This is a genomic window from Sphingobacterium sp. CZ-2 (assembly GCF_004526235.1).
GTDB classification, from domain to species: domain Bacteria; phylum Bacteroidota; class Bacteroidia; order Sphingobacteriales; family Sphingobacteriaceae; genus Sphingobacterium; species Sphingobacterium tenebrionis.
Window position 1 is genome coordinate 3,460,292 of record NZ_CP038159.1, and the last position, 57,671, is coordinate 3,517,962.

The window sequence follows — 57,671 nt, forward strand, 5'->3', positions numbered from 1 at the left end:
TACATTTTGGGACGCTGCTATCAGGAATCTGGTAATTACCAGCAGGCCGCCTATTATACAGAGCAGGGCCTTGTTTTGGCCAAAGAGGTTAATTACCCCAATCTCCTCGCCCAACTCTATGTAAATTTATCCAATGTCCGGTATCATCAAAAAAAGTATCAAGAAAGCGAAACGCTTGCCCTAGCGGCAAAATCAAAAGACTCTACTAATCTGGAGATTAAACACAATGCACTGTTGAACCAAGTCCGAAACAACATGTATTTGGGCAATTTTGAACAGTCAGCAAAATACTTGGATGAATATACCGCCTCCATACAGCAATTAGCGACTGATGAATATCAAGGATCAATCTCCAACCTGGAAGCCAAATATGAAACAGAAAAAAAAGAATTACAGATAAACGCATTGGAAAAACAACGACAACTTTATATCTGGCTAGGTGTGGCCATAGCTGGCGGTCTTTTAGTGGCCTTGGCATTTGCCTATATTCGCTATCGATTGGCTGTAAGTAAACGTAAATTGGCCGAAGAAGAAAGTCACAGACTCGAACAGGAGAAGCAATTGGTGGCTGTACAAGCCACCCTAGATGGCGAAGCCGCAGAAAGATCTCGCCTGGCAAAGGATTTACATGATGGCCTAGGGGGAATGCTCTCCGCGGTAAAGATGAATCTTCCACAGATGAACGGCGATGCGATATTGGAGGCAATGGATGTTACTCGATTGCAGACCGCTTTAGGGATGTTGGACGACTCCATTCAAGAACTTCGTAGGGTAGCTCATCACATGATGCCCGAATCCTTATTACGTTATGGACTAAAAGTATCTCTATCTGATTTTTGTGCTGCCATACCGATCGCAGATTTCCATTATTTCGGCGATGAAGCTCGATTGCCCAGTAAAATGGAAATCATGGTTTATCGGTGTATCCATGAACTCGTCAACAATGCGCTAAAACATGCTGTAGCTTCGCATATCAATGTGCAATTGGTACAGGAGTCCAACCGGATATCCTTTACCGTTCATGACGATGGAAAAGGCTTTGATCAACAACAAGTAGCAGAAGGGATGGGTTTGCGGAATATTCGACAACGGGTGGAAGCCTTTCAAGGAAAATTGCATATTTATTCTTCTGTGGAAGGAACAGAGGTTCATGTTGAATTGGAACTGCAAAATAATGTAGATCATGATTAAAGTAGCTATAGTAGATGACCATAAGATCCTAACTGAGGGACTTAGTGCCATAATTGAAGAATCTGGACTGGCAAGTGTCGTCTTCATAGCGCACAATGCTGCTGCATGCAGGGATTCCATCGGTCATTGGAAACCGGATGTGCTCTTGCTTGATGTCGGACTTCCAGATTTGAATGGTGTTGATTTCTGTAAAGAACTTAAACAGCGATATCCTGACCTTCAAATCATGGCCCTTACCACCCATAATGAATATAGCGTGGTCAGACAAATGCTAGAAAACGGTGCCTCTGGATACCTGGTCAAAAATGCGATGACTGAAGAGGTATTAACCGGCATTCAAGAAGTGGCCAAAGGACAAGTTTTTCTATGCCATGAAGTGGATGTGTTGATGAAAAAACCAAAGGAAACCCAACTATGGTTGAGCCAACGCGAACGTGAAATGTTGAAACTGATTGCCGAAGGATTGACAAACAGCGAAATAGCTGACCGAATTTTCTTAAGTCCCGAAACTATTAAAAGCTACCGAAAAAATCTGCTGTTGAAGTTGGACGCGAAGAACACGGCGGTACTGGTGCGGGTCGCCTTAGAAAAGAAATTGATCTGAAAAGATGGGAAATCAGTAACCTAACTATCCCCATCCTTAGTATTTAGCACCCTTTCAAATTCGAATTTCCGTCGGAAGCAGAAGGGAATTTACTTAAACTAAATAAGATTACCATTCGCATATCGCTTGACATAGGTTCAATATGTTTAGCGATAAAACCCTTTGTATTTTCGCCAAACTGTCCTATTATTTATGCCTTGGCTATTTCAAACATGACTTTCCGTTGAAATGTTAGCTTCGGAGTAAAAGCATACTGAAAGTAACATAAAAGTATGTAAAATGTATGCTTTACATACTATTCCATTACTTTAGCCTTGCTTTAAACATGCTTAAACCAGGATTCTGACCCAACATCAAACATATTTTGAAGGCTTATCCTAAAAACCACTTGGAGAAAATGGATAATAAATGTTAATCAAAATAACCAACTCATATTTTGATTAAAACTTTCTATAAGGTTAACAACGTTTCAAAAGTTAAACGGTTTTAGCAAGCTTTATTCTAATGCAATGTTACAATAAACAAAAGTTTAATAAAATCTTAATAGAATTTGTAGTTGTTTGTTGATATATTTTCATGTTGCCCAACATTTATAATCCCATTATAAACATATATTGTTCTTAATAGATTTTTTTGAATAATGTCAGTTCACTTCAATAAAATCTTTTTATATATTGGACCTCATAAATTACTTGAGTACCATTAATCTTTTAGATTCTTTAACTCACAATTATTTAACGTCCTAAATTATTTTATCTATGGGGTATCTTTATTCTCCAATTTTTGAGAGGAACTCTCAATTATCTTGGTGGAGACAAAACAGGCTCAATCAAACATGGAAAAATTTAGTTGTTCTAGCTGTTGCGGGAACAATCTCGTTTTCTAGTTTGGCTGCTGACCCAATGTCATCAAAATTGAACGCAGGTGCTAAAATCTCGGCATCAACACTTCAAAACACTATTTCAGGTACAGTTGTGGATGCTGGCACCAATCAACCGATTGCTGGTGCTACCGTTACGGTAAAAGGGAAGTCTACGGCAGCTAGTACTAATGACCAAGGTAGGTTTACCATTCAAGCGGCTGGTAACGAGACTTTGATCGTCCGTTTCTTAGGTTACAATGAACAGGAAGTAGCGGTTAACAACCGTTCTACTTTTACCGTTCGTTTATCATCTTCAGAAAAACAGATCGAAGAGGTAACCGTAGTTGCAACGGGTTACCAAACACTTGACCGTAAATTCTTTACTGGAGCATCTACAAAAGTAAGTGCAAAAGATGCAGAACGTGCCGGTGTACCGGATATTTCACGTATGCTAGAGGGCCAAGTAGCAGGTGTATCCGTGCAGAACGTGTCCGGAACATTCGGTGCTGCACCGAAAATCCGTGTTCGTGGTGCAACCTCCCTATCAGGAGATAACAAACCTTTATGGGTTATCGATGGTATCATCTTGGAAGACGTAGTAAATATTTCCAATGAGGCATTGTCAACCGGAGACATGAGCACCTTGTTAGGTTCATCCGTTGCAGGTTTGAACCCGGATGACATCGAGAGTTTCAACGTGTTGAGAGATGCGGCTGCAACAGCGATGTATGGTGCAAGAGCGATGAACGGTGTAATCGTAGTAAATACGAAAAAAGGTAGAAAAGGAGATGGTAAGCCATTGGTAAGTTACACAGGTAACTTTACGACCTACCAAAAACCTTCTTATGCCGATTTTGACATCATGTCTTCTTATGATCAGATGGCGGTAATGATCGAGTTGAAAAACAAAGGTTATTTCCAAATCCCTTCTGCTTCTCGTGGTGCTAACGGTGGAGTGTTCTACAAGATGTACAATATGTTGTACGATTATGATCCTAACACCGGAACATTCGCCTTGAAAAATGACGCACAGAGCCAGATCGACTTCCTTTCCCGCTATGCAAATGCAAATACAGATTGGTTCGATCTATTGTTCCAAAGTAAGATCATGCAAGAGCACTCCTTAAGTGTTTCTTCCGGAACGGAAAAATCACAGAACTATAGTTCGGTTTCCTTCTTGAACGACCCAGGTATGACGATCGGTAATAATGTTAAACGTTTCACGGGTAACTTTAGATCCAATTATAAATTCAGCGACAAATTGACTGGGGAATTGATCGGTAATGGTTCTATCCGTGACCAATCAGCACCGGGTTCTCAGAACGTGCAATCCGATCCAGTTTATGGTTCATACTACAGAGGTTATGACATCAACCCGTATAACTATGCGTTGAGTACTAGCCGTTTGATCACCCCATTTGATGAAAATGGCCGTCGTGAGTATTTCGTGCGTGATTATGCTCCTTTCAACATTTTAACGGAAATGGAGAACAATTATGCTAAACTTTCTATGATCGACTTTAAGGTCCAAGGTGGTTTGAAATATGAATTTATCAAAGATTTAACGTATTCGATCAATGGTGCCTTCCGTTATACTAAATCAGAAAGCGAACTATTCTTAAAAGAAGGTTCAAATTACGTGCAATCTTTCAAGGCCATGGATGATGCAACCATCGTAGGATCTAACGGAAGGTTGTATAAAGATCCTGATTTTCCTAATAATCCAGCAGTATCTGTTTTGCCAGATGGAGGATTTTACAATATTACAGGCGATAATATGAAGTTCTACTACTTCCGTCAGGATTTGGAGTATGATAAAGAATTCAATGAGGACCATAGCTTGAACGTGTTTGCTTCCATGGAGATGAAAACTACGGACAGACAAGCTAAGTTCTTCGACGGGGTAGGTTATCAATACGAAAATGGTGGATTGGTATCTCCTTACTATAAATATTTCAAAGAAGCCAGAGAAGAGGGTAAACCTTACTTCGGTATGGGATATAATGCAGACCGTTGGGTTGGTTATTCCATGAGAGCAGCTTATTCCTACAAAGAAAAGTACCGTTTCAATGCGACAGGTCGTTATGATGGATCCAACAAAATGGGTAAATCAAGAACAGCACGTTGGTTGCCAACATGGAACATTTCCGGAGCATGGGATATCGATCAAGAGACTTTTTGGCCAACAAACGATTATTTAAGTGCTTTCTCGGTTAGAGCTACTTACGGTTTGGTAGCATCAATGGGTAATGCGACTAACTCCTCAGCTGTATTCTATAATCAGATTGCGAGAAGAAGAGAAATTGTAGACCAAGAAGTATTGACTTATATCTCCAGTTTGGAAAACTCTGAATTGACCTGGGAAAAAATGAAAGAATTCAACTTAGGTTTTGATTTGGGTTTACTTTCCAATAAGATTGACTTAAATGTGGATCTATATCAAAGAAAGAATTACGATTTATTAGGTTCTGTTCAAACATCAGGAATTGATGGTCAATTTACCAAGATCGCAAACTACGCGGATATGGAATCAAAAGGTATCGAATTGACTATTGCAGGTAATCCTATCAGCAACGAAAACTTCAGATGGAGAACACGTTTTAATTTCGGATACAACACGAACAAAATCACCAATTTAGATATCAATCCGAATATCTGGAGAGCCGTTTCCAATACAGGCGGTGCAGTGGAAGGATATTCTCAGCGTAGTTTATTCTCTATCCAATTTGATGGATTGAATCCTACTTACGGCTTCCCTACATTCATCGGTACTGATGGTCTAAAAACATCTTACATCAGTTTACAGAGCCAAACATTGGATTATTTGAAATATGAAGGTCCGGTTGAACCTACGTTCACAGGAGGTTTCTACAACCAACTTAGTTATAAAGGCTTTAACCTAACTGGATTGTTCACATTCTCTGCTGGAAATAAATTGAGATTGAGACCAACTATTTATGCTTCATATAACGATATGTCTGTCATGACAAAAGATATGTTGAATAGATGGATCATGCCGGGTGATGAAAACTTCACCAGTATTCCTGCGTTGTTAGACCCAATTTCTAACACCAATATCACGAACTCTACAGGAGGACAGGTTAGTGCACAATATCCATACAATGCGTACAACTACAGTACAGAGCGTGTCGTGGATGGCGGTTACCTGAAGCTAAAACAAGTTACTTTAGGATACTCCATTCCTCAAAGATGGTTGAGTTCAACTAAACTAGCGAATGCAAGTTTGAATTTGGTAGGAAACAATTTATGGACCATCATTGCTGATGAGCGCTTAAGAGGCCAAGATCCAGAGTTCTATGCTTCTGGTGGTGTGGCATTGCCAACATTAAGACAATTCACATTATCATTAAAGGTTGGATTTTAATAGGGATTTTTATGAAAGTATTAAATAAAATAAATGTTATACTATTAGCTGGACTAGCTTTAACGGCGAGTTCATGTAATAAATATTTGGATGTTGAACCGGATAACCGCACGACCATTAACAGTGTGGATAAAGTAGCACAATTGGTTGCAACGGCATATCCAGGTTATGACTATCTATCATTTGCAGAGGCAGCATCTGATAATGCAGAAGACAAAGGACCAGGAGTAGGATCGTCGGTGGATACACGCGATAGGCCTTACGTTTGGGAAGATCAGATCGGATCGGGCACAAACACGCCTACAAACTATTGGAATGGTTGTTATGAAGCAATTGCTGCGGCCAACCAAGCTTTAGAATCCATCGAGGAAAATCAATTTGGTGACGAAGTTTTACAATACAAAGGTGAAGCCTTGATTGCAAGAGCTTATGCACATCATATGTTAGCTATTTTCTTTGCGAAATCCTATGAAATTGGCGGAACAAATGATTCCCCAGGTATTCCTTACGTAAAAGCTCCAGGAACCAAAGTTTTTGGGGATTTTACCCGTGGCACCGTAAAATCCACCTATGAGAACATCGTTTCTGATCTGGAAGAAGGCTTAAAATATGTTTCAGACCAGAACTATCAAGTTCCAAAATATCACTTTACCAAAGCTGCGGCACATGCATTTGCATCTAGGTTATACTTATTCTTAGGAGAATGGCAAAAAGCGGCCGATCATGCAAGTTTATCAACACCTTCAGGTGAATTCTCGGGTAATTTAAGACCGATAAACACCACATTTAAAAACATGACTTCAGGTGAATTCAACGCAGCCTTTACCAGATCCGATGTAAAATCGACCTTGTTATTAACGAATGCTTATTCGACTTGGACATATGTTTCCTCTCCGAGATATGGTTATGGTGCCAAATTAGCACGTATGTTTACTGACCCACATGTAACGGGAGGTGTATTGGATAATAAAGTACTTTCATACGGTGCTCCAAACTACACCACCTACAAATGGTTATATTATTTCTTCTATACAGGTCCTGGCATTGGTTATCCATACATTATGCAACCCTTATTAACCTTGGATGAAGCGATTATGAACCGTGCTGAAGCAAATGCTGAATTAGGTAAATATGATCTAGCCGTAGCGGATCTGAACACGTTCTATAGTACAAAAATCAGGAACTATACACCGAGCTTACATACCTTGACATTAGAAAAAATCCAGACTTTCTATGTGGAGACCGATCCGAAAAAGGCATTGGTCAAGGCAGTACTTAATGCTAAAAAAGCAGAGTTCTTGGAGGAAGGTTTACGTTGGATCGATGTTACCAGAAGAAAATTACCGGTAGTTCACAATGTGATCAGTCCTACAAAAGAAGAAACAGAGATTGAGTTGGGACCTGAAGATCCTAGACGTGTTTTCCAGATTCCTGAAGAGGCTAAAATCGCAGGAATCGAATTAAATCCTAGATAATACCATTATGAAAATAGTAAATAAAATTTTAATCGCATTATCAGTAGTATGTGTGTTAGGATCTTGTGCTAAAGAGGAAGTGAAGAATGTTGATTTCTCCCAGTATAACGATGATGATCCACAGACCAAAACTGAATTAGATAATTGGTTGAAAACAACCTTTTTGGATGAGTACAACATTGATGTGGTTTACCGTTATAATCGTTATTACCATGATGTAGACCGCAACGTAACTCCTCCACGTTTGGACGCAGTTAAACCAACCATGGAATCCGTATTGAATGGTTATTTATTGCCATATAGAAAAGTGGGTGGCGTTGATTTCATCAAAAAAATGTCGCCTAAGGAATGGATTCTTTTCGGATCAAATTCCTATGCATCTGACGGCTCAGTATATGCTGGGACAGCTTCGGCTGGCCGCAGGGTGAACTTATATGGCATCAACAATTACAGTGCCTATGGTGCATTATTGGTTATCCACCACGAATTTGTCCACATTTTGAATCAATTGGTAAATATTCCAACAGATTTTGAATCGATATCTAAAGCAGACTATAAAGCGACTTGGTCAACAACTCCTGCTGATACGGCAAGAAAATATGGCTTCGTGACTTCGTATGCAAGTGGATCTTACACCGAGGATTATGCAGAAACTGCTGCACATTTATTGGTAAAAGGTCAAGCTTGGTACGATCGGTATGCGAATAGTTCTTCAGATGCAGGTAAAAGCAAATTGAAGCAAAAGGAAGCCAATGTTGCGAACTACTATACTTCCAATCTTAAGGTAAATTTTAGAGAGCTTCAAAAAGAAATTCAGAATTACTTGAAGAGCACTGTATATCCAAATGATCTTAAATTCCCTCAATACTTAGCAAGTACCTATAAAACGGTGACCATCAATCCTGGGAATGCTATTTATTCTAAATATGGTAAGCCCGCTGAGTTTCAAGCGGCTTATGATAAAATGAAAGCGGCGGTCCTAGCTTATAGTTCTACAGCAAAATATAATTTGGACTATGTTCAAGTTCGTTTTGAAGCAGATAATAAGGCTACAATCAGATGTGCTTTTACAGCAGCAGCAGGTGGAACACAATATTTGGCTGACTATTCATTTACATATGCCTATAATACTACTTCTGGTGACCTGACCTTTACGAAGGTTGAACAAGCAGGTACAACTGGGAATTATGCTAATGCCGCTTTATTTTCTGCCGGTTTTGCAAATAGCCTTCAGCCATATTTTACTGGAAAAACCTTTACAGCAGATTGGTTGAAAGCAGATGTAGAGGGTGCAGATTATAATTCCTTGGCAGGTTTTTATGAGAAGAACAATACTACAAATTATTGGTATGGCGTATTAGGACTATAATGATGATGAACTTAAAAAATATTTTATTTGGAGCGATGCTGTTGGTTGCGGCATCCTCCTGTCAAAAACAGGAAGAGGATTTAGTCTTTGGCGAATCACCAGATGTACGCATGAAAGCTAAAATCGATTCTATAAACAATGCCCTGACCACTGCGCCAAATGGCTGGAAAGCAACGGTTGGAACAGGTTTAAAGGGGGGATATGGGTTTTACATGGACTTTGACGATCAACAGGTGGTTAAAATGGTTGCCGACCTGACCGATGCCTCAGCAACAAAAATTGAAGGATCTAATTATCGTGTTAAACAGGATAATGGAGCTACATTGATTTTTGACACTTACAATTATATTTCCATGTTGAATGATCCTAATCCATCTGTTTACAATGGAACAATCCGAGAAGGACTTAGGAGTGACCTGGAATATAGGTTCTTACGTTCAAATGCAGATTCTATCATTTTTGTTGGAAAAAGATACAGCCAACAATTGGTATTAGCCAAAGCTACAGCTGCTGAAAAAGATGCTTATAATACTGGAGCCTATAAGACCAGCATTGATAAGACCAAAGCTATCTTCCAATCCTTCAAAAACCCATATATCGAGGTTAATATCGGAGGTGTTGCCACAAAGTTAGCTCTGTCCATATTTTCTGGCACAAAAACCCTTGATATCGGATCTGTTCTACCGGATAATAAAACCGTTTTGAATACGTTTAAGTTTGCTTTCAATCTAAAAGGTTTTGATATTTTAGCAGGCGGAAATCATAGGGATCTGGTTTTTACTAAAGGCGAAGTGGAAGGGAATAGCATATTTATCCATGATATTGCGGGAAATAAATACGAGATCAAAAATAGCGCTAACCCAATTCTTCCTATTGAGGTGATGTTTTCTTTTGATGGAGCATTCAATGCAATAACGGTTGCTGGAACTAAGCAGCCCGAAGGTGTTTCTTCAAGTTTTAACTCAATCTGGACAGCCCTAGTTAATTTCCATGCAGCAAATGGTATGGTGACCCACTCTGTGAACTTTAGGTTATCGACATCGAAAGTTGCTGTATTGGATGTCCGTTTCCAAAGCGGTAGTACCGTATACCTAGCAAGCGCGGAATATAATTACACCTTGACAGATGGTGTATTAAAACTAACTGCTCCAATTGCAACAAACGGTAACTGGAACAATGGCTGGGTATCAACAGCTGTTCGAAATTACTTCAGTGGTGGTGAATTCAAACTAACCTATATCTCAGGATCGGATCCTAACGCCGGTACTTTAGGAGGTTTGATTAAAGTCTCTGACCCAGCAGCCATATTCTATGGTAAACTATCGAAACTATAAAAATTTATATAGAATCTAATAGATTAAGGGGGGATTTATATCAAATCCCCCTTTTTATTTTTCTAACCGGTACAAATGAATAAGCATTAAAAAAGTCTAATTGAATTCATTAGACTTTTTTATGCTTGAAGAAAACTATCTTACCAACCAATGGGTGGTGGAGCATCCGTATCTTCACCTCCACCAACTTCTCCAGGAGCAGACATTTCTTCTGTTTCCTCTTCGCTATCGTCCTTAGGAAATTCCCTCAACAACACCGTTTTATTGGTGGTGACTATGGTTTCATTATTGTTATTGACAAATGTATTGATGAAACCTAATTGTAAACTACGAGAACCTAAACCGTAAAACTTATAATTATAAGTTGTTGTACTTCCGTCGGGAAGAGTAACGGTCATATTATCTCCAGTGATTACGAATGGATATGTTATGGTCGATACCGTATTCTTATTTGAATCCTTATCTCTATCATAGGTAGTGATCACAAAAGAATTGCCTGAAAAGGTTATGGTTTTATAATATTTATTATAAACATCGGACCTTTTATACATTTTATAATACCTTGATACCAATTCATCACGCTTAGTAGACTCCTCTAGTATTGCCCTGATGTACCATTCCCCATCCATCGTGACAATATCTTGTTCCTTCTGGCAGGAAGAAAAAGCAATTGATGCTGAAGCCAGTAAAGTAATAAAGACTTTTTTCATATATAAATAATTGATTCTAAAACAAATATAGGAATTTTTTCTCGTTTGATTTAGGTGTGATTCAAAACGTAAGGGAAGATTATTTACCCCAAACTAATTATAAGATGAATCCCTTAAGATAATCTCAGGTTTTAATATAATCTGTTCGGATGAAAATTCTGGGTTATATTTATGGATGACCCGTTTCATCAATTCTTCCACGGCAGTTCTTCCCATTTCAATGGCTGGTTGTACTATACAAGATAAAGGAGGGTTCAAGGACTCCGCAAATAACAGATTGGCAAAGCCAATCACACTCACATCCTGCGGCACTTTTATACCCAATTGATGTAAAACTCCTAAGCTATTTACAGTCAATGTATCTGTTATTCCTAACAATCCAATCGGTTGATCAAACTCCTTTAGTTTTCGATCCAACATCAACTTGAGGTTGTTCATCAATTCATCAGATTCCTGACCATGATTGATCTGTATGATATGTTCAGGATAGAAAGGGATCTTAAATTCTTGTAAGGCTTTTTTATAGCCCAAGATTCGCGTGCTGTTCACTCCTAGATTTTTACCTGCAAGGACCAGAATATCCTTTTTCCCTTTCTCTAATAAATGTCTTGTGGCTTGATATGCACCAAATTCACTATCCACACCAATCTTTGGGGCATCCAGTTCAAAGTCTATACGATCCACCAGAACCAGAGGCACTTGTTGATTCAGCTGTTATAAATAAGAGACACTGCTATTTGCGCTTGGTGCAATGATAATTCCGTCGATATTCTGTTGGATCAATGCTTGGAGGCATTCCTTCTCAATCTTTTTATTTTCGCGGCTCTGCATGAAAATCAGATTCACATTATGTTCAAGGGCGGTTTGTTGGGCGCCTTCTAGGATCTGTGATTGGAAAGCACTGGATATGTAGGGAATGATCAACCCAATGGAATTACTTTTTCCAGCTTTAAGCCCTTTTGCTGCCAAATTTGGTTTATAATCAAATTTTTTGACTGCTTGCCGAACACGCTCCTTGGTTTCATCACTGATTTCATAGCTATCATTTAAGGCCCGAGATACCGTAGAAACGGACAATTCCAAGTATTCTGCTTAAGCCTTAAGTGTCATTTTACTCATAGATCCTTCCTCCACCCTATTGTTTTCAGGAACAAGATAACCAATTTACGTTGTACAATTAGCAAATAAATTCCTGGAACAATTCCTTTCTCCACAGTATCTCCATTAGAGAGGAACATCTTAAGGGATTAAGCTAAAAAAAAGACTTTTTTGCCCCCCCAAAAGGGTTATTTAAGAATAAAATAATATCCAGAATTTCCCCAAAAAAAAACAATAAGGTTATATTTGGGGAATATTCTGTAATAAATCAGGTTCAAAAGCGTTGTAATAGATGGATTTCTGAGCATGTATTTGTTTATGGAATGCTAAAAAAACTTATATCTACAAACACTTAAAAAAGATCAATCAAAATTGACATTATGAGTAAGAAAAAAGACAATTCAAGATGGTTGCATGTTGCCATTTCTTGGGGAGCGAGTATTGTAATTATTGGTGTAATGTTCAAGATCCTTCATATCGGTGGATCATTGGCGAATTACATCATCGGTATCGGCCTAACGGTTGAGGCCTTATTATTCTTTTTAATGGGTTTCAACCCACCTCCAGCAGAACCAGATTGGGCTAAGGTTTATCCAGAATTGGATGACAACTTCCAAGGTGAATTGCCAAACAGATCCGTTCAGGTTGTTAACCAACAATCAGGACCGTCTGCTACTGCAGCATTGGACAAAATGTTCTCGGACGCACAGATCGAACCTGCAACAATCGAAAACCTGGGCAGGGGATTGCGTGATTTTGGCGAAAAAGTTTCCGCTATCAACCGTATTTCTGATGTGTCTTTGGCAACTGATGAATTTGCACAGAAATTACGCCTAGCTACTTCCAAATTTGATGGTCTAAGCGTTGCTTTTGAAAAAGCATCGGCTAATTTGGTGGCCTTGTCCAATACCAATTCTGATACCAGCAATTATCAAGAACAGGTAACTCAATTAACCAGTAACCTGCGTCAATTGAACAGTATGTATGAAAAAGAACTGCGCGAATCGTCTTCGCACTTGCAGTCCATGAATAGTTTCTATGAGAATTTAAGCTTTACGATGAAAAACTTCAACGAGTCTATTGATGATTCCAAAGCATTCAAAGATGAAGTGAACAAGTTGGCGAAAAACCTGAATGCATTAAATGCTATCTATGGCAATATGTTGACAGCCATGAACCAACCAAGAGTATAATTCATCCACGTAAAACTTAAAACCTACAAAATGGCATTAGGAAGAGAGACGCCAAGGCAGCGGATGATCAATATCTTGTATTTGGTCTTGCTAGCCTTGCTTGCATTAAATGTACCGGATTCCATATTGGATGCATTCAAGAACATCAACAACAGTTTAGAAACATCCAAATCGAATGTTAACAATTCGGTTCAGCAATTATTCACCGCTTTTGAAAGCACCAAATTAAAAGATGAGCCTGGACGTGCAAAGCCAATCTATGATAAGGCAAAAAGCGCATCGGCCATCATCAACGATCTTAATCAGTACATCAACAGTATTAAAGAAGAATTCGTCAATCAAGGCGGAGGATATGACGAGAATACAGGAGATCTGAAAATGCGCGAGAATGAAGATATCGCTGTAAATATGATGATCAACCAAAAGAAGGGTACAGAACTAAAGGATAAAATAAACCAAACAAGAGCAAAACTTTTGGCTCTATTGACACCAGAAGAACAGAAATCTGTTTCGTTTTCCTTGGAGGCGAATGACCCAGAAAAACCGGTGAACGGAAAACGCAAATGGGAGGAAATCAATTTTGGAAGCGGAACGCCTTTGACAGCTGCGATGACCATCTTGACAAAGATTCAAACAGATGCTCAAAATGCAGAATCAGATATGGTAAAACTGATCTTGGGCAAAATGGACCAAGCGGTAGTGAACTTGGATAAGTTTGCAGCGGTTGCTGTTGCTCCTACCTCCTATCTTGTACAAGGCCAACCCTACACAGCAGAAGTATTCTTGACGGCATCCGATTCCAAATCACAGCCGAGCATTAGTGTCAATGGCGCTAATCTGGACGTGCAAGATGGAAAAGGTATCTATCGAGTAAACACCAGCCAAGAAGGGATCTTTACCTGGTCAGGTATCATCAAAGTGAAGCAAACCGATGGCTCGATCAAGGAATACCGTACGCCAGCTCAGACTTACCAAGTATCGAGACCTTCGGCAGTAGTATCTCCGGATAAGATGAACGTATTGTATATCGGTGTAAATAACCCTATTTCGGTTTCGGCACCAGGAACACCAACCAATAAAATCAAGGTGAGCATGAGTGGTGGAAGCCTTTCAGGAAGCGGCGGAAAGTATAATGTCCGTGTAAGTTCTCCTGGAACAGCGAAGATCACGGTATCGGCAGAGGTAGCTCCGGGCAAGAATCAGATATTAAGTTCTACGGATTTCCGTGTGAAACGTATCCCTGATCCTATCGCGCAGTTTGCCGGTAAAACTGGAGGATCCATGCCAACCGTATCGATCAAGGCACAGAATGCTATTTTTGCTAAATTGGATAACTTTGATTTTGACGCATCCTTCAAGGTGACCAAATTCTCCTTGATCATTGCGAAACCAAGGGCTGATGCGATTGTATTGTCCACCTCTGGAAACCAATTGAGTTCTTCCATGCGCTCGGCCATCAATGGTATTGGACCAGGAACAAGGGTTATCTTCGATAATATTATCGCAGTAGGACCTGATGGAACTCCAAGACAATTGAATGCAGTTGCATTGACTGCTAATTAATAGCAAATAAAACACATAAAAAAACGCCAACCATAATTGAATGGTTGGCGTTTTTTTATGTGTATTTTTTTAATAGGTTCCTTCCTGTAATTGTTGTTGTTGCTCCTGAAGTTGTTGTTGCTGTTGTTGCAATTGCTGTTCTCTCTGTTCTCTTCTTAAACGCTGTTGCTGTTCTTCCTGCTGCAATTGTTCCTTCAGACGTTTCTCTTCCTCCTCCAGTTTAAGATCCTGCTCATGCCCTTCTAAATTCTCTGCCTTCACCCCTTTTGGATTCTTCCAAAGTTTCTTTTTATAGGCTTCCAATTTATCCTCGATGGCTTGTGAACCATCCATCATGGTACTATCTGCACTAGCCAATTCAGCCTGTTGCAACATACCTGGTGAAGATTCGCGGATGATCTTACTTGCAAATTTACGCTGAACAAACAAGTCATCCATCGTCATATCATACAGCCCCTTATCTGGATCGGAAACATCGACTTTTACCAAGGCGTAACGTAACTGTGGGAAATACAACCAGAATGCTGGAGTGGAACCTACAGAAGTCGCTAATTCAGCTGAGGTGGTGATATCCATCAGTGGCGCGACGCCAATAATACGGGTTTCCAATCTTCCTCTCTGTTTATCAAAGAAGATATCCTCTTTGATACGGAATTTGGTCACGCGCTCAGGATTGAATTCATTCAGGGTCATCCTGGAATCGATCTGATTACCTTCATCATCAAAAATCGGAACGAGAACACTATCGGCAAATCTTGCCATACCTTCTCTGGCAGAAAGCTTTCCTTTGAAAGAATCATCCTCAGGACTATATGGTGTTAATTTACCTTGCTCAATAGATTTCATGATCACTTCCATTAAGGAATTGCCTGGAACCGCATATATAAAATTACGATCATCTTTCAGATCTATATCACGCCATACGCGTTTGTAAAAACGGATATTCTTTACATTCACTTCCGGAAAAGCAAAAGGAACTGCATCTTCCAGGTTATTCACTTGGAAGAACCCATCCGTAGTCGGGATGGTATCCATTAGTGGTTCTCCCTGAACGACCGCTTGGGTCTGGATAGTCTGCAATGCCGTACTATCAGGTATGGTATCAATCGTCTGGGCGATCAATGGGCTAACTCCCATTGTAACTGCCACTAACATAAGCCATTTTTTCATCTTACAAATCATTTTAATCATCAACAGGCCTTATTAATATTTTCTGGTCTTACTTTGCGAGGTAGGCATTTCAAATGCCGACATCACACAACGGAAACCAATATAGGAATGTGGTTCGTAATCCACGGAATAGTTACGGGTTTCGCTGTTCAGCTGTTCACCGTTATCTTTCCATGATCCGCCACGAACTACTTTACGTTTAAGGGCATCTGCATCTTCCTCATCTGCATCATATAACAATACCGGGTTCAGGTCATTCACAAAAGCTACAGCCGACGGACTGAAAGCATCCAATGTCCATTCTGAAACATTACCTGCCATATTATAAATGCCAAAAGCATTCGGTTGGTAGGATTTTACCGGCAATGTAAAGGTTGCTCCATCTCGTGAATAAGTACCCTCGCCTTGCTTGTAGTTGACTGCCAATTTCTCTTTTCCATTATCACCATCAATGGTCATTCTTTTACCCACAATAGTATCTCTAGGATCGATCTTACCTTCAGCAGCATATTGCCATTGTGCTTCGGTAGGCAAACTGAATGTCAATTGATAACCGCTCAGATACGAATTCTTCATCACATTGGCCATCATTTCCTTTCCTCTCCAATCGGTAAAGGCACGGGCTTGGCGCCAAGTAACCCCGATTACCGGATAGTAATCAAATGATTGGTGCGTGAAGTAATTCGCATCTAAAGAAGTTAGTTGCGCATTCGGGAAATCTTTTGACCAGATATCCTCGGCAGGCATTACCGAGACTGTTTCTGTAACATATTCCTTTTTAAGATTTCCTTTGGTTTTCAGGTAAGAAAAACGGTATTGTACGATTTCTGGATTCAGAGCTCTATTAGAACCTTTCAATTCCAACATGGGTGCCAACTTCTCTGCAATAACGGGATCCTTACTTTTCCAAAGTGGAGAAATACGTTTCACCTTTTTCCAATCGATACGTTTGCTTGTACCATCCTCACTAGCGATATCCAAAAAGTATTGATCATCCTGTAAATAATCGGTAACAGCGATGGAATCGGCTACCCAATTCACGAACTCACGGTATTGTTTGTTGGTTACCTCCGTTTCATCAATAAAGAATGCACTAAGACTCACATTCTTACCAACATTTCCGCTATCTAATGACCCTTTGAACAGAATAGTACCAGATGGAACATACACCATACCCGGAGGCGCTGGTAGTTTCCCTCCCTTAAAGGCAGATACCTTCGGTGCATTGTATAGGTTTCCAGATGAAGAACATCCGACGACACCTAACAGTATAGCCAAACAAAATGTGCTATAAAGCTGACTTAGGAACAGTCTTTTCATATTATCTATTTATTGTTGTTGTTTTGTTATTTATATATCTGATCAGCAAATTATCTTATTATTTTCTGTGGAATAGCGCGTATTTCAGTCCTAGGGATATGTAAGAATATTGATCGTTCTTTTTATTAACAACAGCATCTAAGTTATCCTTCGTCGTGATGGTATGTTGGTAATTGATGTTTACCGCCCACTGTGGTCCATATAGGGTTCTTCCAATAGGAATATCGATTCCGACATTTACCGGAACAACAAAATGAAATCCGGTAAGATCATCGGAGATATGACCTCCTTGAGAAATAACTCCAGCTTCATATTCTGGAGTGATGCTGGCTTTAATATTATTTTTCATGAATCCTGCTCCGGCCCCTACGTATACATTGGCTAAAATTTTATTAAATGTACTGGCTTGAAGGTTATAATAGCTGTAATTGTCAGACAGATTCATGAATTGACCAGCTCTTACTTTAGCATTTGCATTAAATGCCCAATAATCATTTTTGAATTCACTTAAATATCCATGACCCTTTAGTGCTCCTCTTTCAGCATGTACACCAACCGATACAAAAGGGGTAATCAACCCATCAACATCTATATGACCTGCAAATTGTGCTTCTACGTTTGCTAAATCAGTTAGGTTGATGGTAGGACCTCCGCCAATTCCCACGCTGATTGGGCGAGTAAATTGTGCTTGAGCGGATTTAAAGCTACATGCAGCTAGGACAAGTAACGAAAAAATGGTTTTTTTCATATTTCGGAATTATTTATTAGTAAAAAACTTACTTTATTAAAAGAGACGCAATTTACACCCATTTATTGTAAGTTCTATAAATAAGGGATACAATTTTATACAGTTAAAAAAATTATCGCCAATTCTTGCAACAAGAATCTTACCAAAAAAGATTATTGTAATGGTTATTAAATAATAGTTAAAAAGTATTTAATCTTTTTGTAAAAAATTAACAATTAATAGTTGGCTACAACAGTATTGGTCTAGGTATTTGGGTTTAAAAAAGGATTAATACTTATTTTTTGAAGTTAAATTTATAATTCATTAAAAATACATATTTTTAGCCTAAACGAATATTATCCTATCATATGCCATTTAAAGCGAATTATCAAGACATCCCTGCAGAACGCTATCAATACCTACGCATAAAATGTGGTCTTTCCAAAAAATCTGATGAAGCCGTTGCCATCGGCCTTAAAAATTCCCTATGTAGTGTGGCCATCATCCATACCGGTCAATCCAATGAAATCATTGGAATGGGTAGAATAGTAGGTGATGCTGGATGCCATTGTTTAGTAGTGGATATATGCGTCCTCCCAGATTATCAGGGAAAAGGGTTGGGGAAATTGATTATGCAAAAGCTCGATGAATTCATTGTTGTGCATCTTCCTCCTTCTTGTTATGTTTCCTTAATTGCTGATGGCAAATCCCATGAACTTGATTCCAACGAAAATTTTAAAACAGCAATTCCTAAAAAGCCAAAAATACCTAGTTCTACCAGAACAATTGAAAAGAGCGGAGGAAATGGAGGCAAAACTTGCCGACACAAAAACTGGTGTTCCTGCAGTTAGCTTTAGTTATCCTGATGTGAATGGCAAAACTGTTTCCTTAAAGGATCTTAAAGGAAAGGTTGTATTGGTAGACCTTTGGGCAACTTGGTGTGGACCTTGTCGTGCAGAAGAACCATATTGGGAGAAATTGAATGAAGAATATGCAGGAAAACCTATAGCTTTTGTAGGTATTTCTGTTGATTCGGATAAAGATAAATGGCTTACCTATATGAAAGAAAAGAACGCGAAAGGTTTACAGCTCCATTCGGGTGTAGACAACGTATTATCTAAAGCCTATAAAGTAGATGGAATCCCTCGTTACATCCTTATCGATAAAGCTGGGAACTTGATCACTGCAGATAGTCCTCGTCCTTCAGATCCTAAACTTAAGGAACTATTGGAAGTTTGGATAAAAAAATAAGTTTGTTGTTTGTTACATAATAGCTGTGGAGGTGCTTTAGGGTGCCTCCTTTTTTATTATCTTTATACAAAACAACATCCTATGAACCAAAGAGAAGAAATTGTCAGGAATTATATACAAGCATACAATAATTTTGACGTAGAAGGCATGGTACAGCATTTTTCAGAAGATGTCGTATTTGAAAATATCCAAAATGGTGTAACCACAGATTCCCTGGAAGGAATAGAAGCGTTCAAAGAACAGGCAGAATCCGCTAAATCATTTTTTGAAGACCGGGAACAGGTCATATCAGAATTGCATGAATCCTCTAACCTGATTGAAGTCCGCATCCAATATACCGCAAGCCTAGCCATGGATATCTCCGATACCATGAAACAAGGCGATAAGATTGAATTAGCTGGAAAGTCCTATTTCTATTTTAATGATCAGAATCAAGTGGTAAAATTACAAGACCTTAGTTGATTTTAAGATCTTGTAATTACAAATGCAGCTTTTGATTAATGTAGCATTTAATTAGAAAGCATCCACCACTGCATTCACAAATTCGATTTCATCATCAGAAAGGTTGATGTTCATGCTCTTCGCATTTTCAACGGCTTGCTGCGCATTTCTTGCGCCGGCTAAGGCGATGGTTATTCCGGGACGTTCTACTGTCCATCGTAGTACCAATTGACCCAAAGTTACTCCTTTATCATCTGCCAAAGGTTTGATCCTTTCCAAAAGGATATTGGTCCTATCGATGAAATCTGGTTGGAAGTGCGGCAGATTAGCCCGATGATCCCCTTCTTTAAAGCTATATCCCGGATGAATCTTTCCAGTCAAAAGACCACGCTCTAAAGGGCTATAAGCCAATACAGCTTTATTATGTTTGATACAGTAAGGAATGGTTTCTTCTTCCACTCCCCGGTTAACCATACTAAAAGGAATCTGGTTGGAGACTAGGTTAAGGGTTTTACCGGCTTTCTCCATCAATTTCGCATCATAATTACATACCCCAGCATATCGCACTTTCCCTTGTTCGATCAGTCTTCCTACTGCCTCAAAAGTCTCGTCCAAGGGCGTGGTAGAATCCGGCCAATGGATCTGGTAAAGATCGATATAGTCCGTTCCTAAGCGTTTTAAACTCTGTTCACACTCATAGATCACACTATCTTTTCCAGCAAACTTGTAGATCTCTATCGCTTCATCCTTATTGTTCTTGCTATGGAAGGCAAAATCCCCTTCCTTTAAATCCCAACGCATCCCAAATTTGGTCAATAATTGCACCTCATCTCTCCTAAAGTCCTTAATGGCCTCTCCAACAATCTCTTCACTAGTGCCTTGACCATAAATTGGAGCGGTATCAATAGAGGTAACCCCCAGGTGGTAGGCTGCACGGATGGCTTCAATAGCATCATTTCTGTCCGTACTTCCCCACATCCATCCTCCTGCTGCCCAAGCACCAAAGGTAATCACCGATACACTTAAATCACTGTTCTCTAATAACCTATATTCCATCATATTAAATTTTAAAGCCTATAACTAATCAACGTTTAAAATAGAGGATCCCGTATCCAAATCCTGCAAAAAATCATTTTTTAGCACTATAAATCTCATCCAACAATTCATAGAGCTCTGGATGGTCTGCCTGCAACATTTTAGGTTTTTGAAAGAAATATTCAGAAACCACGGCTAAGAATTCACTGGGATTAGTAGCTGCATAATCACTGATATCTGATTTATTCCTTCGGATTTCAGAGATCGTTTGTTCCATTTCTTCCATCCAAGGATGGATCAACTCTTTAGGAATCAAATATTCAGGTACGCCATCCACCTCACCATCCGCTTTATCAATTAAATGTACAAATTCATGGATGGCCGTATTACTTTCAGAATTCTTGGAAAATCCAGATAGCAATGCTGGTAAGGAAAGAATCATCTTTCTGTGCATTACACCATCACCGACCATTCCGAGAATGTTTCGCTTAGCTTCCTCTGTATTGTACTTTTCATTAAAAGTTCCTGGATAGATCAATACTTCATCCAGGTTTTCATAAGACCAGGTTTCAAAATGGAACAAAGGGATAGTAGCACTTGCCGCCACCAATACCCGATGTTCATCGGTAATAACCGACCCTTTCTCTGCTGATATCTTCGTGGTAAGCAAAAAATATACCACCCGTTTCAAGAATACATCCTGTTGGGCAGGTTTTAAATTCTTAAAAAACGCCACCTTATTCAGCAATACTTCACGGATAGATCCTTCTTCAGGAATAATAGGTGTTACAATCCGTTTGTTGCCCACATTTTTCCAAACAAAATAAATCAATACCGCACCAATCACAAAGACTAAGATCAGCATCAAAACCTCCTGTCCGTCCATCCTATTTAAACTTAAGTCCAACCAATTCCTGAATTACCATACGAATATACTTGATTTCCATTGTCCATAAAACACAAAGAGCCGCCAAAAGGCAGCTCTTTGTTAAATATATTTTTGAAAGGAGATGATCTTACATCATTCCACCCATACCGCCACCCATTGGAGGACCACCAGCACCTACTGGGTTCTCTTCTGGTTCGTCAGCCAATACACATTCCGTAGTCAATAACATCGAAGCAACAGAAGCTGCGTTTTCTAAAGCAACACGAGAAACTTTAGTAGGATCGATTACACCTGCTGCGATCAAGTTCTCAAACTTGTCAGTACGCGCATTGTATCCGAAATCTGCAGTTCCTTCTTTTACCTTTTGAACGATCACCGCACCTTCGATACCAGCATTCGCACAGATTTGGCGTAATGGCTCTTCGATAGCACGTTTGATGATGTCAATACCGATGTTCTCATCCTCGTTATCACCTCTAAGATCTGTCAAAGCCTCTGTAGCACGGATGAAAGCAACACCACCTCCTGCAACGATACCTTCTTCAACTGCTGCACGAGTAGCATGTAAAGCATCATCAACGCGGTCCTTCTTCTCTTTCATCTCTACCTCTGTAGTTGCACCTACATAAAGTACCGCAACACCACCAGATAATTTAGCTAAACGCTCTTGAAGTTTCTCACGATCGTAATCAGAAGTAGTAGTTTCAATGTTAGCACGGATTTGAGCAACACGACCTTTGATATCTTCTGCATTACCTGAACCATTGATAATCGTAGTATTGTCTTTATCAACAACTACTTTCTCTGCTTGTCCTAAGTAAGATAGTTCTGCATTCTCTAATTTGAAACCTCTTTCTTCAGAGATCACAGTACCACCCGTAAGGATAGCGATATCCTCTAACATCGCTTTACGACGGTCACCAAATCCTGGAGCTTTAACAGCGGCCACTTTCAGTGATCCACGGATTTTGTTAACTACCAACGTAGCTAAAGCTTCTCCGTCCAGATCCTCAGCGATGATCAACAATGGTTTACCAGTCTGAACTTGTTTTTCCAATACTGGCAACAATTCTTTCATGTTGCTGATTTTCTTGTCGTAGATTAGGATATAAGGGTTATCCAACTCTGCTTCCATTTTATCAGAGTTCGTAACGAAATATGGAGAAAGGTAACCACGGTCGAATTGCATACCTTCTACCGTTCTTACTTCAGTTTCAGTACCTTTTGCTTCTTCAACAGTAATTACACCGTCGTTTCCTACTTTTTCCATAGCTTCAGCGATCAATGAACCGATTACTTCGTCATTGTTTGCAGAGATAGAAGCTACTTGTTTGATTTTATTGTTGTCGGCACCAACTACTTGAGATTGCGATTTCAAGTTAGCTACGACTGCAGAAACAGCCTTATCGATACCACGTTTCAAATCCATTGGGTTAGCACCTGCTGCTACAGATTTAATACCTGGCGCAACGATAGCCTGTGCCAATACAGTTGCTGTAGTGGTACCATCACCTGCTTGATCAGCAGTTTTTGAAGCTACTTCTTTAACCATTTGAGCACCCATGTTTTCCAATGGATCTTTCAAATCGATTTCTTTCGCAACAGAAACACCATCTTTTGTAATTGCTGGTGAACCAAATTTCTTCTCAATAATTACATTACGACCTTTAGGACCTAATGTTACTTTTACGGCATTCGCCAATGTATCAACACCCTTTTTCAGGGAATCACGCGCTTCTACGTTATATTTTACTTGTTTTGCCATTTCTATTTGACTATTATTTTTAAAGATTTAAGTAGATTGATTTACAGAACTGCGTAAATGTCTGCTTCACGCATAATTAAATATTCTTTCCCTTCGTAAGTAATTTCAGTACCCGCATATTTACCGTACAATACTTTATCACCTACTTGTACCGTCAAAGGCTCTTCTGGTTTACCTGAACCTACTGCTACGATTGTTCCTTGAGATGGTTTTTCTTTCGCAGTATCAGGGATATAGATTCCAGACGCTGTCTTTTCTTCCGCTGGAGCAGGTTCTACTACCACTCTGTCTCCAATAGGTTTAATACTTAATGCCATAATTGTATATCAGTTTTTTATGTTTAAATGTATAATCATTGTTAGGGCATCACGAACTATGCCAATCCAAATTACTAATTCTTTTGTGTCAAAATAACATTTTTAAACCATTTTGTTGACAGTTTAAGTAAAATAATGGTGTCAGGATGTCACTAATTGGAAAGGATAAAAAGCATAAAAAAATCCCTGTCTAAGCTAGACAGGGATCATATTTCTTATTCGAAGGATAACCTTATTTTGTAGAGTCAGCAGCTGCTGGCGTCTGTGTTGTTGGAACAGTTGCCGGTGGAGTTGCTGTAGGGTTCAAGTTCAACGATGGTGTTTGAACCGGTGCTTCGATCTGATCGCCTAGACCATTACCTGAACCAGCTGATGGGCCCAAAATATTGATCGCCACACAGAAAACCATTAAAGCAATGATCAACACCCAAGTACCTTTTTCCAAGATATCACCTGTACGTTGTACACCGATTAAATTTGCTCCCCCAGAGAATCCTGATGATAAACCGCCACCTTTAGGGTTTTGGATTAACACAAATAATGCTAACAATAAACTCGCTAGAATAATTAGGATAATAAATAAAATGTCCATTTTTATATTTCTTTTATAACTTTTGTTCTAATTCTTTAATTCGGGCCGCAAAGTACGATTTTTTTTCTGGATTCTCTGAAATTAATTTTCTAAATACCGAAATCGCTTTTTCATACATTCCCTGCGATTCATAGATATTCGCCAGTGTCTCTGTAACGACTGAAAGTTGATCCTCTGAACTTCTACGAGCCTTATTTTCGGTATTGATACTTTCTGCTCTGGGAGGTTGGATCTGAGGTTCTTCACGGATAAATTTCTCGATCACCTCATCGGTAGACTCATTCGAACGGAATTCGATCGTCTCCTTTTTATAAGGCTCGCTCAATTTATCCTCGGGATTCTGTAAGTGAAAAATGTTCTCCCGTATCTGCTGATCTAGGATCGCCTCGTCCAATTTCTTAGGATCAAACTGCCCCTTCTGGGACTTGGGTAATACTGGAGATACAAATGGCTGATAGGTTTCTGCATGCTCCAATCGAGTTTTGTACAACCACCAACGGAAGCTATAAGGCATCAGCTCATCATTATATAAACTGACATCCTCCTCCCTATGCGTGCCTTCCAGTTTCTCTACAGCAACTTCAACATCTTCCTCATCCTCATCCAATGGAACATCTTCCTCTTCATCTACTTCTGGAAATGCAGATTCTATATTATATGCTGCGGGAGGATCAAAAAAATTTTCTTCAACTTCTGCCTCTACCTCCTTATCCAAAACTTCTTCTTCCAAAAATCCCTCACCCAGAACTTCTTCTTCCAATACCACTTCTTCCTGCTCATCCTCGGATGTATACTCTTCGAAAGCGATATAATCATCCGATACCGCTTCCAATTCTGGAATCTGTGCTACAGGTTTCTGCAGATAATCCCTTAGCCAAAAGGAATTATACGCATACATTAATGTTTTCTGTTTATCTACAGGTAAATTCTCCAGATTTTTCTTACGCTCCTGCGCAAAAATTATAGGCTGGGAAAATGGATATTTCGAAAGTAACTGTTGAAAATCAACCTCACTCACTTCCAAGGGATTCTCCAGGGCCTTTCTAAATACTTGTCGTAGATCCATAGGTTGATATATTTGACTACCAGTTATTAAATGCTTTATTAAAGATATCCTCGGTAAGTGCTTTTACAATCTCCGCGTTCAATTGCGTTTCCTGATTTGAAACTTCTCCACGGAACTCTTTGAACTGCGTAAATGATTCCTCGAAATCACTCTTTCCCGTATCATCTTTACGGTTCGTAAATTTCACCTTAACCGTGATGGAAAGTCTGTTCATGGCTGCACGATCCGACCCCGCTTCAACTGCCGCTGGCGTGATCGAGTAATTGGTAATCGTACCATCAAATTGGGTATCTCCATCTTGGTTCACCTGGCTCAATCGGGATTGCGAACGGATCCGCTCCTTCAATCCTTCCGTCATGGTCTGACTTAGGGTTGCTGAAACCATTGGTGAAATATTCTCAAAGAATGTTACGGTATAGGTCTTTACATTTTCAGGAATCGAACTACCCTTCAAACTATACGAAACCCCACATCCATTGATGATCAGCAGCATGCCGATTGACATTAAAAACGTAATAACGGTTCCTTTTATTTTGAACATGACGAATATCTTAATCTAGGTTTAAATCCTTAATCTTTCTGTACAAGGTACGTTCCGAAATACCCAGTTCCTGTGCCGCGGCCTTCCTTTTGCCCTTATGCTTCTTCAATGCCTTTTTTATCAAATCAGATTCCTTATCCATCAAGGATAATGATTCCTCTTCTACCTCTTCCACATCCTGGTTATCATACAGGTAATCGTTGGACGAAGGATTCTGCTGATTCGGGTTATGGATGGTAATGGTTGGATTCTGTACCGGATTATATTCCTCAGAAAACAAAGCCGCTGTATTCGGTCTTACTTCTTGGTATAATTGATTGATATAAGGTGAATGTTGTTCGATCGTACCTGGGTTGAATCCTTTTTGAATAAGCTCCACCACCAGTTTCTTCAGATCAACCATATCCTTTTTCATATCAAAGAGCACTTTGTACAACAGGTCTCTTTCCGAAAAATTATCCTTATTGCTGTCTTTGATTGCCATTGGCAAAGAACTGCTGGCTTCTACCGGCAAATATTGGCTCAATATTTTGGCATCCACCACCCGCTCTTTTTCCAGAACGGCAATCTGTTCCGCAATATTCTTCAATTGCCTCACATTCCCTGGCCAAGAATAATTCTTTAACAATTCCTGGGCATCCTCTGTCAATTGTATACCCGGTGTCCGATATTTATCCGCGAAATCTACTACAAACTTGCGGAACAATAAATAGATATCCTCCTTGCGCTCGCGCAATGGTGGAATATATAATGGAACAGTGTTTAAGCGATAATATAGATCTTCACGGAATTTCCCTTTTTTAACGGCCTCAAAAACATCCACATTGGTGGCTGCAATAACGCGTACATTGGTTTTCTGAACCTTCGATGATCCTACGCGGATATATTCTCCAGACTCCAGAACACGCAATAAACGGGCCTGGGTTCCCAATGGCAATTCCCCTACCTCATCCAAGAAGATGGTACCACCATCAACAACTTCAAAATACCCCTTACGGGCTTCGTGCGCTCCGGTAAAGGATCCTTTCTCATGTCCGAACAATTCCGAATCGATCGTACCTTCTGGGATTGCTCCACAGTTTACTGCGATGAATTGTCCATGTTTCCTGGAACTTAATTGATGGATGATATGGGAGAACACCTCCTTACCCGATCCACTCTCTCCTTGAATCAACACCGATATATCAGTTGGTGCGACTTGTCGCGCAATATCTATTGCACGATTTAACAATGGAGAGTTTCCAATTATGCCAAATCTATTCTTAATATCCTGATTATCCATGCTTTAAAATTTTGATTATGGAGAAGAATTAGTCTACAATCCTACCGATTAATGTAGCTGAAGTACAACTCTCTCCCAATACGTTTACATAGTCACCCACCTTGTAGCGTGCATCTACTGGGAAAACAACCATCGTATTTTGGTCATTACGACCACAAAAATCCTTATCCGAACGTTTTGAAAATCCTTCGATCAAGACCTTATGCACTTTACCGACAAATTTCTCCAAACGGTACAGGCTGTGACTTCTCTGCAGGTCGACAACCTCCGTCAAACGACGTTTCTTCACCTCCTCAGGAATATCATCCTCATAGCGTTTGGCTGCTAATGTACCCGGGCGTTCCGAATAGGCGAACATATAGGCGAAATCATATTTCACATAATCCATCATGGATAGTGTTTCCTGATGTTCTTCCTCAGTTTCAGTACAGAAACCGGTGATCACATCGGTAGAGATCCCACATTCGGGGATGATCCTGCGGATGGCATCCACACGCTCCATATACCATTCTCGATCATAGGTACGGTTCATCAGATCCAATACCCGCGAGTTACCCGATTGTACAGGTAGGTGAATATATTTACAGATATTATCGTATTTGGCCATGGTATACAACACTTCATCCGTAATATCCTTCGGATGGGAAGTCGAGAACCTGATTCTTAATTCAGGGCTTACTTCAGCAACCAATGCCAATAATTGTGCAAAATTGATGGTTTCTTTAGGCTCCTCGCCTTCTGCAACAGCAGGGGTATATTTATACGAGTCCACATTCTGACCCAATAGGGTAATCTCTTTATATCCAGCACGGAAAAGATCTTCTGCTTCTTTTACAATAGAAACTGCATCTCTGCTACGCTCTCTCCCGCGTGTAAAAGGAACGACACAGAAAGAACACATATTATCACATCCACGCATGATGGAAATGAAAGCAGAAATCCCATTGGTATTTAAACGGACTGGATTGATATCGGCATAGGTTTCTTCACGAGAAAGCAGTACATTCACCGCTCTTCCACCATCATCGACCTTATCGATCAAGTTTGGAAGATCACGATAGGCATCTGGACCCACAACTACATCTACCAATTTCTCCTCTTCCAGGAATTTGGCTTTTAATCGTTCGGCCATACAGCCCAAAACACCTACGATCATACCAGGGTTCTTTGCCTTGGCAGATTCAAATTCCTTTAGTCTATTACGAACGCGTTGTTCTGCATTCTCCCGAATAGAACAGGTATTGATAAATACCACATCGGCATCCCTGTAATCCTTTGTCGTTTCAAATCCCTTCTCGATCAGGATCGACGCCACAATCTCACTATCGGAAAAATTCATCTGACATCCGTAACTCTCAATATAAAGTTTTCGGCCAGTTGATTGTCCCGTAGGAACCATATCCAAAGCCTCGCCTTGGCGAGCCTCATCGTGCGTCTTCGTTGTATGTGATAACTCTAACATAGTCAATTTTCAAAGACTACAAAGTTAGTAATAAAAAGCTAATTTGATGACAGTTTGTCAGCAATGACTAAAATTTAACAAAGATTTATGCAAAAAAAATAGGGCAACAAAATATGCTGCCCTATGAAATATATCGGATTAAATTTATTGCGCTGCTTCTTTTTTAGCTTCTTCTTGCATTTTCTTAGATGCAACAATAACAATCTCTACACGACGGTTTTCCGCTCTACCTGCTTCGGTATCATTTGAAGCAATTGGCTCAGAGAAGTTTTTACCTTCAGTTCTGATACGAGAACCTGCTAAACCTTGAGATACTGCATATGATTTTACAGATGCTGCACGTCCATTAGAAACTTTTTGGTTTGCTGCCAATGTACCTACGTTATCTGTATGACCTAATACTAAAATTTCTGTATCCGGCTCTTTGTTCAAAGTTTCCACCAATTTCGCGATGTTATCTTTCGCAGTTGATTTTAAAGCGGTACTGTTGAAGTCAAATAAAATACCAGAATCGAATTTCACTAAGATACCTTCACCAACTTGTTCTACTTCAGCACCAGCTACAGTGTTCTCGATTTCTTTAGCTTGCTTGTCCATTTTCTTACCGATCAATGTACCAGCTGCACCACCGATTACCGCACCAGCGATCGCACCTACTGCTGTGTTACCAGCTTTACCTCCAATTAAGGCACCAATTGCACCACCCGCAGTTGTACCGATTACGGCACCTTTAGTAGTATTGCTTGTATTTTGGATGGTTGAACAACTTGCGAACAACATTGCTGAAGTTGCTACTGTTAATCCATAAACTGCTAATCTTTTATTCATTTTCATAACCAAATAATTTATCCTTTATTCACTAATATTTTTTTCAAATCAATAGAATGGTTTTTGCAAACCCAATGCCAAAGTCATTTCTTGCAAACAATCAATTGATTAAACACTTAATTTACAGGGTTTTATTTTTCTTGAGGAGGAATTTCCAACTTGGGCAAACGTTGTGATTTCGGACGACCTTGGGCATCCCAAGTCTTAAATGAATTCTGAATATAGTTCAAAAGATCATATTCGCCCCATCGTTCAACCGAAGAGATCGAAGGTCTGTAAAGGTCCATAAAAGACTGCAATTCATCACCTTCCAAATTAGTAATCTTATTGACGATAGCCTTGTTGAATACGCGATCCACCTTGGATGCCTCCAATTCCTGGTTCATATACCGTTCAAAACGTTTGGCATTCTTAGCGTCTTTGCCAAAAAGATTATATAAGGCCGTAGCCGGACTGTTCAAATAGGTGCTTACTCTATTGTGCCCCCCATTATAAACACCCTTTTTCTCGTATTCCTTTAGAAAGCTATTTAATTCAGCCTCTTTTGTACTCCGAGTGACCACCACTGTTTCAATAGTGGTACCAGACTGCATGTCGATGAGAATATCATCTAAGCTATGGATCACCGTTTTCACTGGTCCATAACCCACTTTGGATACCCGAATGGTATCACCAATGATCACATCAATGGTAAAAACCCCATAGGCACTTGATCGAACAGACTGCTTACTCCGTAGGTTAACCACGTTAGCATCCGATACACGGATATTACTTCCCTTTTCCATCAGAAGCCCAGAAATCACTTTACCTTGCTCCTGAGCCTGAACCATTAAGGTTCCAAGCAACAAAAAAGAGAACAATATCCCAAAATATTTAACTTTACTATACATCAGTTTAAAGGTAGCAATTGTTTAGACTGCCAAATGTTAAATAGTTTAAAATCGATCTTATTTATAGGGATAAAAAACAAAATTAGCGCCTTCAGGAACGATGACGAACAGACACATAAAAGCATTCGCAGGTTTGAACTGCTTGATGAAATAATCCTTCCGTTCCGATTGGATCAAGCCTCTTTCCACAAACTCCTCCAGCGAACTGGCATGTATGGTCCAAGCTGTATTCAATTCCTCCCGGTCCAAAATAACCTCTCCCAATCCAACCTGGTGCTGATGGGCAACAAATATCGGATATAGCGTATAGCCTTCTGCCATCATTTCCACAGACACCTCTTGGATGGACTCCTTGTAAAAATCAAGGTCCCGTTTCAAGCTAAGCAAAGGGCTTTCGCTTTTCTTATTTTCTTCTCCTTCGGGCTGCTTGTTCAATAAATCCTGTAAATCCATTATTTCCTCAATTTCAATAAAATCACATTTTCTACGTGCTGGGTATGTGGGAACATATCCACCGGTTTAATCCGTGCAACCTCATATTTCTCCTGCAGCATTTCCAAATCCCTAGCTTGCGTAGCCGCATTACAACTCACATACACGACCTTCTCACTCTCCATCTCCAATATACGAGCCACGACATCTGCATGCATCCCAGCTCTTGGAGGATCCGTGATTACTACATCCGGTTTCCCATGCTCTGCAATGAAATCTGCAGTAAGCACATCCTTCATGTCTCCAGCATAAAACTTTGTATTATGGATCTCGTTGATCGCAGAATTAACTTTTGCATCCTCGATCGCCGTAGGCACATATTCCACACCTACTACTTCCTTAGCCGACCTGGCCACAAAGTTGGCAATGGTTCCAGCTCCAGTATATAAATCGTAAACCAGCTCATCCCCTTTCAGCCCTGCAAATTCACGCGTGATCTTGTACAGCTCATAAGCCTGTTTCGAGTTAGTCTGGTAGAAAGATTTAGGACCAACCTTAAACTTCAAACCTTCCATTTCCTCATAGATAAAATCCCTGCCTGCGTAGATCTCAATCTCCTGATCGAAGATCGTATCGTTACGTTTCTGGTTGATGATATATAATAAGGAGGCTAAATCTGGATATCGCTCATGGATGAATGCCATCAATAGGTCAACCTGTCCTTCTTCCGGATAGGCAAAAACCACGATCACCATCACCTCACCGGTTGAGGAAGTCCGGATAATCAGATTACGTAATGCTCCCTCATGGAACTTCAGGTCATAAAAAGAAATACCGTTCGCCTTGGCGAATTCAAAAATCTCATTTCTAAGAACGTTGGAAGGGTCTTGTTGTAAGTAACAATGATCAATGGCCAAAATCTTATCAAAACGACCGGGAACATGGAATCCCAACGCATCCATCGAATCACCTGGCTGCACCTCGTCTAGATCTGTCAACCAACGTTTGTTCGAAAATGTAAATTCCAGTTTATTCCGGTAATAGGTCGTTCCTTCAGAAGCCAAAATAGGTTCCATTTCGGACACATCCACCTTACCAATCCTTGAAAGTGCATTTCCAACAGACTGCTCTTTGAATTTCAATTGAGCATCATAGCTCATATGCTGCCACTTACAGCCACCACAAACACCAAAATGCTTACAGAAAGGATCCACTCGATAGGCAGAAGGTGTCTCCACCTTAACCACTCTCCCCTCCACAAAGCTCTTCTTCTTGCGCTGCAGCTCCACCTCAACAATATCCCCCGGAACCCCCCGTTCAATAAAATAAACAAGGTTATCCTGCTTCGCAACGCCTTTGCCTTCCTCAGCTATATCAATGATTTCCAATCCGGAAACAAATTTCTTCTCTTGTGGTATTCTTCTTCCCATAGTGGCTGCAAAAATAATAAAATAGTAGTTAGTATTTAGTATTTAGTATAAAGACAATACATAGCGCCATAGGTACCCCATTGGTCTAAATACTATATACTAGCTACTAAATACTACAAAAGCGTGGCTTGCACCAAATACGGAAGCATTTCTTTTTGAAAGGAGATAAAATTCTTGCGGACATCGGCTTCGGAGACGGCGGTGAAGGCGAAGGAGAAAACGATGTTCTTGGAGGTTTTGATAAGGAAAGTCAATCTTTCTTCGGGGATGGTGGATCCTATGGTTTCGTTCTGGATAAAGGATCTTAAGAGGAGGAATTCCAGATCGTCGGAGAGGATCTTGAGGTATTCCTGCGCATTGGCTGATTCTCGGATGAATCCCCAGCCTACAAATTCATTACAAACCGTATAGGTCACACGGCTTACCCGGAGGATGGTATTCGCCAAAAAGGTGGAAAGGTCTCTTTCATGCACGTTTTTGTTCAGGATATCATATACATTATCCTGGATATAATCCATGAGGACCGCATGCAGAATGAGTTCCTTGCTGGCAAAATGCTTATAGAAAGTCGCCTTGGCAATATTGGCGTTCTTGGATAGTTCGTTGACACTGGTTTTATTATAGCCATACTTCCGAAACAAATCCCGGGCGGATTTTTTGATCGCTATGACTATTTTATCTTCCATGAAGGGTAATTTAATAAAAAAGGTTCAGATAATTTCCAAAAAAATCGCTTTTTGGCCTATCTGAACCTTTATTTTAAGATATTTTATTATTTTTTTCTAGATTCTTACGGCAAATTATACCATATGTTTATTGCAAAAATCCAAAAACTTAAATGATTTCAGTTTCAAATTGCCCCAAGAACCTGACATCATTCTCAGAGAACAACCTAAGATCTCGGATTTCGTATTTCAGGTTGGTGATCCTTTCGATACCCATTCCGAAAGCATAACCTGAGTATTTCTTGCTGTCGATACCACAGTTTTCCAACACATTCGGGTCTACCATTCCACAACCTAAAATCTCTACCCATCCAGACTGTTTACACATTTGGCATCCAGCACCTTTACAGATGGTACAGGAAATATCCATTTCTGCGGATGGTTCCGTAAATGGGAAATAGGATGGACGGAATCGAACTTTGGTATCTTCACCATAAAGTTCCTTCACGAAATGGTATAAGGTCTGTTTCAGGTCGGCAAAGGAAACATCCTCATCGATGTAAAGCCCTTCGATCTGATGGAAGAAACAGTGTGCACGTGCGGAGATGGCCTCATTACGATAAACACGTCCAGGCATGATCGCGCGGAAAGGGGGTTGCCCCGCTTCCATCAGGCGAACCTGAACAGAAGAGGTATGCGTACGCAGAACCACATCATTACCATCATGTTTCTTGATAAAGAAGGTATCCTGCATATCACGGGCAGGGTGTTCTGGAGCAAAATTCAATGCCTGGAAGTTATGCCAATCATCTTCGATCTCATTCCCTTCAGCGACGATAAAGCCTAACTTTTTAAAGATCTCAACAATCTCTTTGCGTACCAAGGATAATGGATGTCTAGAGCCCAAGGTAAAACCAGAACCCGGAAGGGTCAAATCACCCTCTTTTCTAACATTCGATGAATCTGATTGGTTGACAAATGCTTCCGAAGATTCTTTGAATTTTGTTTCGGCCAAGATTTTAAAGTCGTTCAACACCTTACCCAAGGTTCTTTTCTCCTCAGGACTTACGGTCTTAAACTCTTCAAACAAGGCTTTCACGATGCCTTTCGACACCAAAAACTTCAATCGGAAATTCTCTACATCTTGAGCAGAAGTAGGTTCGAATGCATTTATCTCTTGAGTATACTGCGTTATTTTATCTTGCAACATGCGCCAAAGATACAGCAAATTTTAAAAAAGTAGATGATTTGAATTCTAATAAATTAATCGATTAAAATGGTAGGCCATCATTATCGTCATTATTCTCTGTAAAATCTACGGATTGCTCCTTAGGTTCTTCCTGATGTTGAGATGATGAATTACTTCCAGATTGGCCGGTTTGTGGTTCAAAGTCTGAACGACGGCCTAATAAATTAAAACTTTCGGCAACAATCTCCGTCGTATAACGACGTATGCCTTCTTTGTCTTCATAGGAACGGGTCCGCAATTTCCCCTCAATATAAACCAACTTCCCTTTACTCAAATATTTGACGGCGACATCAGCCAAACCACGCCATAGCACGATGTTATGCCATTCGGTCTGCTCTACGCGTCTACCATCTTTGGTAAAGGTTTCTGAAGTAGCCATGGGAAAACTTGCAACACTTACATTTCCCTCCAGATAACGGATCTCAGGGTCTTTGCCCAGATGTCCTACTAAAATAACTTTGTTTACACCTGACATACAATAATTTAGGATTTGGTTAATATCAAAAATATCGCTCTATGAAGGAGCTAATAAGTTTATGCTTAGCTAATTTATCTAATTTTTTTGACAAACAATAATTCCAATGGCTTTTTTTGGACTGCAGCCTAACATCTTTTGGCATTCGATAGAAACTAGCGTAAATATTCTGATGGCTAAGCACATGCTTGATCGTCCTTTCGATCTTTTCGGGTATAGCATGACCAAAATACTGCTGATATTCCTCCATCGCCACTAATTCCGGTATCTCAAGCGGACCGGCTGATTCCATCAAAGGGAATTCATAGAGATTGGCCCAAACATCTCCATCCGTACGTTGGGACATCAGTACGGCATCGTCCTTTTCAACGATAAAATAATGGAAAAATCGATCCCTACTTTTTTTACCCTTATTTTTCACAGGTAGCTCAGCAACCCTCGAAGTGTTCAGCGCAACACAATCCAAACGTAATACACATTCGGCACATTTAGGATTCTTAGGTTTGCATTGTAAAGCTCCAAAATCCATGATGGCCTGATTATAGGTCGCAGGATGATCCGTATCCAGTAATTCCTGGGCTAATCCAGCGAATATTTTTTTTCCCGCACTACTGTTTATGGGCTCCCCAATCCCAAAATATCGAGCTAATACGCGGAACACATTTCCATCCAATACAGCTCTTGGTTCATCGTTCGAAAAAGATGAAATAGCTGCCGCCGTGTATTCGCCAACACCGGGAAGTTTCAAAAGTTCTTCGTAAGCAACAGGAAATGTGCCGGCATGATTTTCCATCACATATTTACTGGCCTTATGCATGTTCCTAGCACGGGAATAATAGCCCAATCCCTGCCATAATCGTAAAATGGTCGCTTCCTCTGCAGCTGCAAATTTTGTTACATTCGGAAGTTCCTCTACAAATTTTAAAAAATAGGGCATTCCCTGCTCCACCCGGGTTTGTTGGAGGATGATTTCTGATAACCAAATTACATAGGGATTCCTTGTTTCCCGCCATGGTAAAGCCCTTTTGTGCTGATGGTACCATGCCAAGATATGTTCCGAAAAAGACATGTTGCAAAGATGTTAAATACTTGGATTCCCTCCTGCCAAAAAGTTATTAAATGTTAAAATATGTTCTATTTTTTTCAACAAATGATATTTTTACGCCCGACTAGAAAAAATAGGGAGAAAGAAACTATGATTAAACAAAAGACTTCCATTGTCATTTTAGATGCCAATGGAGACTCGAATCAGAAGATTCAAATACCGACCATTATCCTAAAAAACTGGAAAATTATTCTTGGTGTAAGCCTCTTTTTCATCTGTATGATCTGTGCTGTTGTTGTCTTTGTCGCAACCAAAACACAGAGCGATCGTTATGAGCAGGAGCTGACCAAAAAAATGGAAGCATTGGAAAAAGCCAAACAATCCTTAGCGGTTGAAGAGGCTTCAAACCAATTGAATTTAGTACAAGTACAAAAATCATTTGAATCCATCGATAGTACCTTAAACCAAATTAATGCCAAAATGCGCAAAAGAGGTTTAAAAGATGTAGCACCTAAGCTAAAAAATGCAGGGGGACCTATTGAGACCGAAGAGAATTTGGATGAATTGAGTAAATATTACGAAAACAGATTAAAGAGTATTGATAAGAAATTGGAAGGTTTACCATTAGGTATTCCTCACCATGGAAAAATCACTTCTCGTTTCGGGTATCGCCGTAATCCTTTTACTAACAGAGGATTAGAAATGCATTCGGGGATTGATATTAAAGGTAGTATTGGCGAACCTATCAAAGCAACCGCAGCTGGAAAGATTGTTCATGCTGGGTATAAAGGGCAATATGGTAAGGTAGTTATCATTGAGCACAGCAATGGCTGGGAAACTAGATATGCACATTTGTCGACTACCAAAGTAAAGGTGGGTCAAAAAATAGACGCTGGTCAGGTAATTGGTACACTTGGGAATACAGGTAGATCAACTGGACCCCATTTACATTATGAGTTGTTGAGTTATGGTAAAAAACTCAACCCTGAGAAGACGATGTTGTTTTAAGGTTTTTTACTTCCGAGCGAGGAACAAAACGTCATTGCGAGGAACGAAGCAATCTTTACACATATCGAAAGATTGCTTCGTTCCTCGCAATGACTTTTTTATATACAATCCCTACAAAGTCTTCTTATTATCCTCCTGATTCACATCCGCCAATCTCTTCGTCGGATCAATCTCCACTGATTTCACAGCTTTCGAAACAGGAACCACATAAGTCGGCTTGGTCCAGAACCAATCCGTCAACACCGTTCTTTTCACCCCATTATAAATGTCAAAACCTTCCGCAGGTTTATCCCCTCTCATCTCACGTAAAGGAATATAGAACAATTCCTTCGTACCATCCTGATACTCCACCAACAAATCTATCGGCATCGCCAGATTCGATTTATTAACAACCTCAATACCTGTACCCGTTACATTCCCCACCGCATAGTCAATCTTCCTCGTCGTATTAATGAACAAATTGAAATACCATTTCAAATTGATTCCAGAAACATCTTCGGCTACACGTTTAAAATCATTCGGTGTAGGATGTTTGAACTTCCAAAGATCATAGAACTTCAAGAAAGTCTTCTGCAGGTTTTCCTTGCCAATAATATAGCCCAACTGCTCGGCAAACACCGCCCCTTTATTATAGGCTTCATTGCTATAGGCAAAATTCGTATTGTAATAATCTGCCAACAAACTCATCGGCTCCTCCACTTTCGAACTTGCCAAACGATAGTAAGCAGCATATGCTGCCCCAATCGGATTCAATGCCTTTGCCTGTGGCCTAACAAACAGTTCGGTCAAGGCAAGCTCTTCAATATAACTTGTAAAACCTTCGTCCATCCATTCATCAACCGTTTCATTGATGCCGAACAAATGCTGGAACCAAGAATGCGCTGCCTCATGGTAGATCACCCCCACTAAGCTCTTCAAGTTTCTGCCACCCGTAATCAGGGTTGCAGTTCCATATTCCATTCCGCCATCACCACCCTGAACAATGGTATAAGTTCCCCAAGGATACGCCCCAAAATGTTGTCCGGTAAAATCGAAGAAATCAGTTGCCAGACCTAAAGCCTGCTTCCAGTTGCTAACTACAGTCGCATCTGTCGGAAGATATACCGTATACACCTGAATACCACCTTTACTTTTTGCAGAATCTACCACAAACTTCGGATCTGCTGCCCAAGCAAAATCATGGATGTTCTTTGCTTTATAATGCCAAGAAGCTTTGTTCTTGTTGAGTTTCAATTTAGGTTTGCTTACATAGCCTTTCACCTCTGAAGGGTTTTGGAGCTTGCCCGACGAACCGATCACATAATCCTTATTGATATGTATGGTCACATCAAAATCGCCAAACGGCGCAATAAATTCACGACCTACATATTCATCCAAATGCCAACCAAACTCATCATAATGGGCCATTTTTGGATACCATTGCGTCATGGAGAAGGCTACTCCTTCCTTCGAGTTCCGGCCACTACGACGGATCTGCTCCGGAACCTGAGCCTGCCATTCCAGATCAAACTCCACCGTCGCACCATCTTTGATGCTGCTCGGTAAACTTACTTCCAAAATGGTTCCATCCTCTTTGAACGAAACGGCCTGGCCATTATATTTTACGGATTTTATTTTCTGAAAACCAATTTGATCCGGCTTCAGTGCAGCAATTCTACTTTCTGATTTTGAGATACCGTCGATTACTTTCTTGGTCACCATACGGGCATCCGGATCCGAGATATTCTTAAGACGCTCATCCATCATGCTGCCCGGTTGGAAAGCATTGAAATAAAGATGGAAATAGACTTTGGAAAGCTCCTGACCGGAATTATTGCCATATTTCAACTTCATTTTACCATCATACTGATATGTTTTTTCATTCACATCAATATCCATGGTATAATCAACATCCTGTTGCCAATAAGTTTTTCGTTGACCGTAACTTGCCAAGGAGACAGCGGTCAATAATAGGTAAATAATTGTCTGTTTCAAGTTCATAAATCAAATATATAAAAATTAACCGATGACGATTTCGATCTGTCTATTTCGGAACTCCTGCATCATGGCATCAAAGTCGTCATTCTTTACAAAGAGCTTATTCCTCCAGATGCGGATGGGTGTTCCTTTCTGGTTCTTATAGATCGCGATCAGGTTACCCCCCGAACGCAGGTGGTTCTTGATATAAGCCAGGTTTTCATAGGAAACTTCATATACCTTTCCTGCTTTATCAATTTGCAACCGGTCGGCCTGTAGATCCCATGTGGAAGGTTGTAGGCTTACCTTCACGGCCAAAAAATGAATGACAGGAATACAGAACAGTAAGATCAAGATCTTCACAATTTCCGAAACCTGCACATAGGACAATAAAAACCCTGCAGCAAAAAGGCAACCTAAAAGTATCCAGATAAACCTTCCTCGATGCAGGGTATGTATATGAAAAATCATGTTTTAATTCTATTCATTAACGGGAACTTCCTCCCCTTTAGTATTGATCTGTATGGTTTCTTCTTCCCCCAATTTAACGACCGAAGCAGTACCATCAAAGAATGGGCTCACCATACTATACACAAATGGTATAACCGTGGTTCCCTTCTCGTTTACAAAACCATACTTTTCACCATCATTGGATGCAATGAATAAGTTAGGTGTATTCGCTAAATACAATTCCTGAAAACCATCCAAAATCATCTTATTTGATTTTAGATCAAAGATCTTGAATTTTTCACCATCCAAAACCACGAAGTAGTGTTCGTCATATTGCAGGATACTCTCATGGGTAGCTGGAATAATGATTTGTCCTGATTTATTTAGGATACCCGACTTTTCATTTTCCATAAATATCGCATGGTTACCTTCAAATGTGCTCAAAAAATCATAGGTTTTTCCCCAAAGATTTTTCCCAGTCTTGTTCATAATCCCGAATTTTCCATCTTTGGAAAACTGATATGCTCCCAATACATCATCATAAACAATGGATTCATAGGTCAAAGGCAACACCGTTTTGCCTTGTAGATTTAGAAATCCCGCTTGGTATTCACTATTCACCGCTACGATAATCCCATCCCGAACTTCGGAAAGACTGGTAAATAAGGGTTGGGTTAATATTTCGTCATTCACATTCTTCAATCCATATAAACCGGAAGTAGTATCATAATAAGCGATCATATCTTCGCCCAATTCCATGTCTTCACCTTCTTCCATACCTAGGTCACCCGCACTTTCCTGGAAGCCCACAGGGGAAGCAAAAAAATCTGTTGAAACCTGTTCTTTGGTAATTGATTTAGCAACAAACTGTACACCACTCAGGTCAACCTTAAGTGCTGCACCTGGAAGATTTCCCAGGAAATCAAAAGCTCCAAACGTATAAGCAGGAATATTTTCGGTATACCACACTTGGATGCTAGGTATTTCTTCGTCGCCCAAAGCCGCTAGATCATCAATTGTAGGACTAATAATCGCCAATTTACAAGGATAACCAGCGATGGTTTCCGTTTTTCCGGCAACAAATTCGATCTGAAATTGATCTTCATTAGCTTCTTCACCGAATAAAGGGCCAGCACCTTCTGATTGCATAAAAGTGGAATCCGAAAGGTTGAGATGGTAGACCTTTTTAGTTGTTTTATCAACAATCTGTACAAAATCTTCCGCCATGCTTGAATTAACCCGGAATTTATCTTTGGCTGACCATACCTGAATAGCAAAACCACCTTTTTCAGTCTCTGTCAAGATAGCTTTTAATGAAGCTAATTCTTCATCATTTTTATCCATGTCGGGGCTATTCAACTCATCCATCAACTCCTGGTTGAGGGAAATTTGATAGGCAATTTTAAAAACAGGGACTTGGGCAAAACTAAAATGGCTAAATACACTGATAAATAGCAGGGAAAGAAAAAATCTCATATTAAATATATTATAGCGCAAACATCCTTGTTTTTTCTGAATCTACAAAAGGGAATCCCTTTATTTTTTATACATTTTAATGTTTATCCACATAAACCCTCTTTGTACATTTTTTGTAATTGATTATGTATGATTTAATCTTATTTCTAGTTCAGGTTTCCTATATTTGAAATCCTAAACTTTAAAATTATGCGAATCCATCTCCTATTGGCCTTATGCTGTTTCAGTTTATTTGCAAATGCACAGAAAAAGAAACCGAATATTGTGATCATCATATCCGACGACCATTCGTACCAAACGATCGGTGCATACGGATCGAAGATTGCGCATACGCCAAATCTGGATAGGATTGCCAAAGAAGGGGCTACCTTTAATAGAGCCTATGTAACCAATTCCATCTGTGGCCCAAGCCGTGCCAGCTTATTGACAGGAAAATACAGCCATAAAAATGGCTTTAAGGACAATGAGACTTCCAATTTTGATCATGGCCAAGATCTGTTCGTCAAGCAGCTACAGAACAATGGCTATCAAACTGCTTGGATCGGAAAGATCCATCTGGGAAGAAAACTACAGGGATTTGATTATTACAGCATTTTAGTTGGTCAAGGGCATTATTTCAATCCCGATTTTATCAGCAGCAAAAATGGATCAGTCGAAACCACGGATCGAGAGGAAGGTTATGTGGCGGATATCGTGACGGACCGTGCCATCAATTGGTTGGAGCAAAAAGATCAGGAGGAGCCTTTCTGTCTGATCATCGGCCATAAAAGCACCCACCGGACTTGGATGCCTGATCCGAAAGATTTCGGCAAGAACGATAACAAGAACATCCCTTTCCCCGATAATTTCTTTGATGGATATGAGGGCAGAAAAGCGGCAGCAGTCCAGGAGATGAGCATTGCGAAGGATATGCAGATGGGCTATGACCTCAAGATGTTCGATAACCCGGAAATGATGCGAAAAGATGGTAATTTCAAAAGGATGACCGACCAGCAGTTTCAACAATATGTAGCGTATTATCAACCTATACAGGCAAAACTCAAGGCGGCCAACCTCCAAGGTGAGGAGTTGGCGAAATGGAAGTACAACCGATATATGATCGATTACCTGAATACGGCCGAATCGATGGATCGGAATATCGGTCGGGTATTGGATTATTTGAAGGAAAAGAACCTGGAAGAAAACACGATCGTTTTATACCTATCGGACCAGGGATTCTATATGGGTGAGCATGGATGGTTCGACAAACGTTTTATGTACGAAGAGTCTTTCCGTACGCCTATGCTGGCGAAGCTCCCAGGTGTAATCCCGGCTAATTCCCAGGTTGACGGGATGGTGCTGAATGTGGATATTGCACCCACATTATTGGAACTGACCGGTACGGCGATTCCAAAGGATATTCAGGGAAAATCATTCCTAAAAGTGGCTGAAGGAAAGAAGAGAACTGCCAGGAAACAGCTTTTCTACCATTATTATGAGAATGGCGAGCATGCGGTATCCCCACATTTTGGGGTGAGTGATGGCCGGTACAAATTGATCCGATATTACAAACGTGTTGATGGATGGGAATTGTTCGATATGAAAACCGATCCTAGGGAAATGAAGAATATCTACGACGATCCAAAATCCCAGAAAATCGTTAAGAAAATGAAGGCCTTATTGATGAAGGAAATCAATGAAAATGAAGATGTTGAAGCAAAAGCGCTGATGGATTAATCGACACTAAAACTTTGTTTTAATCAACTATAAATAGTTCGGAAGCGATCTGGTCGGCAAGGAGTTTTCCAGTTGGGCTAAGGGTTATTATCTTTTCCGGAGAGACAAGAATATGTCCGGCTTGTTGGAAATCCTTTACTTGGCCCATTAAATCATTCAGATATTCCGTTCCAAAGTTATTTTTCACATATGCAGGATCGACCCCCCATTTGGTTCTTAAAGAGGTCATGATGTATTCATTGAAACGATCCTTTTTACTGAGGATTTCTGTTTCCAATGGAAGGTTATTCACTGCCAAGCTTTTAAGGTAAAGAGCATTGTTTGCCAGGTTCCAGGACCTGGATATTTTATTGAAGGAATGTGCAGAAGGACCAATTCCTAAGTAAGGTTTGCCCTTCCAATAATTCGAATTATGGATGGCATACTTGCCTGGTTTTGCAAAATTAGAGATCTCATATTGCTCATAGCATTCATTTGTCAGGGTACCTATGAGTAGGAGCATTTGCTCGGCACTCTGCTCTTCATTCAGTGGCGGTGTTTTCCCTTTGTTGATCATATGGTCCAAAGCCGTTTTCCGTTCTACGGTCATGGAATAGGAAGAAATGTGTGGAACCTGCAGATCGATCAACTGCTGCATATTATTTTTCCATTTCTGATCGGTCAATAAAGGAAATCCATAAATCAGATCGCAGGTAATGTTCTCAAACCCCGCATCCTGTACACGTTTTATGCTTGATAAAGCTTCTTCCGCATTATGGGCTCTGTTCATCCAGCGGAGATCTTCTTCATAGAAGGATTGTATGCCGATGCTGAAGCGATTTACAGCGGTTTGACGTAATGCATGTACTTTATTTTTGTCAAGATCATCGGGGTTTGCTTCCAAGGTAATTTCTGCCTGGTTATCGATCTCAAAGTATTGGGATACTTGGTCGATGAGCTCCATGATTTCATCCGCCTCCAAAATGGAAGGAGTACCCCCACCAAAATAGATCGAAGAGACCTGTTTGTCCTCCAGGTAGGCAGCTCGCAGCGCAATTTCCTTTTTCATCGCAGCCAACACCTCTTTTTTATATTGTAGAGAGGTGCTAAAATGAAAATCACAGTAGTGACAGGCTTGCTTACAAAAAGGAATGTGGAAGTAGATCATGGGTGCCCGCTCAGTTTGTTAAGAAGCAAATGTACGGTTATTTAGCAGACAGACTTAATTTTAATTTATTAAACTCAGTTTGTTAGATAATCAAAAAAACACATAAATTGATTAACAAACCTATTTGTTATAAATTTATACACATCAAACTCTTTAGGTAGTCAAAAAACTTAAAAAATGATTAACAAATCTATTTAATATAAATTTTTGTACATCAAACACTTTGGATATTTTCAAAGCCTATAAATTTGAAAAGCCGGCTCCTGAAGAAGGTTTGATTATCGTTGTAATGTCGGCCTGGTTCATGGATCGACCAGGAACTTTCTCTTCTTATTATAATAAAAAGGAATGGCATCCATGCGGCATCATTGCTGGTTTTAGGTATTGAGTTTTCCGTTTTTACTTGATAAAAATCACCTCAATGTCCGGATTTCTTTTCAGAAGTTCATCGACTAACAGCATATTATCGCTGGGTGTGATAAACACATCCTCGTATTTTTTAAAATAGATAATAATCCCTTTGGTATTCGAGGTGGAGGGATTACTTGCTTGCCAGTTGGAGGTATTTACTTCCAATTTCCTAATCGATTGGATGTCAATCCCTTCTTTCTTGAATAAAGCCTTATAATAAAACCTATCGCCTTCAATCCAATATCGGGTTACTTTTTGCGCAAGAAAATAGGCAAGTCCAGTCAAAAGATAACCCAAACCCAAAATAATAAACCCATCCTTCCAGGTAGCATCCGTAAATATCAAAATCAAAAAGGTTGGGATAAGAATAACGGTTAACAAAGCAAAAACGGACAATATCGGCTTTATACCTTGTTGAGGTGGAAAGACCAGTATACTGTTATTATTATTCACGTTCATTCCTTTAAAGATAGCAATTCTAGTTTTCTCCACCGATTATTCCTTAAATTATATAATTCATTCAACCTTTTTATTGCTTGCCAATCAATAAATTGATTACTTTGGGTGTAATTCTTTTTAGTATTTCATATTATGGCAACATCTCAAATTACTGAAGCAGAAGTTAAGGACCTGATCAAAAAGTTGAACTTAGCACCCATCATCTTGGAAATTTTCGATGAACAGATAGTCGATGAAATTGCAATGGACGAATTTCGCAAACGTATCAGCAAGCCATATTCCATTTTTACGTTAGATTCCAATGAGCAGGAAGCCTATCAAGTGCAGCGATTTATCCCCATTTTTGAATTCGGATCGGATAGAATTATCGCCTATGATCTCGAGAACAAAGGCTTTATAAATTATTCCTTAGAAGAAGGCATCCAGAGCCCTACATTACTGACCTTTGAAGGTGTGTTTTTGGAAGAAATGATTGCTATGTTCGAAAACGAAGTTTCTGAATCAGACATCATTCATATCGGAAAACTTCTCGGGTTTAAACACACGGAAAGCATAGTGGAAGATTACCTGGAATCCGAAGAAAATGACGGATTATCTACTTTTGAAGAAATGGACGCCTGGACAGAAAAAACCTTGGATAAATACCATTTAAAAATATAAGAAAAATGAAATAGGCAATTTATTTTTTCAAAAGCTTTTGAATTAAAGCGTCCAATTTACCATCTACAATACCTCCAGCATAAATCACTTTACCTTGATGGATCAGTACCACCTGAGGAACACCATTTACGCCATATGCTTTTGTAATCTTTCCGTCTTGATCCATTAAGGTTGAAAAAGTAGGTTTATTCCTTTCATAAAAATTGTTCAATTGGCTTTTATTATCTTCCGAATTTATTCCCCACACCTTCAAACCCTTCTGCTCATATTTGGCGACCATTGAATTCATTTTAGGAACTGCACTGATACAATAGCTACAGTTTTTGACCCAGAATTCCAAAAGAACCAAATCATCCTTAAAATCAGACATAGTAACCATTTTACCCGTCTGGAAATCTTCCAATTCAAAGGCAGGCGCATTTGCCCCTGCAGCAATTAATTGTAAGTCCTCCTTGCCCTTTATTTGAAGACCGGGATAGGAAGAAGCAAACCATGAATTCTCTTCTATCTGAGGCCCATTGATTTTTATCTGATCAAATTTCACCAAGACATAATCTTCCGGTTCAAAATTATTGGATTGAACCACTTGATAAGGCAAATAGGAAACCTTATCGATTAAGATCTGATTATAGATCCTAATATCCGCAGTCAATTGTTTCAGTCCTTCATTTACCGTAAATGACTTGCTTTTCATTTCAAGTAGCACCTTATGGTAAGACCTGCTATCAATAAGGGTATCCCCTAACCTTTTTTTGATAGATGTATCAGTTAATATATGAGGAATAACATTTCTTAAGGACAGGATAGAATTATAAAAAAAAGATGCTGCATTTAAATCTTGCTGGAGTTTTTCCTTTTTCAATGCTGCTGCCTGAAGACTTTCCATACTTGCGTTCTTCTTATCGATCCAAAATTTTCCGGAACCGTTAAAAACCACTTTGCTGACTTCATTGTCAAATTGGTACCTAAAACCTACAATAGGAATAGCCTCATCAAATTCGACAAACACAACTCCTAATAATTTATTCTCATAATCCTGGGACTTATAATTGATGTATCGAAAGGTCTCATATTGCAGGGTTTTGATGTCCTTCAATTTTGAATAGGTTTGTTGCAAAATTTCATTGACATCTGCACTTTCTTTAGAAACCAAAGCAGGTTGGGCATCTGACCGCAAGGATATTCCTGTAAACAGAATAGAAATTAGTATAAAAGGCAATAATTTCATGGCTAGAAAATCGAAAGTATAATATGTAGGTGGGGAAAACCCCTCCTATTTTTTTTTCAATAAAATGGTAAAATGTCTCAATATCTCCGATTCCCAAACGATTTCAAGTCCCGACTGGATCTCTTCTCGTCTATCGAAAATATTCTTAAGCGCTGCAGCCACATAATCCAGATGTTTATAGGAATAGGTTCTCCTCGGAATGGCCAAACGCAGTAATTCCAATTTTGGAAAACGATCCTGTCTGGTTTCCGGATCCCGATCCGCTAATAAGGTTCCGATCTCCACACCCCGCACACCGGATTCTTTATACAGTTCAATAGCCAAGGTCTGCGCCGGATATTCCTCCCTCGGAACACGATGCAGAAAATTCAGGGCATCCACAAATACCGCATGTCCACCGATCGGCTTTTGGATAGGAATCCCATACTCGATCAATTTATTCCCCAAATATTCCACTTGGTCTATTCGTGCCTTCAGATAAGGTAGTTCCGTAGATTCCAATAAACCCTGTGCCAGTGCGGCTAAATCTCTTCCCGCCAATCCACCATAGGTGATAAACCCTTCGTAGATAATCCCCATATTTCCACAGGCACGGTAAAGCTTTTCATCCCTTAAGCCCAATAATCCTCCAATGTTCACCAAGCCATCCTTTTTCGCCGACATCGTAAATCCATCTGCATAGGAAAACATCTCCTTCACAATTTCCTTGATGGATTTATCCGCATAAGCTCCTTCGCGAACCTTGATGAAATAGGCATTTTCCGCAAAACGGGCGGCATCTATAAATACAGGGATGCCGTATTGATCGGAAAGTTTCTTCACCGCTTTGATGTTCTCCATCGATACAGGCTGTCCCCCGGAAGAATTACAGGTCACCGTGATCATACAGAACGGAATCTGCTCTTTCGGATGCGATTTATAGACCTCCTCCAATTTATCCAGATCAATATTTCCTTTGAAGGGATGCAGATCGTTGATATTAAAAGCTTCATCAATGGTACAATCGATCGCATGTGCCTTACGAAATTCTATATGCCCTTTGGTGGTATCAAAATGGGAATTCCCCGGAACAACATTATTTTCTTTGACCAAAATACTGAAGAGTACATTCTCTGCCGCACGGCCTTGGTGGGTAGGTAGAAAATACGGAAAGCCTAAGGTATTACGGATAACTTCCCTCAATTTCAGGTAGGATTGGGAACCGGCATAACTTTCATCGCCCATCATGATCTCTGCCCATTGACGGTCGGACATGGCACCAGTGCCACTGTCGGTCAATAGATCGATAAAAACATAATGACTTGCCAAGTTGAACAGATTATTGCCTTCCTCTTCGATCCACTTCTCGCGCTGCTCACGGGTAGATTGAAAAATCTCCTCTACCATCTTCACTTTGTAGGGCTCTGCCCAAGGTAATTCCATAAATTTTTATATTGGTTACAATTTCCTAAAGGTAGAAATCTTATTCTTCTTCATCAAATACATGGATATTATTTACCAATTTATTAACATGAAAAGTCTTGGATGTCTTACAATTTTTAATAAATTAGGCAAACATTATCCTAGGTTATTAACACGATTTAAATGACGAACATTAAAGAGCGCGTTTTACTCATCGCAGAATCCAAAGGGATTCAAAAAGTGGAATTTTTTAAGGGTATAGGATTATCTTACGCTAATTTCAAGGGCGTTCAGAAAAACTCGGCATTGGGATCCGATGCAGTGGCTACAATTTTATCCACTTATCCCGACATCAGTCCGGAATGGCTTTTGAATGGGTCTGGAGATATGCTACGCCCGGAAGAGTCTAATGAAATGGCGATCACCCTACCTTCAAAAATAGATCTACAGGAACAGAATACCGTCTTGATCGATGCACTTGAAAAAGTAATCTCTGCGCAGCATGCTACTATTCAATCTCAGGAAGTAACCATTAGCGCCTTGTCTGCGCGTATTGAGCAATTGGAGAAAAAGAAAAAAACAAAGAAGAAAAAATAAGTACACATGATAACTATTCGGCAGGGAGAAAAAACCGATTCAGCTGCCATTGCTAATTACCTCATGCTCGCTATGGAGGAAATTGCCTACCTATTTATCGGCCAAAGGGACGAGCAGCAAGCGAATCACTTCTTAAAAACATTGGTAGAACAGGAAGGAAACCAATATTCCTATCATCATAACTGGGTCATCGAATCGGATGGCGAAATTGTGGCAACCGCATTAGTGTACAATGGCGCCGATCTGGATCGCTTGAGAAAACCCGTCAAAGAATTGGTTGAGCGGCAATTTAACCGACCTTTCCAACCAGAGGATGAAACCCAACCGGGCGAACATTATATTGATTGCATTGGAGTCAATCCGAAACAGCAGGGAAAAGGGATCGGCAGCAAGGTCCTTGACTTTTTAATCCAGGAATATGTAGAAAAACAAAACCTCACCCTGGGTTTATTAGTGGATGATGATAACCCTAAAGCCAAAAAGCTATACGAACGTTTAGGCTTTAAAGTGATGGGAAAGAAAACATTATTGGGAAAAAGCCTGGACCATATGCAACGTTCAAAAGGTTGATAATTTTTTATTAAATTTGGTTTTAAGCTTCATTTGCTGAGCACAGAACCTAATCTTGAGCATATGCCTAAAACCAGATTTAATAAATTCCAACAGGGATTGGTAAAAACCTTTTTACTATTATATTTCAGTGCATTTGGAACTACCGCTCTTCACGCACAATCCCCCTCCTCAGCGGTCGATTATGTAAACCCTTATATGGGGAATATTTCCCATCTTTTGGTACCTACCTATCCTACCGTTCATTTGCCGAACAGCCTGTTAAGGGTTTATCCTGAACGTGGAGACTATACTGCGGATAGGATAAGAGGTTTACCGCTCATCGTAACATCCCATCGTGGGAGTTCGGCCTTTAACTTAAGTCCTATTGCCAATAAACAGAAGGAATTAAAACCGATCATCTCCTATAGCTACGATCAGGAGCAGATCAATCCTTATTCCTATTCCGTTTACTTGGATGAAGAACAGATCCAGGTAGATTATGCGGTCTCCCATCAATCTGCAATATATCAACTTGAGTTTGAAGGAACTGATGACCCTCAGTTCATATTCAATTCCCGACGTGGCGAAATGAAATGGGATGAAGATGGGGTTTCCGGCAGTCAGGATATTGGGAACCGAACCAAAGTCTATCTCTATGCTGAAGCCGATGTAAAACCTGAAAAAGTAGGTCTGTTAAAGGATGGTAAACTTTTGGAGGGCACTGCAGCCAATGGCGATCAAGCTGCCATCATCCTACAATTCCCCAAAACGCAGCGTAAAATTAATATCCGTTATGGGATATCGTTCATTGATGCTGAGCAGGCAAAGGCAAACCTCAGAAGGGAAATTAAAACCTATGATTTAGAAAAGGTTAAAGATTACGGTAAAAACACCTGGAACAAGGCATTGGGTAAATTAAAGGTGGAAGGCGGAACGGAGAATGACAGGCATATATTTTACACTTCGCTCTATAGAACTTTTGAAAGACCGGTAAACATCTCCGAGGATGGGCGTTATTTTAGTGGTTTTGACGGTCAGGTACATCAGGATAGTGGCATACCATTCTATACGGATGATTGGATCTGGGATTCCTATCGTGCGCACCATCCCCTAAACGTCCTGATCGAACCGACCAAGGAAAGTCATATCCTGCAATCCTTTGTCCGCATGTCGGAGCAGATGCCCAACTTTTGGTTCCCTACTTTTCCAGAGATCAATGGAGATAGCCGTAGGATGAATTCCAACCATGGTGTTGCAGCCATTTTGGACGCCTATAAGAAAGGTATCCGGAGCTTTGAGGTCGAACGTGCTTACCAAGCTGCAAAGGGGGCTATTACGGAGAAGACCTTGGCTCCATGGTCCGGAAAACCGGCCGGTGGAATGGATAGGTTCTTTTACGAAAAAGGATATATCCCGGCCTTAAGACCCGGAGATAAGGAAATTTATCCGGAAGTCCATGGTTTTGAAAAACGACAACCCGTTGCGGTTACCTTAGGAACTTCCTATGACCTTTGGTGCTTGGCCCAACTGGCAAAGGAATTGGGGAAAACAGCAGATTATGAAAAGTTCCTTCAACTTTCCTTTAACTATAGAAACCTGTTCAATGAAAAGACCAAGTTCTTCCATCCCAAAGATGCGGAGGGGAAATTCCTGGAACCATTTGATTATGTGTTTTCTGGAGGTCAGGGCGCACGTGAAACCTATGGGGAGAACAATGCCTGGATTTACCGTTGGGATGTACAGCACAATATTCCGGATCTGATCCAGCTGATGGGTGGAAAGCAACAGTTCGTAAAAGAACTGGACCAGATGTTCAATCAGGGACTGGGAAAATCCAAATTTGATTTCTACCAACAATTACCGGATCATACCGGAAATGTAGGTCAGTTTTCCATGGCCAATGAACCTTCCTTGCATATTCCCTATCTCTATAATTATGCGGAGGCGGCCTGGATGACCCAAAAAAGAATTAAAACCTTGATCAAACAATGGTTCAGGAATGATCTTATGGGCGTACCGGGTGATGAGGATGGCGGCGGTCTATCCTCTTTCGTGGTGTTTTCCCAATTAGGATTCTATCCTGTAACTCCAGGATCTGCCGTTTACAGCATAGGTTCGCCGTTTTTCGACAAAGCAACCATAAGCATGGAGAATGGCAAGACCTTTACGGTAATAGCAAAAAATACCTCGGATAAAAACAAGTATATCCAATCGGCAAAATTAAATGGGAAGCCTTGGAACAGTACGGAAATCACCCATGTAGATATTGCCAAGGGTGGAACCCTGGAATTACTGATGGGTGATAAAGCCAATAAAAGCTGGGGCGTTTCCCAGCCTAGTTTTTAGATTTTATTTTTTCTTCCAGCATTTTGATGAAATAAGCACCGACAACAGATCGGGCCTTAAAGCCCCTTCTTTCGGGTTTGTCGGTGAATACCCAATCGGACATCGGAACCCTGTTGACCGTTTCGTTCATGAATTGATGGACAGGGTTCACAAATCGTTCAAAGGTTGCCTGATCCTCCGCCATACTGGCTGTCCATAGGATCCAATCGGTCTTGGTATAGGTTTCTCGGGAATCCAACGGAAGCCCATATCTGTTCTGTTTGGTCAAATAATATTGGATTTCCTTCTCCCGTATCTTGGGATCAAAAATCTGCATATCAAAAAGATTATCCCAGACCATGTTGTACTTTTGGCTCCAGGTACCAGGTTTATCAAAAGTCAAACGATAATGATCGCCATCATTCGCCATTTTTTCCCATTCTTTCGCCATCTCTTTAGCTTTAGACAAATAGGTATTGGCCAAATCTTTTTTCCCCTGCATCTCTGCGAGATACCCAAAGGATGCTATACCCATAATGGCTTTTATGGAAAGATTTGCATTATGGGCGAAATGACCTGCAAAATCATCAGTGCACAATTGATTTTCGGGATCCAATCCCTTTTCCACCAGATAATCTGCCCAGGTTTTCAATACCGACCAATGTTTTGCCGCATAATCGGCATTCCCTTCTACTTTGGCGATGGCATAGGTCAGGATCAACATATTACCGCCCTCTTCGACTGGCATATCTCCTCCATAGGTCTGCCCATTCGCCACCGGATAGGTGCCGATATCATGTGCAGGGAAAGGCTTTTTCCATTTGCCGGATTCGGAATAATAGAAAATAAAGTTCATCATCGCTTTCGCCAATTCCGGATTGTAATAAAGGTATAGCGGCGCCGAAGGATAGGTAATATCCACCGTACCGATGGAACCGTTACTGTCATTTTCCTTGGATAACCAGAGCAGATCCCCATTGGGTGCCTGTACAAGCTTGTGGGCAGCAATGGATTGTCGATATGCGAGCGCACAAAGCTCCGCATAGGACTTACCATAACGTTGGTATTGCAGCATAAAATTCCGATCAAAATCGGCCACTTTTTTCATTAATAGATCATAATCCTTAAAGGCCAGCTCAAACTGCTGTTCGATACTGCTCTTGCCATCCTTATTCCAATAAGGTCTAAGGTTTTCCCCAAAATATTGGATGGCAAACACATCGTCGTAGCCAATGGCGAATTTGCCTTTCGCCTTGCCTTTTACTTGGATATTGGTTCGGAAAGCAAGTTTTTGAACTTCGCCAGATTCCACTTTTGCTTGTATGTTCTTCGCATCACTTGCCATGTAAAAATAGCCCCAATCGTTTCGGACATGATCGCCTTTTCGTTCCAAAATCTTCTGCGCAACAGATCCTGTTTTCAGGTAGGTAATTCCATTTTTCTGAAAAGTGCTGGAGCTGGATGCTTGGGTGGGTAAATGCAAGGCCCAATTTGGTGATGCTTCCAGGTAGAGTTCTACCGTTCTCGGCTTAGATGAACTGATTTCATAACTTAGGTAATTGACAGGTCGGCTCAATAGGACTAAGTCATCCAAGAAAAGTGGAGCGGTGAAGGTTATTTTTAATTCCACATCTCCACATTGAAATACATAATGGGTCTGCATAGGTTGTACATCTGCACTGATCTGTTTGGCCGTCTTTGGGAACAAAGCTTGATCGGTACGTTCTTTTAATAAACCCACATCGAGAAACCCATTCGCTCCACCATTAAAACAATAGGCGGCAATTACATTTTTGCCCGGCTTTAATGTTTTCAACACCGCATCGTTCAACTTCACTCTTTTGTTCTTACCAGTACCACCAGTTTTGACCACTTGTATGCCGTTGATGAATATTTCGGCATCATCGTCATGGGAAAATTCCAAGAGGATGGAACTGTTGGATAGATCTTCTTTCAGATCGAAGGTCCTTCTTACCCAGATTTTAGCGTTCGTCCAATTTGTTTTGCTATGGGGTTCATTTTCGAAGGTACCAAAAGCTCCTTTTCCTTGCTGCCAAGATTGGTCATCGTAGGAGATGGCTGTCCAGTCGCCGACAGGATCCTTGGTCAGGTATTTGGCCTCCCAAGGTTTATCTTCCCCATTGGGGAGCATGCTGAGGAGTTCCATTTCTTCGGTACCGAGGAATCGATAGTATTCATTATCTACTTTAAGAACACCCAATAAAGGTAATTTTTTATCGGACCAATGTCTCGGACTGGATTCATAGAGTTCGTCGGAATAAGACCAAGCACTCATATTAGGGTCTAAGGTGATCAAGGGATAAGCTGGAGCTCTTAGGCTGTTCTTTACGGATTGTGCATGAAGGAAGATCGGCACGAAAAGCGAGAGCAGAAAAAATGAAACTGATTTCATATCAAATAGATTTAGGTTGCTTTTTATGATTAGGTAGCTTTAGGATCGTTGTTCTAGCGAAGGATCTGCATCAAGGCCACAGCAGCACTGGCATCATAAACCTCGGTCTTTTCATGAGCCTTGCGGTGGAAATTCTTGTCCATCAAACCCCTATCATCGCGGTTTTTCCATGCAACTTCTACATTTTTGGCTAACCATTTCTTATACACATCTTTTTTATCATAAGGAAATAGCTGCTGGATATACTGGGCAAAAATGGCGGTATAAATTCCTTGCTCGATGCCGTTTTTAAAGGGTAGAATCCCTTCTGGATCCGACATGGAATCTTTGACATAGTTCGCTGCAAGCTTTGCATCCTCCAGGTAATCCTTGTTTTTGGTTTCTTCATATAGCAACACGCCTGCTCCAATACAGGTCGCCTGATTATATAGGTTGACCGTCCAATTGGTCTTATGTCCTGGAACCTGATGATCTCCCACCTTTCCTTGCTGTTTATCGAAAAGAGCTTCCCGGGACCAGGCATACACGGACTTTGCTTTCTCCAGGTAGGATTTATCTTTTGTAGCGCGGTAAAGATGGACCGCAGCCACTACCGAAGGATAATTGATGCAGGCTGTTTTTCCGCGTTGATCGGATTTCCATCCCCAGAACATCCCTCCTCGTTCAGGATCATAGGATCCCTTATCTGCTACTTTTGGGGTGCCTGACCATACTCTTTCAAATCCGAGTACAGCATGCGCCAGATAGGTGGCATCCTGCGTGAGTTCGTAGGCTCGTGCAAAAGAAATGATCCACCACATTAGATCGTCATAGATAAACCATATGGTGCTGTTGTTCCAATTATAGCCATCGTAATGTTTATAATTACCTTCGTATATCTGTTTGATCAGCTTGGCATACTGTGGAGATTTTGTTTTCTCATAAGCCATCATAGCCATATCCCAATAAATGGCTTGTGTCCAAATAGCTGCCACTTGTTTACTTTGTGGATAGACCATGTAGATCTGCTTTTCCGAATCCAGGAATTGACTGTTAAAATCTGCAAAAGCACGATCAGCATCTTGTGCAGAGCTAGGCACCGCAAAACAGAGCATGGCGATACTGCTGAGTAGTTTTTGGTTCATCATCTTTAGGTTTATGGCGTTTCGGCCTTATTAAAGATAATAACTAAAACGTTTTAACTAATTCATGTAATTGATTAGTTACAATAAATGTAACTCGAACAAGAAGGGCTTATTTTAACAAAATCCTAATTGGGATAGGACGAAATGCGGAATAAATACGAATTTATAAATTTTACCCCCTATTATTTAATAAAATGTCTATTTTTGCGGCAATATTCCATGCTTGAAAAATTATGACACAACAAACTGCTTTTGAAGATCAGATCAAGAGTTACAAATCAAATCAAAATGCCTGCGTAAAGCTGATACAGATTGTCAGCGATCTATGGTACAACCAATCCATCGAATTAGTTCTATTCAGGAACCAATTGATCGACCGTCGAGTGAGTTTTATCCTTAACCTACATCAGGAGAGTAAAGTATATGCTGACCAAGCGCTATCGATCGAAGAAACCTTAAAAGTAGCGGAAGCCATTGCTGATGCACAACTCGCACCATCCAGAATCGATATCGGAAAATTGGCATTGGAAATCCGTCAACAAAGGGCTTCAGATGATCAGATTCCTTCTTTTATTGGAGAGAAGTTGGCGGGAGCAGCTAATCACCAGAGCTTTGAACCTAAAGATGTGGTTCTTTATGGTTTTGGTAGGATCGGACGTTTATTGGCCAGGGAATTGATCCACAAGGCTGGAGCCGGAAGACAATTGCGATTGAGGGCTATTGTAACACGGGATGTGATTGATGAGAAGTCATTGATTAAGCGTGCAAATTTGTTGCGCCAGGATTCGATACATGGACAGTTTGATGGGGAATTGCGTGTTGATCAGGAAAATGAATCCATCATCATGAATGGTTTTCCAGTGAAGATGATCACGGCTAAGAACCCAGAAGAGATCGATTATACCCAATATGGAATCGAAAATGCATTGGTAATTGATAATACCGGAGCGTTTCGGGATGACAAGGAATTGGCAAGACATCTTCAGGCCAAAGGTGCAGGCATGGTTTTATTGACCGCTCCGGGAAAAGGCGTTTCCAATATCGTTTATGGGGTGAATGAAAATGATGCAGATACGCAGAAGGATACTATCTTTTCTGCTGCATCTTGTACCACCAATGCGATATCGCCTGTGCTGGCGGTTCTTGAAAAAGAGCTTGGTATTGTTAAGGGGCATATCGAAACGATCCATTCCTATACCAATGACCAGAACTTGGTGGATAACATGCATAAGAAATCAAGAAGAGGTCGTGCTGCGGCGTTGAATATGGTGATTACGGAAACTGGCGCAGGAAGTGCTGTGGCGAAGGTATTACCGGTTTTGGCAGGAAAATTAACGTCTAATGCGATCCGTGTACCGGTTCCTAATGGTTCTTTGGCTATTCTTAGTTTGGAACTGAAGAAGGAAAGTTCGGTAGAAGAAATCAATGATTTGTTGAAAAAGGCAGCATTGCAAGGGGATTTGGTGGAGCAGATTAAGTATAGCGAAAATGCAGAATTGGTTTCTTCGGATATTGTGGGTTCTACAGCGGCTTCTGTAGTGGATGCGCCTGCAACGATTGTTTCTGCTGATGGAAAATCTGCGGTGATTTATGTGTGGTATGATAATGAATATGGGTATTCTCATCAGGTGATGAGATTGGCTAGGCATATTGCCGGGGTTAGGAGATATACGTATTATTAGGATTTTTTTCGCGTCATTGCGAGGAACGAAGCAATCTTTCCGCTTGTCATCTTGAGCGAAGTCGAAAGATTGCTTCGTCGTGCCTCCTCGCAATGAACTGTGTATATATCCAAATAATAAATTAAATTTTCTCCAAATAATATTCTGATTAGGCCGCTTTTGCGATGTAGCCCTTTCCAGATTTTGCGATGGCGAATGCCTGTTTGATCAGTTTGTTCACCACTGCTATGATTGCGACCTTGTAGGGTTTTCCCTTTTCCATCAACCTCCCATAAAGCCCGCTGCAGGCGGTGTTGCTCCTGATGGCGGATATTGCCGCCATGTACAGCACCTTTCTGACCTGGCCCATCCCCATCTTGCAGATATGTCCCTTTCCCCTTACACTGCTGCCGGACTCGAATATCCTGGGCGCCAGTCCGAAATAGGATATCAGCTGCCTGTACCCCTCGAACCGACTGAAACCGTCCGTCAGGATGATAAGCAGTGCTGCGCTGCGCGGGCCGATGCCCGGGATGCTCCGCAGGTTTTCATTGAGTTCCCCGTAATTCTCCATGATGATCTGCTGGACCTGCCTTTCATGTTCATTGATGTCCTGATCATAACGTTTGATCCCTTCCTCTATGGTCTTCCTGAGCGTGGGTTCCAGTGTTCCCGCATGTTCATATGCATGGAGCCTGTTCGTTAGCATGGTCCTGCATTCCTTCTGTCCCTTGATATAGCCTTCCAGGTTCCTGATCCTCAGCACATGTTCCTCCGGCAGCCTCCATTGGGCAGGTTCCGTCATGCTGGTGAACTTGGCGATGAGCTGGGCATCCTTCCTGTCGGTCTTGGTCCTGGCCAGGGTCATCTGGGAAAAACGCCTGATGACAAGGGGGTTGATGACCGAGACCCGTTCATCCCTCTCCCAGAGGAACTTTGCCAGCCGGAAGTAATAGGGACCGGTGGCCTCCATCGCTATATGGCTGCCGTGCATGTGGCCCAGGGCCTCCACAAAACCCGCTTCGTCGTTACTGAAACGACCCTTAAAAACCTCTTTCTGTCCCGATTGGACAGAAATGTCAAAATAATCCTTTGAACAATCAATACCTGTTACCATATTTGTATATCATATTTGTGGATTACAGCAGCTCTTATCATAACTTATCAATCGTAAAAACAGGCTCCTGGCCTAATGAACTGTCCAAGTTTATGATAGGAATAAGAGAGGGGGATTAACATTGCGAAGGGTCTCTCAAGGACCAATGACGATTAAAAATCTTACTCCCTCTCTCGCTGTATCCTAAATGAAATACAAAATTATATTCTGTTTCTTTAATTCCTATAACTTCCCTACAAACTTACGATGACGTATCTATCCCAGCAACCTCTCCGTTTCCAGGTACTTCATTATAATATGGGTGGCACCTGCCC

The 57,671-nt window shown here is 40.5% G+C and carries 51 protein-coding genes and 1 pseudogene (2 of these 52 running past the window's edge); 19 read left to right on the forward strand and 33 right to left on the reverse strand.

The window, feature by feature from the left end; genetic code table 11:
• The 6 genes from E3D81_RS15115 to E3D81_RS15140 all read left to right on the forward strand — a co-directional run.
• Positions 1-1,191, forward strand: partial view of a sensor histidine kinase gene (locus E3D81_RS15115; RefSeq protein WP_167554327.1) — the 3' portion only. Its footprint begins 726 nt before the window's first position; the window shows 1,191 of its 1,917 coding nt (coding positions 727-1,917); its start codon lies beyond the left edge, outside the window; its stop codon occupies positions 1,189-1,191.
• Positions 1,184-1,795, forward strand: a complete 612-nt coding sequence (locus E3D81_RS15120) for a response regulator (protein WP_134778041.1) — start codon at positions 1,184-1,186, stop codon at positions 1,793-1,795. The genes E3D81_RS15115 and E3D81_RS15120 overlap by 8 nt, the downstream gene beginning before the upstream one ends.
• Positions 1,796-2,697: 902 nt before the next feature.
• Positions 2,698-6,042 carry a SusC/RagA family TonB-linked outer membrane protein gene (locus E3D81_RS15125; RefSeq protein ID WP_167554328.1) on the forward strand — a complete coding sequence of 1,115 codons (3,345 nt, stop codon included), beginning with the start codon at positions 2,698-2,700 and terminating at the stop codon, positions 6,040-6,042.
• An 11-nt stretch (positions 6,043-6,053) separates the two neighbouring features.
• Positions 6,054-7,517 (forward strand): RagB/SusD family nutrient uptake outer membrane protein, encoded by a 1,464-nt coding sequence (locus E3D81_RS15130; protein ID WP_099366468.1) that lies wholly within the window; start codon positions 6,054-6,056, stop codon positions 7,515-7,517.
• A 7-nt stretch (positions 7,518-7,524) separates the two neighbouring features.
• On the forward strand, positions 7,525-8,886 hold the full coding sequence (locus tag E3D81_RS15135; protein WP_099366469.1) for a substrate import-associated zinc metallohydrolase lipoprotein: 1,362 nt from the start codon (positions 7,525-7,527) through the stop codon (positions 8,884-8,886).
• A gap of 2 nt (positions 8,887-8,888) precedes the next feature.
• Positions 8,889-10,220: a DUF4302 domain-containing protein gene (locus tag E3D81_RS15140; protein ID WP_167554329.1), complete on the forward strand. Its 1,332-nt coding sequence runs from the start codon at positions 8,889-8,891 to the stop codon at positions 10,218-10,220.
• 140 nt (positions 10,221-10,360) lie between these two features.
• On the opposite strand, the gene E3D81_RS15145 is transcribed toward E3D81_RS15140, so the two are convergent.
• Entirely contained in the window at positions 10,361-10,930 is a 570-nt protein-coding gene (locus E3D81_RS15145) for a hypothetical protein (RefSeq protein ID WP_134778044.1), read from the reverse strand.
• Positions 10,931-11,023: 93 nt separating this feature from the next.
• Positions 11,024-12,013, reverse strand: a pseudogene (locus E3D81_RS15150) (LacI family DNA-binding transcriptional regulator).
• 395 nt (positions 12,014-12,408) lie between these two features.
• Here E3D81_RS15150 and gldL point away from each other — a divergent pair.
• Both gldL and gldM read left to right on the forward strand, forming a co-directional pair.
• Positions 12,409-13,221: a gliding motility protein GldL gene (gene gldL, locus E3D81_RS15160; protein WP_134778047.1), complete on the forward strand. Its 813-nt coding sequence runs from the start codon at positions 12,409-12,411 to the stop codon at positions 13,219-13,221.
• A 30-nt stretch (positions 13,222-13,251) separates the two neighbouring features.
• Positions 13,252-14,784 carry a gliding motility protein GldM gene (gldM, locus tag E3D81_RS15165; protein WP_099366474.1) on the forward strand — a complete coding sequence of 511 codons (1,533 nt, stop codon included), beginning with the start codon at positions 13,252-13,254 and terminating at the stop codon, positions 14,782-14,784.
• Between the two features lie 69 nt (positions 14,785-14,853).
• On the opposite strand, the gene gldN is transcribed toward gldM, so the two are convergent.
• From gldN to E3D81_RS15180, 3 genes are read right to left on the reverse strand one after another with little or no spacing between them, the layout of a single operon-like run.
• The gene (gldN, locus tag E3D81_RS15170; protein WP_167554331.1) at positions 14,854-15,954 is read right to left on the reverse strand and encodes a gliding motility protein GldN; all 1,101 of its coding nucleotides are present in this window, start codon (positions 15,952-15,954) and stop codon (positions 14,854-14,856) included.
• Between the two features lie 33 nt (positions 15,955-15,987).
• Complete coding sequence (locus tag E3D81_RS15175; protein ID WP_134778049.1) at positions 15,988-17,274, reverse strand: SUMF1/EgtB/PvdO family nonheme iron enzyme; 1,287 nt, start codon at positions 17,272-17,274, stop codon at positions 15,988-15,990.
• Between the two features lie 58 nt (positions 17,275-17,332).
• Entirely contained in the window at positions 17,333-18,022 is a 690-nt protein-coding gene (locus E3D81_RS15180; RefSeq protein ID WP_134778050.1) for an outer membrane beta-barrel protein, read from the reverse strand.
• A gap of 347 nt (positions 18,023-18,369) precedes the next feature.
• Between E3D81_RS15180 and E3D81_RS15185 the strand changes: the two genes are divergently transcribed.
• The 3 genes from E3D81_RS15185 to E3D81_RS15195 all read left to right on the forward strand — a co-directional run bounded on the left by E3D81_RS15185 (position 18,370) and on the right by E3D81_RS15195 (position 19,714).
• The gene (locus E3D81_RS15185) at positions 18,370-18,852 is read left to right on the forward strand and encodes a GNAT family N-acetyltransferase (protein ID WP_134778051.1); all 483 of its coding nucleotides are present in this window, start codon (positions 18,370-18,372) and stop codon (positions 18,850-18,852) included.
• Positions 18,806-19,252, forward strand: a complete 447-nt coding sequence (locus E3D81_RS15190; protein WP_167554203.1) for a TlpA family protein disulfide reductase — start codon at positions 18,806-18,808, stop codon at positions 19,250-19,252. Before E3D81_RS15185 ends, E3D81_RS15190 begins: the two co-directional genes overlap by 47 nt.
• An 81-nt stretch (positions 19,253-19,333) precedes the next feature.
• Positions 19,334-19,714 (forward strand): nuclear transport factor 2 family protein, encoded by a 381-nt coding sequence (locus E3D81_RS15195; protein WP_134778053.1) that lies wholly within the window; start codon positions 19,334-19,336, stop codon positions 19,712-19,714.
• Between the two features lie 51 nt (positions 19,715-19,765).
• Here E3D81_RS15195 and E3D81_RS15200 read toward each other — a convergent pair whose 3' ends face one another.
• The 17 genes from E3D81_RS15200 to mutY form a co-directional block, all read right to left on the reverse strand.
• Positions 19,766-20,752, reverse strand: a complete 987-nt coding sequence (locus E3D81_RS15200; RefSeq protein WP_317128158.1) for an aldo/keto reductase — start codon at positions 20,750-20,752, stop codon at positions 19,766-19,768.
• 70 nt (positions 20,753-20,822) lie between these two features.
• Entirely contained in the window at positions 20,823-21,614 is a 792-nt protein-coding gene (locus E3D81_RS15205) for a zinc-dependent peptidase (RefSeq protein WP_134778054.1), read from the reverse strand.
• A 130-nt stretch (positions 21,615-21,744) separates the two neighbouring features.
• A complete protein-coding gene (groL, locus tag E3D81_RS15210) occupies positions 21,745-23,382 on the reverse strand; it encodes a chaperonin GroEL (protein ID WP_134778055.1) in 1,638 nt (545 codons plus the stop codon).
• Positions 23,383-23,423: 41 nt separating this feature from the next.
• A complete protein-coding gene (groES, locus tag E3D81_RS15215) occupies positions 23,424-23,699 on the reverse strand; it encodes a co-chaperone GroES (protein WP_134778056.1) in 276 nt (91 codons plus the stop codon).
• A gap of 232 nt (positions 23,700-23,931) precedes the next feature.
• Positions 23,932-24,291: a preprotein translocase subunit SecG gene (secG, locus tag E3D81_RS15220; RefSeq protein WP_134778057.1), complete on the reverse strand. Its 360-nt coding sequence runs from the start codon at positions 24,289-24,291 to the stop codon at positions 23,932-23,934.
• A gap of 13 nt (positions 24,292-24,304) precedes the next feature.
• Positions 24,305-25,357 (reverse strand): tetratricopeptide repeat-containing protein, encoded by a 1,053-nt coding sequence (locus E3D81_RS15225; protein ID WP_134778058.1) that lies wholly within the window; start codon positions 25,355-25,357, stop codon positions 24,305-24,307.
• A 16-nt stretch (positions 25,358-25,373) separates the two neighbouring features.
• Positions 25,374-25,898 (reverse strand): LptE family protein, encoded by a 525-nt coding sequence (locus E3D81_RS15230; RefSeq protein ID WP_134778059.1) that lies wholly within the window; start codon positions 25,896-25,898, stop codon positions 25,374-25,376.
• A gap of 10 nt (positions 25,899-25,908) precedes the next feature.
• Complete coding sequence (locus tag E3D81_RS15235; protein ID WP_134778060.1) at positions 25,909-27,180, reverse strand: sigma 54-interacting transcriptional regulator; 1,272 nt, start codon at positions 27,178-27,180, stop codon at positions 25,909-25,911.
• A 28-nt stretch (positions 27,181-27,208) separates the two neighbouring features.
• Entirely contained in the window at positions 27,209-28,642 is a 1,434-nt protein-coding gene (gene miaB, locus E3D81_RS15240; RefSeq protein ID WP_134778061.1) for a tRNA (N6-isopentenyl adenosine(37)-C2)-methylthiotransferase MiaB, read from the reverse strand.
• A gap of 144 nt (positions 28,643-28,786) precedes the next feature.
• Positions 28,787-29,476, reverse strand: coding sequence for an OmpA family protein (locus tag E3D81_RS15245; RefSeq protein ID WP_180268459.1), 690 nt, complete (start codon positions 29,474-29,476; stop codon positions 28,787-28,789).
• A gap of 125 nt (positions 29,477-29,601) precedes the next feature.
• Positions 29,602-30,360 (reverse strand): hypothetical protein, encoded by a 759-nt coding sequence (locus tag E3D81_RS15250; RefSeq protein WP_134778062.1) that lies wholly within the window; start codon positions 30,358-30,360, stop codon positions 29,602-29,604.
• 57 nt (positions 30,361-30,417) lie between these two features.
• The gene (locus tag E3D81_RS15255; RefSeq protein WP_099366492.1) at positions 30,418-30,813 is read right to left on the reverse strand and encodes a hypothetical protein; all 396 of its coding nucleotides are present in this window, start codon (positions 30,811-30,813) and stop codon (positions 30,418-30,420) included.
• Complete coding sequence (gene rlmD / locus E3D81_RS15260; RefSeq protein ID WP_134778063.1) at positions 30,813-32,222, reverse strand: 23S rRNA (uracil(1939)-C(5))-methyltransferase RlmD; 1,410 nt, start codon at positions 32,220-32,222, stop codon at positions 30,813-30,815. Before rlmD ends, E3D81_RS15255 begins: the two co-directional genes overlap by 1 nt.
• A 113-nt stretch (positions 32,223-32,335) precedes the next feature.
• Complete coding sequence (locus E3D81_RS15265) at positions 32,336-32,908, reverse strand: TetR/AcrR family transcriptional regulator (RefSeq protein ID WP_099366494.1); 573 nt, start codon at positions 32,906-32,908, stop codon at positions 32,336-32,338.
• A 148-nt stretch (positions 32,909-33,056) separates the two neighbouring features.
• Positions 33,057-34,097, reverse strand: a complete 1,041-nt coding sequence (pheS, locus tag E3D81_RS15270) for a phenylalanine--tRNA ligase subunit alpha (protein WP_134778064.1) — start codon at positions 34,095-34,097, stop codon at positions 33,057-33,059.
• Positions 34,098-34,158: 61 nt separating this feature from the next.
• On the reverse strand, positions 34,159-34,611 hold the full coding sequence (locus E3D81_RS15275) for a single-stranded DNA-binding protein (RefSeq protein WP_134778065.1): 453 nt from the start codon (positions 34,609-34,611) through the stop codon (positions 34,159-34,161).
• A gap of 25 nt (positions 34,612-34,636) precedes the next feature.
• On the reverse strand, positions 34,637-35,680 hold the full coding sequence (gene mutY / locus E3D81_RS15280) for an A/G-specific adenine glycosylase (protein WP_134778066.1): 1,044 nt from the start codon (positions 35,678-35,680) through the stop codon (positions 34,637-34,639).
• A gap of 126 nt (positions 35,681-35,806) precedes the next feature.
• Between mutY and E3D81_RS15285 the strand changes: the two genes are divergently transcribed.
• Positions 35,807-36,664, forward strand: a complete 858-nt coding sequence (locus E3D81_RS15285) for a M23 family metallopeptidase (RefSeq protein ID WP_167554332.1) — start codon at positions 35,807-35,809, stop codon at positions 36,662-36,664.
• Positions 36,665-36,775: 111 nt separating this feature from the next.
• Here the strand turns inward: E3D81_RS15285 and E3D81_RS15290 are convergent, their stop codons facing one another.
• From E3D81_RS15290 to E3D81_RS15300, 3 genes are read right to left on the reverse strand one after another with little or no spacing between them, the layout of a single operon-like run.
• Complete coding sequence (locus tag E3D81_RS15290; RefSeq protein ID WP_134778068.1) at positions 36,776-38,644, reverse strand: M1 family metallopeptidase; 1,869 nt, start codon at positions 38,642-38,644, stop codon at positions 36,776-36,778.
• Between the two features lie 18 nt (positions 38,645-38,662).
• A complete protein-coding gene (locus E3D81_RS15295) occupies positions 38,663-39,091 on the reverse strand; it encodes a hypothetical protein (protein WP_134778069.1) in 429 nt (142 codons plus the stop codon).
• 9 nt (positions 39,092-39,100) lie between these two features.
• Positions 39,101-40,546: a WG repeat-containing protein gene (locus tag E3D81_RS15300; protein ID WP_134778070.1), complete on the reverse strand. Its 1,446-nt coding sequence runs from the start codon at positions 40,544-40,546 to the stop codon at positions 39,101-39,103.
• 189 nt (positions 40,547-40,735) lie between these two features.
• Between E3D81_RS15300 and E3D81_RS15305 the strand changes: the two genes are divergently transcribed.
• The gene (locus E3D81_RS15305; RefSeq protein WP_134778071.1) at positions 40,736-42,262 is read left to right on the forward strand and encodes a sulfatase; all 1,527 of its coding nucleotides are present in this window, start codon (positions 40,736-40,738) and stop codon (positions 42,260-42,262) included.
• Positions 42,263-42,281: 19 nt separating this feature from the next.
• Here E3D81_RS15305 and hemW read toward each other — a convergent pair whose 3' ends face one another.
• Positions 42,282-43,409 carry a radical SAM family heme chaperone HemW gene (gene hemW, locus E3D81_RS15310; protein ID WP_134778072.1) on the reverse strand — a complete coding sequence of 376 codons (1,128 nt, stop codon included), beginning with the start codon at positions 43,407-43,409 and terminating at the stop codon, positions 42,282-42,284.
• A 223-nt stretch (positions 43,410-43,632) separates the two neighbouring features.
• On the opposite strand from hemW, the gene E3D81_RS17275 reads away from it, so the two are divergent.
• Positions 43,633-43,797 (forward strand): hypothetical protein, encoded by a 165-nt coding sequence (locus E3D81_RS17275; RefSeq protein WP_167554333.1) that lies wholly within the window; start codon positions 43,633-43,635, stop codon positions 43,795-43,797.
• A gap of 11 nt (positions 43,798-43,808) precedes the next feature.
• Here the strand turns inward: E3D81_RS17275 and E3D81_RS15315 are convergent, their stop codons facing one another.
• A complete protein-coding gene (locus tag E3D81_RS15315) occupies positions 43,809-44,312 on the reverse strand; it encodes a PH domain-containing protein (RefSeq protein ID WP_134778073.1) in 504 nt (167 codons plus the stop codon).
• A gap of 99 nt (positions 44,313-44,411) precedes the next feature.
• Here E3D81_RS15315 and E3D81_RS15320 point away from each other — a divergent pair, with 99 nt between their 5' ends.
• Positions 44,412-44,939 carry a hypothetical protein gene (locus tag E3D81_RS15320; RefSeq protein WP_134778074.1) on the forward strand — a complete coding sequence of 176 codons (528 nt, stop codon included), beginning with the start codon at positions 44,412-44,414 and terminating at the stop codon, positions 44,937-44,939.
• 19 nt (positions 44,940-44,958) lie between these two features.
• Here the strand turns inward: E3D81_RS15320 and E3D81_RS15325 are convergent, their stop codons facing one another.
• Together E3D81_RS15325 and E3D81_RS15330 are read right to left on the reverse strand one after the other, a co-directional pair.
• On the reverse strand, positions 44,959-46,167 hold the full coding sequence (locus E3D81_RS15325; protein WP_134778075.1) for a TlpA family protein disulfide reductase: 1,209 nt from the start codon (positions 46,165-46,167) through the stop codon (positions 44,959-44,961).
• A 45-nt stretch (positions 46,168-46,212) separates the two neighbouring features.
• Entirely contained in the window at positions 46,213-47,589 is a 1,377-nt protein-coding gene (locus E3D81_RS15330; RefSeq protein ID WP_134778076.1) for a tryptophanase, read from the reverse strand.
• Between the two features lie 162 nt (positions 47,590-47,751).
• Here E3D81_RS15330 and E3D81_RS15335 point away from each other — a divergent pair, with 162 nt between their 5' ends.
• From E3D81_RS15335 to E3D81_RS15345, 3 genes are all read left to right on the forward strand, one after another.
• Positions 47,752-48,165 (forward strand): hypothetical protein, encoded by a 414-nt coding sequence (locus tag E3D81_RS15335; protein WP_134778077.1) that lies wholly within the window; start codon positions 47,752-47,754, stop codon positions 48,163-48,165.
• A gap of 6 nt (positions 48,166-48,171) precedes the next feature.
• Positions 48,172-48,735: a GNAT family N-acetyltransferase gene (locus tag E3D81_RS15340; protein WP_134778078.1), complete on the forward strand. Its 564-nt coding sequence runs from the start codon at positions 48,172-48,174 to the stop codon at positions 48,733-48,735.
• Positions 48,736-48,798: 63 nt separating this feature from the next.
• Entirely contained in the window at positions 48,799-51,063 is a 2,265-nt protein-coding gene (locus E3D81_RS15345; RefSeq protein ID WP_134778079.1) for a GH92 family glycosyl hydrolase, read from the forward strand.
• Here the strand turns inward: E3D81_RS15345 and E3D81_RS15350 are convergent.
• Both E3D81_RS15350 and E3D81_RS15355 read right to left on the reverse strand, forming a co-directional pair.
• Positions 51,053-53,455 carry a glutaminase family protein gene (locus tag E3D81_RS15350; protein ID WP_134778080.1) on the reverse strand — a complete coding sequence of 801 codons (2,403 nt, stop codon included), beginning with the start codon at positions 53,453-53,455 and terminating at the stop codon, positions 51,053-51,055. The genes E3D81_RS15345 and E3D81_RS15350 overlap by 11 nt on opposite strands.
• 53 nt (positions 53,456-53,508) lie before the next feature.
• A complete protein-coding gene (locus tag E3D81_RS15355; protein ID WP_209023076.1) occupies positions 53,509-54,582 on the reverse strand; it encodes a glycoside hydrolase family 76 protein in 1,074 nt (357 codons plus the stop codon).
• Positions 54,583-54,812: 230 nt separating this feature from the next.
• Here E3D81_RS15355 and E3D81_RS15360 point away from each other — a divergent pair, with 230 nt between their 5' ends.
• Positions 54,813-56,261 carry a glyceraldehyde-3-phosphate dehydrogenase gene (locus E3D81_RS15360; protein ID WP_134778081.1) on the forward strand — a complete coding sequence of 483 codons (1,449 nt, stop codon included), beginning with the start codon at positions 54,813-54,815 and terminating at the stop codon, positions 56,259-56,261.
• A 148-nt stretch (positions 56,262-56,409) separates the two neighbouring features.
• Here the strand turns inward: E3D81_RS15360 and E3D81_RS15365 are convergent, their stop codons facing one another.
• Complete coding sequence (locus E3D81_RS15365) at positions 56,410-57,357, reverse strand: IS110 family transposase (RefSeq protein WP_134776992.1); 948 nt, start codon at positions 57,355-57,357, stop codon at positions 56,410-56,412.
• Between the two features lie 255 nt (positions 57,358-57,612).
• On the reverse strand, positions 57,613-57,671 hold the final stretch of the coding sequence (locus tag E3D81_RS15370; RefSeq protein ID WP_134778082.1) for a 3-deoxy-D-manno-octulosonic acid transferase. The gene runs 1,186 nt beyond the window's last position; the window shows 59 of its 1,245 coding nt (coding positions 1,187-1,245); its start codon lies beyond the right edge, outside the window — the gene reads right to left on this strand; the stop codon is at positions 57,613-57,615.

What these genes read in the sequence shown, in the direction of transcription:
- E3D81_RS15275 (WP_134778065.1), bottom strand. Translation starts at nt 34,611, where the DNA reads ATGTCAGGTGTAAACAAAGTTATTTTAGTAGGACATCTGGGCAAAGAC.
- pheS (WP_134778064.1), bottom strand. Translation starts at nt 34,097, where the DNA reads ATGTTGCAAGATAAAATAACGCAGTATACTCAAGAGATAAATGCATTC.
- E3D81_RS15125 (WP_167554328.1), top strand. Translation starts at nt 2,698, where the DNA reads ATGTCATCAAAATTGAACGCAGGTGCTAAAATCTCGGCATCAACACTT.
- E3D81_RS15340 (WP_134778078.1), top strand. Translation starts at nt 48,172, where the DNA reads ATGATAACTATTCGGCAGGGAGAAAAAACCGATTCAGCTGCCATTGCT.
- hemW (WP_134778072.1), bottom strand. Translation starts at nt 43,409, where the DNA reads ATGATCTACTTCCACATTCCTTTTTGTAAGCAAGCCTGTCACTACTGT.
- E3D81_RS15185 (WP_134778051.1), top strand. Translation starts at nt 18,370, where the DNA reads ATGCCATTTAAAGCGAATTATCAAGACATCCCTGCAGAACGCTATCAA.
- E3D81_RS15175 (WP_134778049.1), bottom strand. Translation starts at nt 17,274, where the DNA reads ATGAAAAGACTGTTCCTAAGTCAGCTTTATAGCACATTTTGTTTGGCT.
- E3D81_RS15365 (WP_134776992.1), bottom strand. Translation starts at nt 57,357, where the DNA reads ATGGTAACAGGTATTGATTGTTCAAAGGATTATTTTGACATTTCTGTC.
- E3D81_RS15230 (WP_134778059.1), bottom strand. Translation starts at nt 25,898, where the DNA reads ATGTTCAAAATAAAAGGAACCGTTATTACGTTTTTAATGTCAATCGGC.
- E3D81_RS15330 (WP_134778076.1), bottom strand. Translation starts at nt 47,589, where the DNA reads ATGGAATTACCTTGGGCAGAGCCCTACAAAGTGAAGATGGTAGAGGAG.
- E3D81_RS15305 (WP_134778071.1), top strand. Translation starts at nt 40,736, where the DNA reads ATGCGAATCCATCTCCTATTGGCCTTATGCTGTTTCAGTTTATTTGCA.
- E3D81_RS15195 (WP_134778053.1), top strand. Translation starts at nt 19,334, where the DNA reads ATGAACCAAAGAGAAGAAATTGTCAGGAATTATATACAAGCATACAAT.
- gldN (WP_167554331.1), bottom strand. Translation starts at nt 15,954, where the DNA reads ATGAAAAAATGGCTTATGTTAGTGGCAGTTACAATGGGAGTTAGCCCA.
- E3D81_RS15250 (WP_134778062.1), bottom strand. Translation starts at nt 30,360, where the DNA reads ATGTATAGTAAAGTTAAATATTTTGGGATATTGTTCTCTTTTTTGTTG.
- gldM (WP_099366474.1), top strand. Translation starts at nt 13,252, where the DNA reads ATGGCATTAGGAAGAGAGACGCCAAGGCAGCGGATGATCAATATCTTG.
- E3D81_RS15285 (WP_167554332.1), top strand. Translation starts at nt 35,807, where the DNA reads ATGATTAAACAAAAGACTTCCATTGTCATTTTAGATGCCAATGGAGAC.
- E3D81_RS15135 (WP_099366469.1), top strand. Translation starts at nt 7,525, where the DNA reads ATGAAAATAGTAAATAAAATTTTAATCGCATTATCAGTAGTATGTGTG.
- E3D81_RS15235 (WP_134778060.1), bottom strand. Translation starts at nt 27,180, where the DNA reads ATGGATAATCAGGATATTAAGAATAGATTTGGCATAATTGGAAACTCT.
- E3D81_RS15140 (WP_167554329.1), top strand. Translation starts at nt 8,889, where the DNA reads ATGATGAACTTAAAAAATATTTTATTTGGAGCGATGCTGTTGGTTGCG.
- E3D81_RS15265 (WP_099366494.1), bottom strand. Translation starts at nt 32,908, where the DNA reads ATGGAAGATAAAATAGTCATAGCGATCAAAAAATCCGCCCGGGATTTG.
- E3D81_RS15190 (WP_167554203.1), top strand. Translation starts at nt 18,806, where the DNA reads ATGGAGGCAAAACTTGCCGACACAAAAACTGGTGTTCCTGCAGTTAGC.
- E3D81_RS15345 (WP_134778079.1), top strand. Translation starts at nt 48,799, where the DNA reads ATGCCTAAAACCAGATTTAATAAATTCCAACAGGGATTGGTAAAAACC.
- mutY (WP_134778066.1), bottom strand. Translation starts at nt 35,680, where the DNA reads ATGTCTTTTTCGGAACATATCTTGGCATGGTACCATCAGCACAAAAGG.
- E3D81_RS15145 (WP_134778044.1), bottom strand. Translation starts at nt 10,930, where the DNA reads ATGAAAAAAGTCTTTATTACTTTACTGGCTTCAGCATCAATTGCTTTT.
- E3D81_RS15355 (WP_209023076.1), bottom strand. Translation starts at nt 54,582, where the DNA reads ATGATGAACCAAAAACTACTCAGCAGTATCGCCATGCTCTGTTTTGCG.
- E3D81_RS15320 (WP_134778074.1), top strand. Translation starts at nt 44,412, where the DNA reads ATGGCAACATCTCAAATTACTGAAGCAGAAGTTAAGGACCTGATCAAA.
- E3D81_RS15245 (WP_180268459.1), bottom strand. Translation starts at nt 29,476, where the DNA reads ATGAAAATGAATAAAAGATTAGCAGTTTATGGATTAACAGTAGCAACT.
- E3D81_RS15205 (WP_134778054.1), bottom strand. Translation starts at nt 21,614, where the DNA reads ATGGACGGACAGGAGGTTTTGATGCTGATCTTAGTCTTTGTGATTGGT.
- E3D81_RS15225 (WP_134778058.1), bottom strand. Translation starts at nt 25,357, where the DNA reads ATGGATCTACGACAAGTATTTAGAAAGGCCCTGGAGAATCCCTTGGAA.
- secG (WP_134778057.1), bottom strand. Translation starts at nt 24,291, where the DNA reads ATGGACATTTTATTTATTATCCTAATTATTCTAGCGAGTTTATTGTTA.
- miaB (WP_134778061.1), bottom strand. Translation starts at nt 28,642, where the DNA reads ATGTTAGAGTTATCACATACAACGAAGACGCACGATGAGGCTCGCCAA.
- rlmD (WP_134778063.1), bottom strand. Translation starts at nt 32,222, where the DNA reads ATGGGAAGAAGAATACCACAAGAGAAGAAATTTGTTTCCGGATTGGAA.
- E3D81_RS15120 (WP_134778041.1), top strand. Translation starts at nt 1,184, where the DNA reads ATGATTAAAGTAGCTATAGTAGATGACCATAAGATCCTAACTGAGGGA.
- E3D81_RS15360 (WP_134778081.1), top strand. Translation starts at nt 54,813, where the DNA reads ATGACACAACAAACTGCTTTTGAAGATCAGATCAAGAGTTACAAATCA.
- E3D81_RS15325 (WP_134778075.1), bottom strand. Translation starts at nt 46,167, where the DNA reads ATGAAATTATTGCCTTTTATACTAATTTCTATTCTGTTTACAGGAATA.
- groL (WP_134778055.1), bottom strand. Translation starts at nt 23,382, where the DNA reads ATGGCAAAACAAGTAAAATATAACGTAGAAGCGCGTGATTCCCTGAAA.
- E3D81_RS15300 (WP_134778070.1), bottom strand. Translation starts at nt 40,546, where the DNA reads ATGAGATTTTTTCTTTCCCTGCTATTTATCAGTGTATTTAGCCATTTT.
- E3D81_RS15180 (WP_134778050.1), bottom strand. Translation starts at nt 18,022, where the DNA reads ATGAAAAAAACCATTTTTTCGTTACTTGTCCTAGCTGCATGTAGCTTT.
- E3D81_RS15295 (WP_134778069.1), bottom strand. Translation starts at nt 39,091, where the DNA reads ATGATTTTTCATATACATACCCTGCATCGAGGAAGGTTTATCTGGATA.
- E3D81_RS15290 (WP_134778068.1), bottom strand. Translation starts at nt 38,644, where the DNA reads ATGAACTTGAAACAGACAATTATTTACCTATTATTGACCGCTGTCTCC.
- E3D81_RS15335 (WP_134778077.1), top strand. Translation starts at nt 47,752, where the DNA reads ATGACGAACATTAAAGAGCGCGTTTTACTCATCGCAGAATCCAAAGGG.
- E3D81_RS15200 (WP_317128158.1), bottom strand. Translation starts at nt 20,752, where the DNA reads ATGATGGAATATAGGTTATTAGAGAACAGTGATTTAAGTGTATCGGTG.
- gldL (WP_134778047.1), top strand. Translation starts at nt 12,409, where the DNA reads ATGAGTAAGAAAAAAGACAATTCAAGATGGTTGCATGTTGCCATTTCT.
- E3D81_RS15255 (WP_099366492.1), bottom strand. Translation starts at nt 30,813, where the DNA reads ATGGATTTACAGGATTTATTGAACAAGCAGCCCGAAGGAGAAGAAAAT.
- E3D81_RS15130 (WP_099366468.1), top strand. Translation starts at nt 6,054, where the DNA reads ATGAAAGTATTAAATAAAATAAATGTTATACTATTAGCTGGACTAGCT.
- E3D81_RS15350 (WP_134778080.1), bottom strand. Translation starts at nt 53,455, where the DNA reads ATGAAATCAGTTTCATTTTTTCTGCTCTCGCTTTTCGTGCCGATCTTC.
- groES (WP_134778056.1), bottom strand. Translation starts at nt 23,699, where the DNA reads ATGGCATTAAGTATTAAACCTATTGGAGACAGAGTGGTAGTAGAACCT.